The 54,960-nt window shown below is 52.8% G+C and carries 56 protein-coding genes, 5 tRNA genes, 4 pseudogenes and 1 riboswitch (2 of these 66 running past the window's edge); of the genes and pseudogenes, 23 read left to right on the forward strand and 42 right to left on the reverse strand.

Annotation, left to right across the window (positions count from 1 at the left end; translation table 11 throughout):
- Positions 1-202, reverse strand: partial view of a DUF808 domain-containing protein gene (locus ACLJRS_RS06080; RefSeq protein WP_410957770.1) — the 5' portion only. 716 nt of this gene lie to the left of the window's left edge; only the first 202 of its 918 coding nucleotides appear in the window; it begins with the start codon at positions 200-202; its stop codon lies off the left edge, out of view.
- A 169-nt stretch (positions 203-371) separates the two neighbouring features.
- Here ACLJRS_RS06080 and yedA point away from each other — a divergent pair, with 169 nt between their 5' ends.
- The gene (yedA, locus tag ACLJRS_RS06085; protein ID WP_001212259.1) at positions 372-1,292 is read left to right on the forward strand and encodes a drug/metabolite exporter YedA; all 921 of its coding nucleotides are present in this window, start codon (positions 372-374) and stop codon (positions 1,290-1,292) included.
- On the opposite strand, the gene ACLJRS_RS06090 is transcribed toward yedA, so the two are convergent.
- From ACLJRS_RS06090 to drpB, 4 genes are all read right to left on the reverse strand, one after another.
- Positions 1,281-1,751: a very short patch repair endonuclease gene (locus tag ACLJRS_RS06090; RefSeq protein ID WP_000785981.1), complete on the reverse strand. Its 471-nt coding sequence runs from the start codon at positions 1,749-1,751 to the stop codon at positions 1,281-1,283. The genes yedA and ACLJRS_RS06090 overlap by 12 nt on opposite strands.
- Positions 1,732-3,162, reverse strand: coding sequence for a DNA cytosine methyltransferase (locus ACLJRS_RS06095; protein ID WP_001157313.1), 1,431 nt, complete (start codon positions 3,160-3,162; stop codon positions 1,732-1,734). The genes ACLJRS_RS06090 and ACLJRS_RS06095 overlap by 20 nt, the downstream gene beginning before the upstream one ends.
- 73 nt (positions 3,163-3,235) lie before the next feature.
- On the reverse strand, positions 3,236-3,931 hold the full coding sequence (locus ACLJRS_RS06100; protein WP_000377036.1) for a phosphohydrolase: 696 nt from the start codon (positions 3,929-3,931) through the stop codon (positions 3,236-3,238).
- Positions 3,932-4,010: 79 nt separating this feature from the next.
- Positions 4,011-4,322 carry a cell division protein DrpB gene (drpB, locus tag ACLJRS_RS06105; protein WP_000107431.1) on the reverse strand — a complete coding sequence of 104 codons (312 nt, stop codon included), beginning with the start codon at positions 4,320-4,322 and terminating at the stop codon, positions 4,011-4,013.
- A gap of 649 nt (positions 4,323-4,971) precedes the next feature.
- Here drpB and ompS1 point away from each other — a divergent pair.
- A complete protein-coding gene (gene ompS1, locus ACLJRS_RS06110; RefSeq protein ID WP_001080660.1) occupies positions 4,972-6,168 on the forward strand; it encodes a porin OmpS1 in 1,197 nt (398 codons plus the stop codon).
- Positions 6,169-6,425: 257 nt separating this feature from the next.
- Here the strand turns inward: ompS1 and ACLJRS_RS06115 are convergent, their stop codons facing one another.
- From ACLJRS_RS06115 to ACLJRS_RS06135, 5 genes are all read right to left on the reverse strand, one after another.
- Positions 6,426-6,614, reverse strand: a complete 189-nt coding sequence (locus ACLJRS_RS06115) for a hypothetical protein (protein WP_024131109.1) — start codon at positions 6,612-6,614, stop codon at positions 6,426-6,428.
- A gap of 10 nt (positions 6,615-6,624) precedes the next feature.
- Entirely contained in the window at positions 6,625-6,837 is a 213-nt protein-coding gene (locus ACLJRS_RS06120; RefSeq protein WP_000208509.1) for a cold shock domain-containing protein, read from the reverse strand.
- A 454-nt stretch (positions 6,838-7,291) separates the two neighbouring features.
- Entirely contained in the window at positions 7,292-8,560 is a 1,269-nt protein-coding gene (locus tag ACLJRS_RS06125; protein ID WP_000457658.1) for a Y-family DNA polymerase, read from the reverse strand.
- A 2-nt stretch (positions 8,561-8,562) separates the two neighbouring features.
- Complete coding sequence (locus ACLJRS_RS06130) at positions 8,563-8,982, reverse strand: translesion error-prone DNA polymerase V autoproteolytic subunit (protein ID WP_000394197.1); 420 nt, start codon at positions 8,980-8,982, stop codon at positions 8,563-8,565.
- Between the two features lie 590 nt (positions 8,983-9,572).
- Positions 9,573-9,662 (reverse strand) — tRNA-Ser (locus ACLJRS_RS06135).
- 88 nt (positions 9,663-9,750) lie between these two features.
- Between ACLJRS_RS06135 and mtfA the strand changes: the two genes are divergently transcribed.
- The 9 genes and pseudogenes from mtfA to ACLJRS_RS06180 all read left to right on the forward strand — a co-directional run bounded on the left by mtfA (position 9,751) and on the right by ACLJRS_RS06180 (position 17,853).
- Positions 9,751-10,548, forward strand: a complete 798-nt coding sequence (gene mtfA / locus ACLJRS_RS06140; RefSeq protein ID WP_000598921.1) for a DgsA anti-repressor MtfA — start codon at positions 9,751-9,753, stop codon at positions 10,546-10,548.
- Between the two features lie 100 nt (positions 10,549-10,648).
- Positions 10,649-10,724, forward strand: a tRNA-Asn gene (locus tag ACLJRS_RS06145).
- 167 nt (positions 10,725-10,891) lie between these two features.
- Positions 10,892-11,197: pseudogene (locus ACLJRS_RS06150) on the forward strand (Arm DNA-binding domain-containing protein); the annotation flags it as partial.
- A gap of 420 nt (positions 11,198-11,617) precedes the next feature.
- Positions 11,618-11,693, forward strand: a tRNA-Asn gene (locus ACLJRS_RS06155).
- Positions 11,694-11,857: 164 nt separating this feature from the next.
- Entirely contained in the window at positions 11,858-12,382 is a 525-nt protein-coding gene (locus ACLJRS_RS06160; protein WP_001219019.1) for a peptidase, read from the forward strand.
- A 474-nt stretch (positions 12,383-12,856) separates the two neighbouring features.
- Positions 12,857-13,324, forward strand: a pseudogene (locus ACLJRS_RS06165) (phage integrase N-terminal domain-containing protein); the annotation flags it as partial.
- Between the two features lie 85 nt (positions 13,325-13,409).
- Positions 13,410-13,688: pseudogene (locus ACLJRS_RS06170) on the forward strand (transposase); the annotation flags it as partial.
- Between the two features lie 683 nt (positions 13,689-14,371).
- Entirely contained in the window at positions 14,372-16,066 is a 1,695-nt protein-coding gene (locus tag ACLJRS_RS06175) for an SEL1-like repeat protein (RefSeq protein WP_010989035.1), read from the forward strand.
- 56 nt (positions 16,067-16,122) lie between these two features.
- On the forward strand, positions 16,123-17,853 hold the full coding sequence (locus ACLJRS_RS06180; RefSeq protein ID WP_000669121.1) for a hypothetical protein: 1,731 nt from the start codon (positions 16,123-16,125) through the stop codon (positions 17,851-17,853).
- A gap of 57 nt (positions 17,854-17,910) precedes the next feature.
- Here ACLJRS_RS06180 and ACLJRS_RS06185 read toward each other — a convergent pair.
- Positions 17,911-18,015 (reverse strand): annotated as a pseudogene (locus ACLJRS_RS06185) (DUF520 family protein); the annotation flags it as partial.
- 47 nt (positions 18,016-18,062) lie between these two features.
- On the opposite strand from ACLJRS_RS06185, the gene ACLJRS_RS06190 reads away from it, so the two are divergent.
- A complete protein-coding gene (locus ACLJRS_RS06190) occupies positions 18,063-18,233 on the forward strand; it encodes a hypothetical protein (protein WP_000957537.1) in 171 nt (56 codons plus the stop codon).
- A gap of 520 nt (positions 18,234-18,753) precedes the next feature.
- On the opposite strand, the gene ACLJRS_RS06195 is transcribed toward ACLJRS_RS06190, so the two are convergent.
- The 3 genes from ACLJRS_RS06195 to ACLJRS_RS06205 form a co-directional block, all read right to left on the reverse strand.
- Positions 18,754-20,208: an AMP nucleosidase gene (locus ACLJRS_RS06195; protein WP_410957762.1), complete on the reverse strand. Its 1,455-nt coding sequence runs from the start codon at positions 20,206-20,208 to the stop codon at positions 18,754-18,756.
- Between the two features lie 654 nt (positions 20,209-20,862).
- A tRNA-Asn gene (locus ACLJRS_RS06200) sits at positions 20,863-20,938 on the reverse strand.
- Positions 20,939-21,078: 140 nt separating this feature from the next.
- Positions 21,079-22,536 (reverse strand): EmmdR/YeeO family multidrug/toxin efflux MATE transporter, encoded by a 1,458-nt coding sequence (locus tag ACLJRS_RS06205; protein WP_001670524.1) that lies wholly within the window; start codon positions 22,534-22,536, stop codon positions 21,079-21,081.
- Between the two features lie 159 nt (positions 22,537-22,695).
- Here ACLJRS_RS06205 and ACLJRS_RS06210 point away from each other — a divergent pair.
- Both ACLJRS_RS06210 and ACLJRS_RS06215 read left to right on the forward strand, forming a co-directional pair.
- A tRNA-Asn gene (locus ACLJRS_RS06210) sits at positions 22,696-22,771 on the forward strand.
- A gap of 164 nt (positions 22,772-22,935) precedes the next feature.
- Positions 22,936-23,238 (forward strand): Arm DNA-binding domain-containing protein, encoded by a 303-nt coding sequence (locus tag ACLJRS_RS06215; RefSeq protein WP_001219031.1) that lies wholly within the window; start codon positions 22,936-22,938, stop codon positions 23,236-23,238.
- A gap of 18 nt (positions 23,239-23,256) precedes the next feature.
- Here ACLJRS_RS06215 and arsB read toward each other — a convergent pair whose 3' ends face one another.
- From arsB to ACLJRS_RS06240, 5 genes are read right to left on the reverse strand one after another with little or no spacing between them, the layout of a single operon-like run.
- Positions 23,257-24,306: an ACR3 family arsenite efflux transporter gene (gene arsB / locus ACLJRS_RS06220; protein WP_001276040.1), complete on the reverse strand. Its 1,050-nt coding sequence runs from the start codon at positions 24,304-24,306 to the stop codon at positions 23,257-23,259.
- 17 nt (positions 24,307-24,323) lie between these two features.
- Positions 24,324-26,084, reverse strand: coding sequence for an arsenical pump-driving ATPase (arsA, locus tag ACLJRS_RS06225; protein ID WP_000928873.1), 1,761 nt, complete (start codon positions 26,082-26,084; stop codon positions 24,324-24,326).
- Between the two features lie 43 nt (positions 26,085-26,127).
- A complete protein-coding gene (arsD, locus tag ACLJRS_RS06230) occupies positions 26,128-26,490 on the reverse strand; it encodes an arsenite efflux transporter metallochaperone ArsD (RefSeq protein WP_000849417.1) in 363 nt (120 codons plus the stop codon).
- Positions 26,491-26,523: 33 nt separating this feature from the next.
- Positions 26,524-27,000 carry an arsenate reductase ArsC gene (locus ACLJRS_RS06235; protein WP_001101539.1) on the reverse strand — a complete coding sequence of 159 codons (477 nt, stop codon included), beginning with the start codon at positions 26,998-27,000 and terminating at the stop codon, positions 26,524-26,526.
- A complete protein-coding gene (locus tag ACLJRS_RS06240) occupies positions 26,997-27,371 on the reverse strand; it encodes an ArsR/SmtB family transcription factor (RefSeq protein WP_001041816.1) in 375 nt (124 codons plus the stop codon). The genes ACLJRS_RS06235 and ACLJRS_RS06240 overlap by 4 nt, the downstream gene beginning before the upstream one ends.
- 413 nt (positions 27,372-27,784) lie before the next feature.
- On the opposite strand from ACLJRS_RS06240, the gene ACLJRS_RS06245 reads away from it, so the two are divergent.
- Positions 27,785-27,970 (forward strand): Arm DNA-binding domain-containing protein, encoded by a 186-nt coding sequence (locus ACLJRS_RS06245; protein WP_410957763.1) that lies wholly within the window; start codon positions 27,785-27,787, stop codon positions 27,968-27,970.
- A 149-nt stretch (positions 27,971-28,119) separates the two neighbouring features.
- Here ACLJRS_RS06245 and ldtA read toward each other — a convergent pair whose 3' ends face one another.
- From ldtA to pduF, 23 genes are all read right to left on the reverse strand, one after another.
- Complete coding sequence (gene ldtA / locus ACLJRS_RS06250; RefSeq protein ID WP_001252817.1) at positions 28,120-29,049, reverse strand: L,D-transpeptidase; 930 nt, start codon at positions 29,047-29,049, stop codon at positions 28,120-28,122.
- Between the two features lie 77 nt (positions 29,050-29,126).
- Positions 29,127-30,197, reverse strand: coding sequence for a nicotinate-nucleotide--dimethylbenzimidazole phosphoribosyltransferase (cobT, locus tag ACLJRS_RS06255; RefSeq protein ID WP_001193983.1), 1,071 nt, complete (start codon positions 30,195-30,197; stop codon positions 29,127-29,129).
- 26 nt (positions 30,198-30,223) lie between these two features.
- Positions 30,224-30,967, reverse strand: coding sequence for an adenosylcobinamide-GDP ribazoletransferase (cobS, locus tag ACLJRS_RS06260; RefSeq protein ID WP_000039993.1), 744 nt, complete (start codon positions 30,965-30,967; stop codon positions 30,224-30,226).
- Positions 30,964-31,509 carry a bifunctional adenosylcobinamide kinase/adenosylcobinamide-phosphate guanylyltransferase gene (gene cobU, locus ACLJRS_RS06265; RefSeq protein WP_000973146.1) on the reverse strand — a complete coding sequence of 182 codons (546 nt, stop codon included), beginning with the start codon at positions 31,507-31,509 and terminating at the stop codon, positions 30,964-30,966. Before cobU ends, cobS begins: the two co-directional genes overlap by 4 nt.
- On the reverse strand, positions 31,506-33,026 hold the full coding sequence (locus tag ACLJRS_RS06270; RefSeq protein WP_000189651.1) for a cobyric acid synthase: 1,521 nt from the start codon (positions 33,024-33,026) through the stop codon (positions 31,506-31,508). The genes cobU and ACLJRS_RS06270 overlap by 4 nt, the downstream gene beginning before the upstream one ends.
- The gene (locus ACLJRS_RS06275) at positions 33,023-33,838 is read right to left on the reverse strand and encodes an energy-coupling factor ABC transporter ATP-binding protein (protein WP_000881543.1); all 816 of its coding nucleotides are present in this window, start codon (positions 33,836-33,838) and stop codon (positions 33,023-33,025) included. The genes ACLJRS_RS06270 and ACLJRS_RS06275 overlap by 4 nt, the downstream gene beginning before the upstream one ends.
- Positions 33,839-33,846: 8 nt before the next feature.
- Positions 33,847-34,524 (reverse strand): energy-coupling factor ABC transporter transmembrane protein, encoded by a 678-nt coding sequence (locus ACLJRS_RS06280; RefSeq protein WP_000147125.1) that lies wholly within the window; start codon positions 34,522-34,524, stop codon positions 33,847-33,849.
- Positions 34,511-34,792 carry an energy-coupling factor ABC transporter substrate-binding protein gene (locus ACLJRS_RS06285; protein ID WP_000753210.1) on the reverse strand — a complete coding sequence of 94 codons (282 nt, stop codon included), beginning with the start codon at positions 34,790-34,792 and terminating at the stop codon, positions 34,511-34,513. Before ACLJRS_RS06285 ends, ACLJRS_RS06280 begins: the two co-directional genes overlap by 14 nt.
- 1 nt (position 34,793) lies before the next feature.
- Positions 34,794-35,531, reverse strand: coding sequence for a cobalt ECF transporter S component CbiM (cbiM, locus tag ACLJRS_RS06290; RefSeq protein WP_000764336.1), 738 nt, complete (start codon positions 35,529-35,531; stop codon positions 34,794-34,796).
- Complete coding sequence (locus ACLJRS_RS06295) at positions 35,528-36,241, reverse strand: cobalt-factor II C(20)-methyltransferase (RefSeq protein ID WP_001013552.1); 714 nt, start codon at positions 36,239-36,241, stop codon at positions 35,528-35,530. The genes cbiM and ACLJRS_RS06295 overlap by 4 nt, the downstream gene beginning before the upstream one ends.
- Entirely contained in the window at positions 36,238-37,032 is a 795-nt protein-coding gene (gene cbiK / locus ACLJRS_RS06300) for a sirohydrochlorin cobaltochelatase (protein WP_000709784.1), read from the reverse strand. Before cbiK ends, ACLJRS_RS06295 begins: the two co-directional genes overlap by 4 nt.
- Before the next feature lie 2 nt (positions 37,033-37,034).
- The gene (locus ACLJRS_RS06305; RefSeq protein WP_001001981.1) at positions 37,035-37,826 is read right to left on the reverse strand and encodes a cobalt-precorrin-6A reductase; all 792 of its coding nucleotides are present in this window, start codon (positions 37,824-37,826) and stop codon (positions 37,035-37,037) included.
- Positions 37,823-38,548 carry a precorrin-3B C(17)-methyltransferase gene (locus ACLJRS_RS06310; protein ID WP_000953643.1) on the reverse strand — a complete coding sequence of 242 codons (726 nt, stop codon included), beginning with the start codon at positions 38,546-38,548 and terminating at the stop codon, positions 37,823-37,825. The genes ACLJRS_RS06305 and ACLJRS_RS06310 overlap by 4 nt, the downstream gene beginning before the upstream one ends.
- Complete coding sequence (gene cbiG, locus ACLJRS_RS06315) at positions 38,548-39,603, reverse strand: cobalt-precorrin 5A hydrolase (protein WP_001098927.1); 1,056 nt, start codon at positions 39,601-39,603, stop codon at positions 38,548-38,550. The genes ACLJRS_RS06310 and cbiG overlap by 1 nt, the downstream gene beginning before the upstream one ends.
- Positions 39,584-40,357 (reverse strand): cobalt-precorrin-4 methyltransferase, encoded by a 774-nt coding sequence (locus tag ACLJRS_RS06320; RefSeq protein ID WP_000004867.1) that lies wholly within the window; start codon positions 40,355-40,357, stop codon positions 39,584-39,586. Before ACLJRS_RS06320 ends, cbiG begins: the two co-directional genes overlap by 20 nt.
- Positions 40,341-40,919: a decarboxylating cobalt-precorrin-6B (C(15))-methyltransferase gene (locus ACLJRS_RS06325; protein WP_000650985.1), complete on the reverse strand. Its 579-nt coding sequence runs from the start codon at positions 40,917-40,919 to the stop codon at positions 40,341-40,343. The genes ACLJRS_RS06320 and ACLJRS_RS06325 overlap by 17 nt, the downstream gene beginning before the upstream one ends.
- On the reverse strand, positions 40,909-41,514 hold the full coding sequence (locus tag ACLJRS_RS06330; protein ID WP_000958839.1) for a cobalt-precorrin-7 (C(5))-methyltransferase: 606 nt from the start codon (positions 41,512-41,514) through the stop codon (positions 40,909-40,911). Before ACLJRS_RS06330 ends, ACLJRS_RS06325 begins: the two co-directional genes overlap by 11 nt.
- Positions 41,508-42,647 (reverse strand): cobalt-precorrin-5B (C(1))-methyltransferase CbiD, encoded by a 1,140-nt coding sequence (gene cbiD / locus ACLJRS_RS06335; protein WP_001292908.1) that lies wholly within the window; start codon positions 42,645-42,647, stop codon positions 41,508-41,510. Before cbiD ends, ACLJRS_RS06330 begins: the two co-directional genes overlap by 7 nt.
- A complete protein-coding gene (locus ACLJRS_RS06340) occupies positions 42,647-43,279 on the reverse strand; it encodes a cobalt-precorrin-8 methylmutase (RefSeq protein ID WP_000558988.1) in 633 nt (210 codons plus the stop codon). The genes cbiD and ACLJRS_RS06340 overlap by 1 nt, the downstream gene beginning before the upstream one ends.
- A 10-nt stretch (positions 43,280-43,289) precedes the next feature.
- Positions 43,290-44,249 (reverse strand): adenosylcobinamide-phosphate synthase CbiB, encoded by a 960-nt coding sequence (gene cbiB, locus ACLJRS_RS06345; RefSeq protein WP_000153654.1) that lies wholly within the window; start codon positions 44,247-44,249, stop codon positions 43,290-43,292.
- On the reverse strand, positions 44,246-45,625 hold the full coding sequence (locus tag ACLJRS_RS06350; RefSeq protein ID WP_000741243.1) for a cobyrinate a,c-diamide synthase: 1,380 nt from the start codon (positions 45,623-45,625) through the stop codon (positions 44,246-44,248). Before ACLJRS_RS06350 ends, cbiB begins: the two co-directional genes overlap by 4 nt.
- 96 nt (positions 45,626-45,721) lie before the next feature.
- Positions 45,722-45,897: riboswitch (cobalamin riboswitch) on the reverse strand.
- A gap of 325 nt (positions 45,898-46,222) precedes the next feature.
- Positions 46,223-47,134: a transcriptional regulator PocR gene (gene pocR, locus ACLJRS_RS06355; protein WP_000622326.1), complete on the reverse strand. Its 912-nt coding sequence runs from the start codon at positions 47,132-47,134 to the stop codon at positions 46,223-46,225.
- A gap of 216 nt (positions 47,135-47,350) precedes the next feature.
- The gene (pduF, locus tag ACLJRS_RS06360) at positions 47,351-48,145 is read right to left on the reverse strand and encodes a propanediol diffusion facilitator PduF (protein WP_001000023.1); all 795 of its coding nucleotides are present in this window, start codon (positions 48,143-48,145) and stop codon (positions 47,351-47,353) included.
- A 524-nt stretch (positions 48,146-48,669) separates the two neighbouring features.
- Between pduF and pduA the strand changes: the two genes are divergently transcribed.
- The 8 genes in view from pduA to pduJ are tightly spaced (at most 18 nt apart) and all read left to right on the forward strand, a layout consistent with a single transcriptional unit that may run on beyond the window.
- Positions 48,670-48,954, forward strand: a complete 285-nt coding sequence (pduA, locus tag ACLJRS_RS06365) for a propanediol utilization microcompartment protein PduA (RefSeq protein WP_001183618.1) — start codon at positions 48,670-48,672, stop codon at positions 48,952-48,954.
- Positions 48,951-49,763, forward strand: a complete 813-nt coding sequence (gene pduB / locus ACLJRS_RS06370; protein WP_000097497.1) for a propanediol utilization microcompartment protein PduB — start codon at positions 48,951-48,953, stop codon at positions 49,761-49,763. The genes pduA and pduB overlap by 4 nt, the downstream gene beginning before the upstream one ends.
- An 18-nt stretch (positions 49,764-49,781) precedes the next feature.
- On the forward strand, positions 49,782-51,446 hold the full coding sequence (gene pduC / locus ACLJRS_RS06375) for a propanediol dehydratase large subunit PduC (RefSeq protein WP_001256886.1): 1,665 nt from the start codon (positions 49,782-49,784) through the stop codon (positions 51,444-51,446).
- Between the two features lie 10 nt (positions 51,447-51,456).
- A complete protein-coding gene (pduD, locus tag ACLJRS_RS06380; protein ID WP_000405049.1) occupies positions 51,457-52,131 on the forward strand; it encodes a propanediol dehydratase medium subunit PduD in 675 nt (224 codons plus the stop codon).
- Between the two features lie 14 nt (positions 52,132-52,145).
- Positions 52,146-52,667 (forward strand): propanediol dehydratase small subunit PduE, encoded by a 522-nt coding sequence (gene pduE / locus ACLJRS_RS06385; protein WP_001090606.1) that lies wholly within the window; start codon positions 52,146-52,148, stop codon positions 52,665-52,667.
- 15 nt (positions 52,668-52,682) lie between these two features.
- Positions 52,683-54,515, forward strand: coding sequence for a propanediol dehydratase reactivase alpha subunit PduG (gene pduG / locus ACLJRS_RS06390; protein ID WP_001268891.1), 1,833 nt, complete (start codon positions 52,683-52,685; stop codon positions 54,513-54,515).
- Positions 54,505-54,855 (forward strand): propanediol dehydratase reactivase beta subunit PduH, encoded by a 351-nt coding sequence (gene pduH / locus ACLJRS_RS06395; protein WP_000377962.1) that lies wholly within the window; start codon positions 54,505-54,507, stop codon positions 54,853-54,855. Before pduG ends, pduH begins: the two co-directional genes overlap by 11 nt.
- An 18-nt stretch (positions 54,856-54,873) precedes the next feature.
- A protein-coding gene (pduJ, locus tag ACLJRS_RS06400) for a propanediol utilization microcompartment protein PduJ (protein ID WP_001057755.1) crosses the window boundary here: on the forward strand, positions 54,874-54,960 show its start. Its footprint extends 189 nt past the window's final position; only the first 87 of its 276 coding nucleotides appear in the window; the start codon lies at positions 54,874-54,876; the stop codon falls past the right edge of the window.

Raw genomic sequence — 54,960 nt, forward strand, 5'->3', positions numbered from 1 at the left:
ATGATCCTTTCGCCACGCTCCATACCACTGGTAGCTCGCGATTAGCGCGAACGCCGGTCACCTGCTGCGCATTGAGCGACAGGTCGTCCCCCAGTACGCCCGCGGTTTTTTTCGCGGCCAATTTGCCCATTACCGAAATATCGTCCAGCAGCGTGGCGATATCGTCGAGTAATGTCAGTAAGCTACTTCCTGCCAAAATGATTTCCTCGGTCTTTTCTTCTAAGACGTTAAGTATGTAGCAAAACGCGCAATGCCGAAACCGGCGGCGCGGGTCAACGCCTTTTTATTCCAAAAGGACAATTATAATGCTCGCCAGCATAATAATTTTGACGTTTACTATATTTACCCTTTTTATTTCACCGTGAGTGATTATGCGTTTCCGGCAGTTATTACCTCTTTTTGGCGCGCTTTTTGCCTTGTATATCATTTGGGGGTCTACCTATTTTGTTATCCGCATAGGCGTTGAAAGCTGGCCGCCGCTGATGATGGCAGGCGTACGTTTTCTCTCGGCGGGGATGTTGCTCATGGCGTTTTTGCTGCTGCGCGGCGAAAAACTTCCGCCGCTGCGCCAGACCATCAACGCCGCGCTGATTGGTCTACTGCTGCTGGCGGTGGGTAACGGTCTGGTGACGGTGGCGGAGCATCAAAACGTGCCATCGGGCATTGCTGCCGTCGTGGTCGCCACTGTCCCGCTATTTACGCTGTGCTTTAGCTACTTTTTTGGTATTAAAGCGCGCAAATTAGAATGGGTGGGGATTGCCATTGGACTTGCCGGGATTATTCTGCTGAACAGCGGCGGCAATTTAAGCGGCAATCCGTGGGGCGCGATTTTGATCCTGATAGGTTCGATGAGCTGGGCATTTGGTTCCGTTTACGGCTCGCGCATCGCCCTCCCTGTGGGCATGATGGCGGGTGCGATTGAAATGCTGGCGGCGGGCGTGGTATTGCTTTGCGCGGCGTTTCTTTCCGGCGAAAAGCTCGCCACGCTGCCTGGCTTATCGGGGTTTATGGCCGTCGGCTACCTGGCGTTGTTCGGTTCTATTATCGCCATTAATGCCTATATGTACCTGATTCGCAACGTCAGTCCGGCGCTGGCGACCAGCTACGCCTATGTGAATCCGGTTGTCGCCGTGTTGCTTGGCACTGGCCTGGGCGGCGAGAGGTTATCGCCCGTTGAATGGGCCGCGCTGGGTGTGATTGTGTTTGCCGTAGTGCTGGTGACTCTGGGTAAGTACCTGTTTCCCGCCAGGGCGGTGGTCACGCCGTGTAAAACGGAAGATTCACGCCAGTAGATGAATCCCCTGGGTGTCGATCTGCGCGCTGGCGCCGCCGCCGCAGATCCACTCTTCCAGGCGCTCCGCCAACGCCGCGTCGCTCAATTTCGCTCGCCCGCGCAAGGCGCACTCCCAGACGATCAGTACCCGCCAGCCAAGCGCCTGTAAACGCTGAATATCGCGCTCATCGCGCTCAACGTTCTTACCGATTTTTTCCAGCCAGAAAGCCGTTCGCGTGGCCGGTACTTTGAACAGATAACAGTGGTGATGATGCCAAAAGCAGCCGTGAGTAAAAATCACACAATCATAGTCATTCACCACAAAGTCCGGCTTGCCCGGTAATGTCGTGTCCTGAGTATGAAACGTAATCCCCTGCGCGCTTAACAGGCCAGCAAGACGTTTTTCAATCGCCGTATCGCGGGTCGCTATCGCGCGCATATTTTTACTGCGCGTGGCTTTATCGTGAACGTCCGCCATCTACCGTCTCTTTCTGACGCAGCGTCACCGCCTGGTGAATTTTGGGTTCCAGCAGCTTTGCTACCGCAGCAAATACCGGCACCACCACGGAGTTGCCAAACTGGCGATAGGCCTGCGTATCCGAGACAGGTATCCTGAACTGGTACGTTTGCGGCGCCTCAAATCCCATTAAACGCGCGCACTCTCTCGGCGTGAGTCGGCGGGGACGATGTTGTTGGTTGCCAGCATCGTCGAAATTCACTTCGCCTTTCGCCATATCCCAACCACGATCGATCAGAATTTCGGCGCCATCTTTGTAGTAGCGAGCAGATAACGTGCGCGCCACACTTTCCGGATTGTCAGGATAAACCATGCCATAGCCAAAACCGTTTCCCCGCGCCTGGTGCTTTTTCGCGTAGCGATATAAATATTTCCACAGCACCGGCGTCAGGATATATTTGGCTTCGACGACGGGCTCCAGCAGTTCTGCCAGCGTCGGACGGCGCGGTGGATAACAACGGGCGATATTGCGTAACGTAAAATCGGTTTTCAGGTTTAAATCGCGACGGAATCCCACCAACACAATACGTTCCCGATGCTGAGGAAGAAAGTGCTGCCCGTCGATAATTTTCGGATCGTCCGGGCCATTGTCAGCGGCATCCGCCACGTCATATCCCAGTTCATCGAGCGTTTGCATAATAATGCGGAAGGTGTTGCCCTGGTCGTGACTTTTAAGGTTTTTCACGTTTTCCAGCACAAACAGCGCGGGGCGGCGGGCGTCGATAATTCTTACGACATCAAAAAATAATGTCCCCTGAGTCTCGCAGGCAAAGCCGTGGGCGCGGCCCAGCGCATTTTTCTTGGAAACGCCCGCCAGAGAAAATGGCTGACAGGGAAAGCCCGCCAGCAGGACATCATGTTGCGGAATATGCTGGCGAATGTGTTCCGCCGCCTCATCATCGCTGACCCCTTCCCGGTGGCTCAACGTGATATCGCGGATATCTTCATTAAAGCGATGTTGCAGCGGATCGCAAAAATAGTTCGCTTTATATGTCCGTACCGCGTGCTTATTCCATTCGCTGGTAAACACGCACTGTCCGCCTATCGCTTCAAATCCGCGGCGAATGCCGCCGATGCCCGCGAAGAGATCGATAAAACGAAAGGCGTAATGTGGATGATGCGCTGGCGGCGTCGGCAACCCTGTTTTAAGACAGGTGAGTTCATTGTCGCTCAAACGATGCCATGCCGCGTTCATCATTACGCGCTTTAAGATGGCCGGGCTCCAGTGCTGTTCGCCCAGGCCGTTAAGGTGCGCCACCAGCGTTTTAACATCGTAGATTTCCAGCAATTGACTCAGCATCGCCTGGATCTCGCTTCCGGCGTCGTCGGCGATGAGGTTCCGGGCGTGTGTTACTGAAATATTTTCCTGCATACATTTAACCGGCCAAAAATAATTGCCGACAGACTAACATAAAATGACGCGGTTTACGTTTCAGCGGCAGGGGTTACTGATGCGTAGCAAACATCTGGATGACCGCCTCATCCCGTGTTTCATAGTCGCCTTTCAGCTCAGCGCTCAGTTTCGCCATGTACGACACCAGAAAATCCGCATTACGCTGCGCCAGGGACTTGCCCCGTTCGGTCTGCATCGTCAGCGGCAGTTTCAGCAGTTTGGTTTGAAAATGGTCGAGCGCGAATTGCTTATCGTTAAGAGGCCGTCTGTCGGCAAAGGGATCGTCGGCATCAAACAGCGCGACGCCCAGCGCGCCGGAAACCGCGAAGACCCGCGCCAGACCAATGGCGCCCAACGCCTCCAGCCTGTCTGCATCCTGCACGATTTTTGCCTCTGGCGTGGTAGGCGCAATTTTTGCGCTGAAGCTATGCGCTTCGATAGCATGACAAATGCCCGCCAGTTTTTCTGCCGGAAAGTCAGGAAAATCCCGCAGAAAAATACACCGGGTTTCTGCCGCCGCCAGAATGGAAGAACGATGCCGCTGCGGATGATTTTTCGCCAGGCTGACGATGTCATGGAAATAACATGCCGATAGCACCACCAGCCAGTCGACAGGACTGTTTTCCCCGAGCGTTTGCGCGGTTGCCCAAACACGACGAAAATGGAAGATGTCATGGGCGGCATCCTGTTCCTGGTGGTGGTGACGTAGCCAGTCTTCAAACTGCGATTGCCAGTATCCTGAGTCCATACGCCCTCTCTTTATAGCAGACCATTTTTATTACATGCCTGAGCACAGGGTTCGCTATCCTGACATATCCGCCACCACTTTACATCCTTGCGTGCTTGCGCGTTTCTGGCTTAGTGTCGGCGGGATAAGCCCTGTTTTTGCGAGGCCGGGTGTACCAGGCAATACTCCCCAGAATAAGCCAGACGACGCCCAGCGAAAGCGCGTTAAGCCATTTTTCCGTTGCGCTGCCAGGAGTGCTGATTGGGCCGAGAACCGGCTCGGTTTGTATGGCGGACATCAGCCACACGCAACGCGCCATCGCCCAGATGAAGTAGCCGCAAAAGGTATAAAAAACCCATAACGCTAATTTACCGCCCATGCTACGGGTGGCGTTGTCCTCCCTGGTACTCAAACTTTACTCCGCTTTTGTGATGTAAGTCATATGACATTAATTACATTATAATGTGATATTAGTCACATTTCGACCATGGAATACCTTATCCACCTGTTCTGACTATTCATTCCACAAATAGTTTATTCTCAGTTAATGTTGCGTCTGGCGCTGAACCTGCTGTTAAATAAGGGAATGGTGATTGAATCGCACTCTGATGCAGAATAACCCATAACCAGAACAACTTATTTTTACGCACCGCGATAGCGTTTTATTTTATTAGCATTAAGTGTCAGAATGATTCGGTTATTAGCCTTTTATCATTTATTTTATCATTACCCACATTACCGGCATTTATGCCGGTTTTTTTTATTCTTTTTCATAATCAAAGCATCAAATACATATAAAAAACAAATTATATTCACGCCAGAAGCCATCAAACCAAAACACATAACCCATTGATAAAAAATGATAATTATAGAATATATATTCTTAATTACTTATATACTCTGTATTATAAAAAACCAAACAGAAACAAATTGAAATATTTTAAATACCTTTGTTACATGTTATTTTTTAAATTCCATGAACTTCATAGAATAGTATCAATTTGTAGTTTTGTTGAAGTGGCTACATATTCATATAAATTATTATCATAAGGGAATACATAATGAACAGAAAAGTTCTGGCACTGCTTGTCCCGGCGTTATTAGTGGCAGGCGCAGCAAATGCGGCTGAAATTTATAATAAAAATGGCAACAAACTCGACCTGTACGGCAAAGTTGATGGTCTGCGTTACTTCTCTGACAATGCAGGCGACGATGGCGACCAGTCCTACGCCCGTATTGGCTTTAAAGGCGAAACGCAGATCAACGATATGCTGACCGGCTATGGTCAGTGGGAATACAACATTAAGGTGAACACCACCGAAGGCGAAGGTGCAAACTCCTGGACTCGTCTGGGCTTTGCCGGTCTGAAATTCGGCGAGTACGGCTCTTTCGATTATGGCCGTAACTATGGTGTTATCTACGACATTGAAGCCTGGACCGATGCGCTGCCGGAATTCGGCGGTGATACTTATACCCAGACCGATGTCTATATGCTGGGCAGAACCAACGGCGTTGCCACCTACCGTAATACCGACTTCTTCGGTCTGGTGGAAGGCCTGAACTTCGCGTTGCAGTACCAGGGTAATAACGAAGATCCTGGCGCAGGCGAAGGAACAGCCAACGGCAGCGATGCAAATAGTGGTTCTCGCAAACTGGCCCGTGAAAACGGCGACGGTTTCGGTATGTCTGCCTCCTACGACTTTGACTTCGGGTTAAGCCTGGGTGCGGCCTACTCTTCCTCTGACCGTACGGACAATCAGGTTGCTCGTGGGTATGGTGATGGCCATCATTACTATGCCAATAGCTATGCCGGCGGTGAAACTGCCGAAGCCTGGACCGTAGGTGCCAAATATGACGCCTACAATGTTTACCTGGCGGCCATGTACGCTGAAACCCGCAACATGACCTATTATGGCGGCGGCGATGGCGGTAATGGCGGTATCGCTAACAAAACCCAGAACTTTGAAGTGGTTGCGCAGTATCAGTTCGATTTCGGTCTGCGTCCGTCCATCGCCTACTTGCAGTCTAAGGGCAAAGATTTAGGCGGCCAGGATAAAGATAGCCGTGGTAACTATCGTTACACAGACAAAGATCTGGTTAAATATGTTGACGTTGGTATGACTTACTACTTCAACAAAAATATGTCCACCTACGTTGATTATAAAATCAACCTGCTGGACGAAGATGATGACTTCTACGCAAACAACGGTATTGCAACCGATGATATCGTAGGTGTTGGTCTGGTCTACCAGTTCTAAGACGCTTTATGTTAGTCAAGCCCGTGCTTAGCGCGGGCTTGTTATTATAGGGCAAGAATTAAATAACGGATAACGGCGCAAAGACAGGTGACCTGGCTTCATCGGATAGATGAAGACAACGTCGCTCTTTTCAGGCGCTGTCTGCAAGAGAAATAACACCTTTGGGGAAAGGTAAGCCACTATAGATGATGGATGTCAGCGTCTATAGATGATAATCATCCGGGCATAAAAAAGCTCCTGTACGGAGCTAATATGAATTATTTTCTAAAATCTGGCGGAACCTGTCCTGAGCGAATGTATAATCCAACATTATCAAAAGTGATCATGGTTGACTTACAAAAAATACATTTCGCGCCAAACGGGTTTTGCTCAGTAACATCGAATGTCGATGTTCTGTATTGTGAACCATGGCAACATGGACACCGGAAGTGAATTTTATTAGTAATATTAGTTGCCTTAAAGCGCCACAACGTTGACCGCTGATGGACCTTTTGGTCCCTGTTCTACTGAAAACTCCACTTCCTGATTTTCATTCAGAGTGCGGAATTCATTACTTTGAATGGCTGAAAAATGCACAAACACATCTTTGCTGCCATCTTTAGGCGTAATGAAACCAAAGCCCTTTTCAGGGTTAAACCATTTTACTAAACCAGTGATTTTCGTCGTCATAATATTGTTACCTTTTGAATGAGCCCTTGGGCGAAATGGCCTGAAGAAAATTATCAGAGAGAAAAAAACCTAAAGGAGATCTCAAGAGGAACAAATGATGAGAAATATTACAATCACTACTTCAGATAAGTTTGTATCAAACCGCACAACCATTAACGCATGGTTAACTGCACATAGCAAGCTTTACTTTTGTTAAAAAAATATTAATTGTTTTTTAGCATTATCACGCTGATTGCCATACTCTTTTTATCCATGCCCATCGCTACGGCTGAAACCTGGCGTAAATAAGTGACGTCTCACAACACCTACCTGGCAATAAATGCGCCACATTTCCTGATGTCGTAAACCAGGATACATGCGCCTCATCGTGAGAGGTTCCTGTGATCTTGTGTGACCAAAACCGGTTAGAGAACGGGGATGATTTGGCAACTATCTCAGGCATTGATCGCACAAGTTACTTAACACGCAGTAGATCAGAGTATCTTGTGGTGTACCGAGGCGAAAGCATTTCTCGCTTCATAGCCCACTGTTGCGACATCCCCTGCCCGGCGAAGTACAGCGTCCCCTTCCCGTCTTTTGCGTTAAGATGGTCCAGTACTTCCATCAACTTCGCACTACCGGCGCGCGGCGCGTTATCGTCGAAAAGGTTGAGTTGCGCTACGCCCTGACTGAAGAAGTCACCCAGCATCACCCCCGCTTTCTGGTAGCGATGGCCGTCGCGCCAGATTTTATCCAGGCATTTCACAGCCGCATTGATAATGTCGCGTGAATCCTGCGTGGGGGTGAGAAGCGTCACTGCGGCGCTGTTACCGTAGTAGGGCTCGTTCAGGGCAAAGGGGGATGTTTTGACGAATGTTGAGATGAAACGGCAGTACTGGTGCTCGCCGCGGAGTTTTTCTGCCGCGCGCGCAGCGTAGCTGTAAACAGCCTGGCGCATTTCCTCATAGTCTGTGACCCGCTCGCCGAAAGAGCGGCTACAAACGATTTCCTGCTTTGCCGGCGCAAACTCTTCAAGCTCCAGACATGGCTCTCCGCGAAGCTCTCTCACGGTACGCTCCAGCACGACATTGAAGTGTTTCCTGATGATCCAGGTACTTTGTTCAGAGAGATCGAGAGCAGTCTTGATGCCCAGGGCATTTAGCTTCTTACTGATGCGCCTGCCGACACCCCAGACATCCTCTACGGGTATCAGGGCCAGCAGCCGACGCTGGCGATCGATGTTCGACAAGTCAACCACCCCGCCGGTCTGGTGCTGCCACTTTTTCGCAGCATGGTTAGCCAGCTTGGCAAGGGTTTTCGTCTGGGCAATGCCTACACCGACAGTCAGGTGCGTGCGCTTCAGGACCGTCGCTCTTATCTCGCGCCCGAAATCTGTCAGATCCCGGCAGTTTCGTACCCCCGTCAGATCACAAAAAGCCTCATCAATGCTGTAAATTTCTACCCGCGGCACCATCTCCTCGAGTGTGGTCATTACCCGGTTCGACATATCAGCGTAAAGCTCGTAATTACTGCTGAAGCAAACAACACCGGATCGCCGGAAGCGTTCTTTCTGTTTGAAGTATGGCTCACCTGGTGCGATACCGAGCTGCTTCGCCTCGGCGCTACACGCGATAACGCAGCCATCATTGTTTGATAACACCACCACCGGTCGGCCACATAAATCAGGACGAAAGACCGTTTCGCAGGAGGCGTAAAAGCTATTAACATCGCAGAGCGCGAACATAATCAACTGACCGCTTTAATGATAAAGGTCACCACCCCGAATATGTCGAGCGTGTCTTCACTGCCGACAGGTATGGGTCGATAGGCGCCGTTCATGGGGATTAACTGCACTGTCGGGCGCAACTGCAACCGTTTTACGGTGAACTCTCCTTCAATTGCCGCAATTACAATGTCACCGTGGTCTGCGTTCCGTGAGCTATCCACCACCAGCAGGTCGCCGTCGCTGATGCCTGCTTCAATCATTGAATCACCCGTGGCTTTGACAAAATATGTTGAGCTGGGATGAGAAACGAGCAACTCATTAAGATCGATACGCTGCTCAATGTAGTCCGCTGCGGGGCTGGGGAATCCACACGGCACTAAGTAACTGAAAAATGGGAGAGGAATAATTTCGCGCAACTCTGTAGGTCTGAAAAATTCCATAATCCATACCTCGAATACTGTTTTTATATACAGTAGTATTATTTAAACATGCGCGCAAGATACTGGAGTCGCTGCGGCTGTTGAAATCTTCGTCGCTTCGTTTGTAAGTTTCTCTCTCAGTTCAAATTATGGGTTTTGTAAATTTTCCGGTTGTATTGTCATGTGTGCATATTTAAGCCAGTCTGGAGGCCACATTTTCTGTACAGCGTCGACAGCCCCGCAGCGTAAGTTATCGCCACGCGCCAGCGCGTTTCCCTGACAGCAATTAATCTTTCGCCCTGCGCCCATGTCTACAGGGGAACATGTCGGGCAACAGGCCGGGGGCGACGATTACCGAGGACGACGGCGTTAAATCGCCGCTAGTGACATCAATATTAATCCAGATGGGGTACGGCGAAAGAGCGGGGCAGAAAACCAGGAGTTGACTTATGATCGAAAAGTAAAAATAACACTATCCCTGGCCCCCTCTTCTGGCAGAAAAAGCATAAGATGGCGATACGTTTTTCACGTAATATTCTAACAGAATATTCTAAGTATATTCTAAGTGTGAGACTGATCGCTGAAAGAAGATGAGCTAAGTGTTTGAATTGTGGCGGAGAGAGGGGGATTTGAACCCCCGGTAGAGTTGCCCCTACTCCGGTTTTCGAGACCGGTCCGTTCAGCCGCTCCGGCATCTCTCCGTATATTGCAATGATGCCAGGTAATTTGGCATTTTAACAGACCCTATTCGGGTAATTTTGTTCAAGTGACGAGTTTACGAGCAAAACGATGATTAAGTGGCCCTGGAAAGCACAAGAAATAACCCAGAACGAAGACTGGCCGTGGGATGATGCGCTGGCTATACCTCTTCTGGTAAACCTCACCGCGCAAGAACAGGCTCGGCTTATTGCGCTAGCCGAACGTTTTTTGCAGCAGAAAAGACTGGTAGCGCTACAGGGATTTGAGCTCGACTCGTTAAAAAGTGCACGTATTGCGTTAATTTTTTGCTTACCGATCCTGGAGCTCGGTATTGAGTGGCTTGATGGTTTTCATGAAGTGCTCATTTATCCCGCGCCCTTTGTGGTAGATGATGAATGGGAAGATGACATAGGTCTGGTGCACAGCCAGCGTGTCGTACAGTCGGGGCAAAGCTGGCAACAAGGGCCCATCATTCTGAACTGGCTGGATATCCAGGACTCGTTCGATGCTTCGGGTTTCAACCTCATTATTCATGAAGTCGCGCACAAACTGGATATGCGTAATGGCGATCGCGCCAGCGGCATCCCTTTCATCCCGTTGCGCGATGTGGCTGGCTGGGAACACGATCTCCACGCGGCAATGAATAATATTCAGGATGAAATCGATCTTGTTGGCGAAAGCGCTGCCAGTATAGATGCCTATGCCGCCACCGACCCTGCAGAATGTTTTGCCGTGTTGTCAGAGTATTTTTTCAGCGCGCCAGAACTGTTTGCTCCACGTTTCCCGGCGCTATGGCAGCGTTTTTGCCAGTTCTATCGCCAGGATCCTTCTCAGCGCTTACGGGTAAGCGCTGACGAAGGCGACTACGGCGAGGAATCCGAACATTAATTCCTCACTTTGTGGGTTAATTAACCAATTGAATTGGCGCGTTAATTTTACTGTTGACACGTTATAGCGGGCCCAGTATTATGCGCCTCGTTGAAACAATTCCTCTGTAGTTCAGTCGGTAGAACGGCGGACTGTTAATCCGTATGTCACTGGTTCGAGTCCAGTCAGAGGAGCCAAATTTAGGGAAGCAGACGTTCACTGACGTCTGCTTTCTGCATTTATATCAACTGATTAACCCCTTCTTCAGGTTCACTCTCGTTTACTAAAAACCACTCGAAGCTATACCCTTTTGCTGGTAAAGCTGGTTCGATTTGCGTTTTACCAGCACGCGGAGGGAACCGTCATGTCACTGACTGATACCAAAGTAAAAAATGCCAGACCATCGGAAAAGGCCGTCAAGCTCGCTGACGGGTTTAGCCTCTATCGATTCAAAATACTGGCAGTCAGGCTATCGCTTCAATGGCAAACAGAAGGTGTTTTCTATTGGGGTTTACCCTGCGGTTTCTCTTGCTGATGCCAGACAACGCCGTGACGAGGCCAAAAGGCTGCTGGATCAGGGGATTGACCCGAACGCAAAAAACAGGCTGATGAAAAAATCCTTCAGGAAAAGCGCGATAAAACCCGCTCGTTCCGTGTCGTCGCCAAAAGCTGATGCACCATAATTCTGCCTATGATATTGACGGAAATCTTTTCGCCTGCACCAGAAATTTATCTGCCATTTCCGCTACCGGCGTCAGACTGCCTGTATCAACCATTTTCACAAAATATTTCACGTCTAAAGTTCATTCTACTCCCTGCCCTTAATCTCTACGGCGTTATGTCTCAGAATTATTTGCCAAGTGCCTGCCAGTTTTTCACGTTTAATCAGACGCGGTACATAGCCATTGCGGTAAGGTCACAGCATTTGACTTGTGCAATTACAGACAAAGTTGCGCCATGCCGGAGCAAAGTAGGAATTAGATCAAAACTTCAACGCTTTGTTGTTTTTGTCAGCAAACAAACGCGCAACCTTATTTCCCCCTTTGACAAGCCGATCGCACATCGTTACTATGCGCCCCGTTCACACGATTCCTCTGTAGTTCAGTCGGTAGAACGGCGGACTGTTAATCCGTATGTCACTGGTTCGAGTCCAGTCAGAGGAGCCAGATTTTAGTTTCGGGACATCCTGGCGAGTCCGGAGACGTTTAAAAAACAAGAAATTATCTTTACCCGGTTGATCTGATAAGGTTTGCCGGTTTTTTTTGACATCCATAGTTTTTGGGGCTTAATCGGGGCCTCACGGTTCGTTAAGTAAATGGAGCCCCCTCCTATGGCATTAACCGATACCGCTGGCGGCACGCAGACCGATCCGGGTACAGGAAAACCGTCAGAAAATCCACCCGCCGCTCCACCGTCAGATGGTCCCGCTTCTGAAAAACCACACGACCCACCCGCCGATCCCAATAAGCCCACTCCACCGAAAGAAGAAACGCCGCCCGGCGCGCCGGAGAAATACGCGTTCACCGCCCCTGAAGGTCAGGAACTCGATACCAGCGCGCTGGCGCAGTTCGAACCAGTGGCGCGTGAACTGAACCTGACGCAAGAGCAGGCGCAGAAGCTGGTGGACGTCTATCCGAAAGTGCTGGCGGGAGTGCAACAACAGCAAGCGGAGTCATGGCAGAAGCAAACAGAAGACTGGGCTGCGGCAGTTAAAGCCGATAAAGACATTGGCGGTGACAAGCTGGCGTCTAATCTTGGCGCAGCTCAGCGGGCTATCGACACGTTCGGTACCAAAGAACTGAAAGAGTATCTCGATGGTACCTGCGCCAGATCTCTGGTCAATGCTGCACCGTGACGGAAGCGATTCCACCCGGCACCTGTTACCACATCAGCGCCTTTTACTTTACGGGCTGCGGCCTGCAAAGACGTCCGGCTTTGCTGCCGCGTGACCGTAAAACAACACCAGAGTCTGCGATCTTTCGCGTACTGCACTCGACCAGTGCGTCACTTTCGTCGCGCAAAGCGACAAAGTGACGCACAACCACTACACCGCGCCATGCCCCTGTTTTCGGGGTTCCGGCGTTCATTCCCGAATCTGACACGCCTTTTTGGGGCCGCTGTCAGCAAGAAAGAAGAGAAAAAGATCGATACCGAGGGGGGGCATGATGCCGCGGAGAATTCCTGCTCACGCAGGCAGCCTGTACCGCGTACAGTCTGAAACTCCCTATACCTCAACAAACTGCCACTCCGGCGTGAAGGTATCGTTCTGGCGCAGCCAAAGAGCATACGCCGGAGACTGTTTGTGTTCTCAAAATCACAGGAGAAGTGTATGGGCAAGTTAGGTGGTGAAATGAAGGCACTGGCAAAGCACTGTGGCGGTAGCCATAAAACGGTGAACGATTGCATTCATATCGTGCAGCGTTTCGATCACCACTTACGGGCTTTGAACGTCCATATCCAGCGGGTTGCGCAGATTAAGGTGCGCCACATTGAAAGCTATATTCATGAAAGGTTGGCGCAGGGGATCGGCAAACGCACGCTGCAAAATGAAATGGCCTCGCTGCGCGCTGTTCTGCAACAGGCCGGGCGTAAACAGGTGGCAGATCATGAGTGGCTGACTAATAAATCGCTGGGTCTGGCTGGTGCATCGCGCAGCGGGACGCGACAGGCGATCACGCCGGAACATTATCATCATGTGCTGGAGACGGCCCGCATGAAAGATCCGGGACTGGCGGCGGCGCTGGAACTGGCGAGGCTGATGGGCTTACGTTCACAGGAAGCGGTGCAGAGCGTGCAATGGATCTGGGGCATGGGGACGGGCGTGGGCGGTATGTGGCGCAGGTGTATGGGCAAATTTGACAGCTGGCTAAGAGCGAGCAGCGGATGGAGCAGGTTACCACCGTTCACAGTTAGTGAAAGACTGGGCGGAGGTGGTAAATATCAGGCTGCATTACCTTCCCCCTTACAGTCCAAACCTGAATCCGATAGAACGAATGTGGAAATTAATGAACGAACATGCCCGGAATAATCGCTACTTCAGCAGTACGCGAGAGTTCAGGGACGCAATATCTGTCTTTTTTAACCAGACGCTGCCGGATATAGCGGACTCACTGACATCCCGAATTAAAGATCACTTTCAGGTGCTCACTCCCGCATCTTGAGGTTTATTGGGTATATAATCGTTAATAATCATCAGCGCGTTATTATCAAATTAAAAACAACGCGCTCGTAATACTTAAATTATTCTTACTGGTAACTGAAGAAAACTCTCTCCTGCCAGAATATGCTCCTCGCATCCTTTACATTAACTCTTTGTTTCTATAGCATGAAATAAGTTTCAGGGAGTTATTATTCATACAAGGAGAACATCTTGAAGAAAATATTCATAACAATTATAGTTTCATTATATTGCGCGAATATATGTGCAAAACAATCCCCCAGTACAGAATCCAAACCCGTTAATTTCATCGCCCAAATTGAAAATATCGATTTTAATAAAACCGCCATTAGCAGTGACCTGAAACTTTTACTCGCCGACCGTTATTATTTTAAAGATAAAACACCCTGTAATACTAATACCCTTTCTGCGCGCGCAGAATCAATGGGACTGACGACAGAAGAATATATTAATAAAATACGCAGTTTAAGACCGGCTATTCTCGATGACCGTTATTTTTACCTGACGGTCGATCAGTGCGATGCTGGCGGCACGCCCATGCTGACTGGAATCGAGCTATGTACCGAAGCGCTGTGCGGTGCCGAATACATGAAAAGATCGTCTGACTTGTGGCTGGATGATGAACTGCAACCGACGGTTAAACGTCAGGCAACAACAGTAGTCCATATGCCCCTCCCCTATGACAAAGAGAAAAAATTATGGAAAGTCACCGGCTGGTATCTGGAATCCTCAGAAGAAACAGGGGAGGTGATGCAGAGTAAACAGATAGCCTTTGAAGGCTATACCAACGAAGAAAACTTCGCTAACCGACAACGTGTTTCTGTATTTAAATCTTTCTATGAAAGCGGCAATCTCAAAAGTATTTATCATTATAATGCGCAAAATAAGCGTGACGGAAAAGCTGAAACTTACTTTGATGAAAAAGACAAAATAGCGGAAACGCTGACGTTTAAAGATGGTCAACCCGAAGGGGAATACATCGTATACCATGAAAACGGAGCCGTTGAAAGTAAACGTTACTTTGCCCAAGGTAAAATTAAAGATGGCGAATGCCCACATTTTTATGATAACGGCGTTTTAAAACAAAAACACAGCTATTTAAATCAGAAACTGGAAGGCCCGGCATTTGAATATTTCCCTGATGGGAAAATAAAGGGGAAATATTCATACAGTAAAGGCACCATTGTCGGCACCAGTACGGAATATTATTCTACCGGTAAAATTCGTGGTGTTTACCACAGAAATAACCAAGGTGAAAACGACGGAACGTTCGAACAATACAGTGAAGAGGGCAAACTCCTTTCTAAAGCGACCTATAAAAATGGCAAACAGCTTTCTGCTCAGAGCTGGTATGAAAATGGGCATCCCAAAGAAGAATCCTCTTTTGATAGTGAAGGCCGTAAACATGGTGCGGTCAAAGAATGGTTCAGCAACGGAAAGCCTGCCTCATCCAAAATGTATAAACATGATGTGTTAGACGGGGATTTCGAAAAGTGGTACGAAAATGGTCACCGCGAATCAGTCTATCCCTATAAAAACGGTATGCTAAATGGGGACGCTAAGCACTGGAATGAACAGGGCAAACTCACCTATACCACCGAATATAAAGACGATAAAAAGCAGGGAGCCGATCGCCGCTGGAGCGAACGTACCGGTAAACTTGTTGAAGAGGTTATGTTTGCTAATGATGAAAGAAACGGCCTGAAAAGAGAGTTTAACGATCGTACGGGTAAGGTCTTAAGTGCGCTGCCCTATGTCGATGGCGACAAGGAAGGTACAGAAGAAGCCTATGATGAAGACGGCATAAAATACATCCGTTGTTACCACAACGATGAAGAGCTTTCAGAGCTATATGCGCCGACTGACGTCACCAATAAGGCAAAGCAGGGTGACAGCACTGCGCAATATCATTTAGGTAAGTATGAGTTTGAATGCACAAACTACGATGCGGCGATGAAATGGTTAACTCAGTCCGCAGAGCAAAATCATCCCGGCGCGCTTCTCTTTTTGGCCTATGCGTACAACGACGGTGATGGCGTAGCGCAAGACAGTAAAAAATATCTCTCCTATTTATTCAAAGCGGCAGAGCTTGGCGAAAGTGATGCGCAGTTAGAAGTGGGATATTTAAATCTTATCGGCGAAGGAATGCCGAAAAACCTGCCGGAAGCCTATAAGTGGATTAAAAAATCCGCTGACCAGGGAAATGCTCAGGCGCACTATAACCTTGGACTCATGTACAGGAATGGTGATGGCGTTGAGAAAGACCTCAACAAAGCCAAACTTCATCTTACAGCGGCGGTAAAAGGCGGCGTCAAACCTGCACTGGCAGCCTTAAAGGAATTAACGCCTCAAACTAAGTAAATATGACTTTGCTGTAAAGAGGCTATTCAAACGGAACTGAAAGGATACACGTTGCTATGAAATTTAAATTCGCCACATTACTCACAGCCGCCACGGTTTTTTACTCTTATCAGAGCGTTGCACAAAGTCAGCAATCGCCTGATGTCTGGTCAGTTGTCGAACAGAAACTGCAAAATGCCGTCCCTTTAAATGAAAACACCACTTTTAAATCGCAGGCAGCCTGGTTTGAATTACACAGGGAACTGTTTATGTACGGCCCGATGAGCCGTGCGGATGCATTACTGAAAAAGCTGGACACACAATCGAATGATGCGAAGTTTTCGCTAAACCATGAGGCCTCGTGGATCGCTGAAAATAATAGCCCGGATGCCGCGATGGTTTTCCTGTCCAAAATTGGTCTCGATAAACCGTCGAGCATTACCGCCTACGAGAGCTACGTTGATGGCTGGGTTAATCGCAAACAGCCTGAAAAAGCCTTAGCCCTTCTTAGCAAAAATGCCGACGCGAGGAATTTTTATTTAGCCACGGTTTTAAAATCCTGGCACTCAGATCCTGATAAAACCGCCGCTATTTATAATGAAAATTACGCTGATAAAATTGTTGTTCCTTATACTCAGCTAAAAATGCTGCTTATTATTGCGAAGCAGTACCATGCCAAGGGCGACACCGCAAAGGCGTTGGTTTACGCAGATAGCGCGCTGAAAATGTTTGATACGGCTATTGCTCAACAACCGAGTGCTGAAGCCTACCGTTATCAGGAGTATCTCGACCTGATGGAGATCTATTACGCCACGGGGAATAAAGAGAAGGCGATGGCGTTGTCTGCGAGATTGCGCAAAGCAACCGGCAATAAAGGAAGCTATTTCCAGTATTCATTACCGGGATTGCTCTCTTTTTATAAGAAAAACGAGCTGACACAGAATTATCAGGAGACGCTTTCAACCTATGTGACGCAGGTCGATAAAATATTCAATTTTGCCCCTTCGCCGCGCATTGAAATGGAGCTGATTGATTTATTAAGCAAGCTTGATGATGTTGCGCTGATGAATAAGCGTATCGATTTGCTGATGAGCGCGCCGGAATATACCTGCTACGACGACAGGTATTGCTACGAGTACAAAATCAAAGCGCTGAAGAATCTCTTTCAGCATAAGCAGAATGCTGTGGCGGAAAAGCATATCGCAACCCTCTCCGCCGAGGCGCAAACCCTGACGTTCGCCGAATGGGAAGATGCAACAAATGAAATGGGTGAAGTACTCAAAGAAATTGGTCATCCTGAGGCAGCGCAAAAATTAGCCGTCAGCGCCGAGGCGATTTACCTCAGCCAAGCAAAAGCCTGGCCTGATGAAGATATGTCGCGTTCCTTTCAAAGACTTGCAGAGCTTTACGGCTATGGCAACGACACGGTGAATGCCAAACGGGTGTTACACCAGCACGTTCCCTCTCTCGAAGAGGAGGCGATGATCGACCACTACATGAATGCAAAACAGTGGAGTCAGGCAAGGGAATTGATGATTAACGCAGATAGGGTCGATAATAAAAACCTGATGCTGTTACGCCAGATTTGTTCTGAAAACACGCCCGAGTGTCAGGAACATATTACCTTTACGCTGAAAAAATTAACCACGCAGGCGTCGATTACCCGCCAGGACGACACCGGTAATCAGCAGCTTTATCAGATTGGGAATATTTTTCACAGATTGGGTATCATACCGGGAGCGGAACAGCAGGCGCTGATTCAGGCGTTGTATAACAAGGCCGCAGAGCCTAAAAAAGCCACGCCTTAATCGATTTACCCGCCCGGCCACCTTTCTCACATGCGGGAAGGCGGCGGGCGGGAAAAATCAATCGCGGAAGTTTTTGAACTGGAACGGCTGGCCCAGATTGCCGCCGCGCATCAGCACCATCGCTGCCTGCAGATCGTCGCGGGATTTACCGGTCACACGCACTAACGTAAATTCGAATCCAAACCCACAGAGATTACCGCAAGATATTAATGTTGACCCAACACCGCCTGCCGGAAGACCCGCGCTGGAACGCCCTGCACGAGGAGTTCAGCTTTGACGACGACAACCTGCTGGGCATGAACATGCCGCCCGAAGGTGGCGAGCATCAGGCGAAAGTCAAAGGCGACCGCCTGCTGCTACAGGGCAGACCACCACTATGAGTACGACGAGTTCGGCAATCCCATCGCTGACCGCTGGGGCAAGGCGCAGTGCCGGGAGCACCGATTTGAATGGAACGGCGAGCACCGGCTGGTGCGCTTTACCGACGTGCGCCACTATGATGATGAAGTCTTTCCGCGCCACTCGTGGCGCTATGAGTTCGATAATGACGTGACCACCCTATATCCCTGTCCAACGCGAAAATCCTCAGTATCAAGCCTTCTGACACCCCTTTAAGCTGACCGCTTCTCACGGTCGGTATCTGCTTGTTAATCCGGGCTTGTGGGTCAGGCGCTCAAGGAGCGTGAAGTGCGACACAATGTTTTCGCCTTCTGGCGCGTTTCCTGGCGTAGACGCGGTTATCGGCGACAGGTCTTCGGCGATGGTGATGAAGCTCGCGGCACAATAAGGCCTTAGCGGGATGCAGAATCGCCTCCCGCTAAGGCTTCATTCAGCCACTTTTCATATCACATAAATACGCCTCCTCTGCTCCTGTCCAACAGCAGGCGACAGCTCATTTCGTTAGCGAAACGGCGGCTCATTAAACGTACGTAATTTACGTGAGTGCAAACGATCACCTTCTGCGCGTAGTAAATCAATAGCACGAATACCAATTTGCAAATGTTCTGAAATAGCCCCCTCATAAAACCGGTTTGCCTGCCCGGGCAGTTTAATTTCACCGTGTAAAGGTTTGTCAGAAACACAAAGCAGCGTGCCGTAAGGCACGCGGAAGCGATAGCCCTGGGCTGCAATCGTCGCGCTCTCCATATCAATCGCGACCGCGCGGCTAAGGTTGAATCGCAGCGCCGATGCGGAATAACGAAGCTCCCAGTTACGATCATCCGTGGTGACGACTGTTCCCGTGCGCAGTCGCTGTTTCACCTCTTCGCCGGGCATTCCGCTAACCGCTTTGGTAGCGTCGTACAGCGCACGCTGTACTTCCGCAATGCTTGGAATCGGAATATCAGGCGGCAGAACGGCATCCAGCACATGATCATCGCGTAAGTAGGCATGGGCCAGCACATAATCGCCAATCGCCTGACTTTCTCGTAACCCTCCACAGTGCCCAATCATAAGCCAGACGTCAGGCCGCAACACGGCCAAATGGTCGCAAATCGTTTTAGCATTTGAAGGGCCGACACCGATATTTACCAGCGTAATCCCCTGCCCATCTGCCGTTACCAGGTGCCAGGCGGGCATCTGATGTTTCTTCCAGGCCAGATCGGAAATAGCCTCTTCCGGCGCTTCCGTTTCTGCCGTGATCCAAATTCCACCGGCACAGGAAAACGCGATATAGGGACTGTCAGGATCAAGAATTTGGCTGCATCCCCAGCGCACAAACTCATCGACATAGCGGGTGTAGTTGGTAAACAAAACGAAGGGCTGAAAATGTTCAACCGGCGTACCGGTATAGTGCCGTAACCGGGCCAACGAGAAGTCAACACGACGCGCGTCGAAGTGCGATAGCGGATAGAATTCGCCGGGGTGGAACAGACCGTCTGCCGTCTCATCGCCAATCTGCGCCAGTTCTGTGGTAGGAAAATGGCGCGTTAGCCCGGCGCTCATAGAACGATCCAGCGTCAGAGCCGAGCCATCGATCACATAAGGATACGGGATCTCATGGTGCGAAGCCTCTACCGCAATATGCGCGCCATAATCATGGTAAACGAGGTTAAGCTGTTCCAGAAGATAAGCGCGAAATAGCGCAGGCCGCGTAACGGTAGTGGTATAACAGCCGGGATGAGTAAAGCGTCCAAAAGCGCGTGTTTTAGGCGGGTTCGGTGTCGCGCCATCCCAGCTTACAGACAGCGAAGGATAAACAAACAGTCCGTTAAGCCTGGCGTGGGGATCGGGCAGCGTACCGTTATCAACATAGTCAGCGATGGCTTCACGGAGCGCGTTAACCGACTGCTCGTATAGCTCCTCCAGGCGATCCAGCGCCTGCTCGGGCGTTAGGTTTGTGCCTTTATTTTCCATATTATTCTCCTTAGCGTTCACAGGTGAGGCACGTCATTCGATAGTATGACAGCAAAGGAGGAAACTAAAGGGGTTAGCGTAAGGGCGGCGGCACAGGTAACCGCCAGATCACCTGCCACATCCGCCTCTTCGTCAGCGGCGGCGGTGAAAGCGTCGCTGAAGATTTCCCATTTTGGCGCGGTATCGGAGGAGGCATTAACGCCCATATGATTAAAATGGCATTCCCCAAGGCGGAGCCATCGGCAGCGATAATCGTCAGTTTACTATCAAAGACGCCGTTGGAAATTTCACTGGTTTTAATATTGGTTTTTTAAGCTAGCGTAAACAGGATCAAGATAATTATAAGTAAGGGGCTGTCAGGCACCATGTATCAGGCAGCAGTTTTCGCACTCCCTGCATGGTTTTAGGACGCTGGATGCAATCTGTTATTTTCTGATGCAGAAATTTTTATCGGTGGGTTTGAGCCTACGGATAGCAGTATCAGTGAGTGCCATCGTGAAAGGCTATTTGTTTAACGAACCTGGAGGCACTCGGACGCCAAAATAACAGATATCAAAAAACCCGGCAGGCCTTCGCAGACCAACCGGGTAAAGGTAAGTTCTTGTTTTTTTTTAAACGTCTCCGGACTCACCAGGATGTCCCGAAACTAAAATCTGGCTCCTCTGACTGGACTCGAACCAGTGACATACGGATTAACAGTCCGCCGTTCTACCGACTGAACTACAGAGGAATCGTGTGAACGGGGCGAATATTAACGAGGTGCCCCTGGCTTGTCAAAGCCTGTTTTCACAAAAAAAGTTCGTTTGCTGCTTTATTCCACACTTCGGTTAAAATTCACCGTTTCCTGATGATTTTCACAGCAAAAAGCGCTTACTCCCTCTTTACGCGCGGGTATCTCCACAGCCAGCGCCCGCTTACCAGACGCCAGTAAAACAGCGCGCCGCGCACGGCCCAGTCAAGAAACATCCCCAGCCAAACCCCTACAACCCCCATACCCAGCACAATACCAAGCGTATACCCTGCCACAACGCGACAGCCCCACATCCCCAGCATCGATACCCACATCGCAAATCGCACATCGCGCGCGCCTTTAAAACCCGACGGCAACACCCACGCGGCCGCCCAAATTGGCATAAAGACAGCATTAAGCCAGAGCAGAACTTTCACTACCTCTTTTACGTCCTGCTCCTGGGTATAAAATGAGGCAAACAGACCCGCGAACGGCGCTGTCCCCCAGGCGATTGCCGTAAGTACGATAGTCGACATCCAGAATACATGGCGCAATTGACGCTCTGCCTGACCAATTTGTCCGGTACCAAGACGCTTACCGGTGATAATAGTCGACGCCGAACCAAGGGCGTTACCCGGCAGGTTGATAAGCGCCGCCACGGAAAAGGCAATAAAGTTACCCGCAATAACGTTAGTGCCCATTCCGGCGACAAACATTTGCGTCAGTAGCTTGCCACCGTTGAACAGCACTGATTCAATGCTCGCCGGAATACCGATACCCATCACTTCCCAGATAATGCCGAAATTCAGCGGCTTCAGATAGCTTTTCAGCGGAATGCGCAGCGCCGGATTAAAACCAATCATCAGCACCCAAATAATCGCTACTGCGCCGATGTAGCGCGAAATGGTTAATCCCAGCCCCGCACCGGCAAAACCCAGCCCTTGCCAGGAGAAAGCCCCGTAAATCAGGATGCTGCTGATGATAATATTGAGAATGTTCATCCCGCCGTTAATCATCAACGGGATTTTCGTATTCCCTGCCCCACGCAGCGCGCCGCTACCGATTAGCGCAATTGCCGCAGCCGGATAACTCAGCACTGTCAGTTCAAGGTACGTTAACGCCAGCCCCTTTACTTCTGGCGTCGCCTCGCCTGCGACAATATTAATAATTTCACTGCCGAAATAATGAATGACCACTGCCAGCACAACGGCAAATAGCGTCATAATCACCAGCGACTGGCGCGCCGCCGCCCTTGCGCGTCGCCTGTCGCGCTTGCCGAGGCTAAAGGCGACCACCACCGTAGTACCAAGATCGATAGCCGCAAAAAAAGCCATAATTACCATATTAAAACTGTCGGCAAGCCCCACGCCCGCCATTGCTTCCTTGCCCAGCCAACTGACGAGAAAAGTACTGAGCACGCCCATTAGCAAAACACAGGTATTTTCCAGAAAAATAGGGATAGCAAGTGGGGTGATTTCACGCCAGAACAACACTTTGTAGCTCTTGCGTTTGGCATACCAGGGCGTACGGACGACAGCCTGGCGTAAGGCAGTGGAGACGTTCAAAATGGACCTTAAAGAAGAGAGTTGAAACCACATTTCAATAATGAGCGAGAAATCGTAAGGCTGCAAAGCTTTTTGCAGAAAAAATGTCTGCAAATGCAACAAAGTGATGAGATAACCCGCAATCGAATCTGTAAGAGGTTAAATGGGGTTTGACAAAAATTTTTCCGCCGCTAATATACGACCCCACACGATTCCTCTGTAGTTCAGTCGGTAGAACGGCGGACTGTTAATCCGTATGTCACTGGTTCGAGTCCAGTCAGAGGAGCCAGATTTTAGTTTCGGGACATCCTGGTGAGTCCGGAGACGTTTAAAAAACAAGAACTTATCTTTACCCGGTTAACCTGATAAGGTTTGCCGGTTTTTTTGACACCTATAGTTTTTGGGGACTTAATCGGGGGCCTCACGGTTCGTTGAGAAATGGAGCCCCCGCCGATGGCATTAACCGATACCGCTATCCGCAAGATCAAACCCACCGAGAAATCCTTCAAGATTACCGACAGTTCAGGACTCTACCTGCTGATCAAACCCAACGGCTCGAAACTCTGGTACATGAAGTACCGCATTGACGAGAAAGAGAAGAAGCTGGCTTTTGGCCCCTATGCGGTGAAAAAACAGTTAATCAGGTCGAACCCTGCGCAAAATCTGGATGGTGAGTTCACGCCGCCTGAAACACAGCATTACCCGGCCCTGCCCCTTGAGAAACTGTCTGAATGTTTGCCGCGAACGGATAATTAGAGAGGGATAATATCTCCGCTAAGCTCTCTCATACCACCCTTTCGAACGATTCACCACTCGCACAACCAGCAGCATCACCGGCACCTCAATGAGCACCCCAACCACGGTCGCCAGCGCCGCACCGGAATGAAAACCAAACAGGCTGATTGCCGCTGCGACAGCCAGTTCAAAGAAGTTCGATGCGCCGATCAGGCTGGATGGACAGGCAATATTGTGCTTTTCGCCCACCAGTCGATTCAACCCATAGGCCAGCGCCGAGTTAAACAGCACCTGAATCAGAATCGGCACCGCCAGCAGGGCAATGACCAGCGGCTGTTGCAGAATGGCTTCGCCCTGAAACGCAAACAGTAACACCAGCGTTGCCAGTAATGCCGCCATTGACCACGGGCCGATTTTCGTCAGCGCATTATCGAATGCCGCTTGCCCCTTGCGTAGCAGGGCCTTACGCCAGAGCTGGGCCAGAATAACCGGCACAACGATGTACAGTACCACGGAGGTTAACAGGGTGGCCCACGGCACGATGATTGAGGACAAGCCGAGTAGCAGCCCAACAATCGGCGCAAAGGCGAAAATCATGATGGCATCGTTCAGCGCCACCTGCGACAGCGTGAAATAAGGGTCGCCGTTGGTGAGTCGGCTCCAGACAAACACCATTGCCGTACAGGGCGCGGCGGCCAGCAGAATAAGCCCAGCGATGTAGCTGTCAAGCTGATCGGTTGGCAGCCACGGCGCGAATAAATAACGGATAAACAGCCAGCCGAGCAGCGCCATTGAGAATGGTTTAACCAGCCAGTTGATAAACAACGTTACGCCGATCCCGCGCCAGTGCGCTTTGACCTGACCCAGCGCTCCGAAATCAATGCGCAGCAGCATAGGAATAATCATTACCCAGATAAGTAAACCGACCGGCAAATTGACGCGGGCAATCTCCAGACCGCCGATAACGCGAAAGACGCCCGGCATTACCTGCCCGAGCAGAATACCGATGGCGATGCAGAGCGCAACCCAGACGCTCAGGTAACGTTCAAACAGGTTCATGGCCGGAGCGGCCTGGGTTTGTGCGGACATGTCAGGCTCCTTTGGGTTTATTTTCCCGTTGTGCTCAGTTGTAGTAAACGCTCAACGCCGACAGGCTCTTCCGCCTGTAGCGGCACCAGCGCACAGCGTCGGGCATGGTGGGTACAGACGGCATCAATCTGCGACCGTTCGCGTTCGGCCCGCTGGCGCAGCAGCGGCGATGTAGTCGGCGTATTGATCAGGCTGTTATTAATGACCCAGCCCCACGGTTCAATCCCCGCGCGACGCAGGTCGTCCTGCAAATGAGCGGCTTCCAGCACCGGCGTGGTTTCCGCCAGCGTGGCGATGAGAACTTTCGTCTGCTCGCTGTCCTGTAGGCGCATCATGGGCGTCAGTACGGGCTGACCGTGTTCCCCGGCCAGTCGGGCAATCTCACGGTGGTAAGCGCCAGTGGCGTCAAGCAGTAGCAATGTATGGCCGGTTGGCGCTGTATCCATAACGACAAACTGCTTACCCGCTTCCTGAATGATGCGTGAAAAAGCCTGAAACACGGCAATTTCTTCCGTACAGGGAGAACGCAGATCCTCTTCAAGAACGGCACGCCCCTGTTCGTCGAGGTTTTTACCCTGTTCAGCTATTACCTGCTGCCGGTAACGCTCGGTTTCGGCCTGCGGATCGATACGACTGACGGTCAGACCGTCGAATGAGCCGTCCAGCGTGTCGGTCAGGTGCGCCGCCGGATCGGATGTGGACAGGTGAACCGAATAACCGCGACGGGCCAGTTCAACGGCAATAGCCGCCGCCAGCGTGGTTTTCCCCACGCCGCCTTTGCCCATCAACATGATCAGGCCATGTCCCTGAGATGCGAACCCGTCGATTAGTGATGACAATGAAGGAAGATCTACGGGGGAGATATCTCCGACTTCCGCCGGGGAGCCAGTTGAACTGTCGTCCAACAGACCCCGTAATGCCGCCAGCCCTACCATATTGAACGGTTTTAACGGCAGGCGATCGCAGGGCAATGCGCGCAGGTTATCAGGTAAATGTTGCAGCGCCTGTTGTTCACGCTGATACAGTGCCTGCGCCAGCTTATCGCGTGCGGTTTCCTGCTCAGGCAACAGGCCGTTAATGACCAGATACTGCTGCGTCAGGCCGATGGCGGCTAGTTCGTCATAAGTGCGCGATACTTCCTTCAATGTTGCGGTTTGCGCTCTGGCGACCAGCACCATTCGCGTCAGTTCCGCATTCGCCAGTGCGTCTACGGCGGCACGATACTGGCTGCGCTGTTTTTCCAGCCCGGCCAGCGGTCCGAGACAGGACGCACCGTGCTGGCTGTTGTCGAGATAACCGCTCCACGCGCCGGGCAGTTGCAGCATTCGTAGCGTATGCCCGGTTGGCGCGGTGTCGAACACAATATGATCGTACTCATCGCGCAGTTGCTGATTAGTCAGCAGCGCGGTGAATTCGTCAAAGGCGGCTATTTCGGTGGTACAGGCACCGGAAAGCTGCTCCTCAATACCCGCTACGATGTCGTCCGGCAGAATTCCACGCACCGGTCCAACAATGCGCTCACGGTATGCCGCTGCGGCAGCGGACGGATCGACTTCCAGCGCAGCCAGTCCGTTGACCGCTGCAATCGGGGTTATCTGATGACCGATAGTCTGTTCAAATACCTGCGCCACATTGGAAGCCGGATCGGTGCTGACCAACAGTACACGTTTGCCAGAGGCGGTCAGATGAATCGCGGTAGCACAGGCCAGCGATGTTTTACCCACACCGCCTTTACCGGTAAAAAACAAAAAGGGGGGCACCTGCCGAAGCATCAGCATAAAAAAGACTCCTTTAAATTAAATAAAGCGGGAAATCAGTCCGTCAGCAGCACTTATCGCCGCCGCAACAGGAGGAAGCCGCTGGCGTAAAACTCGAATAGACGGTAAGCCCCATCCAACGCGCCAGTTCCTCTCTGCGAGGGTAGCGACCAGCCAGTGCGACTTCACCATCCACCAGAATCAGCGGTAGCGCCTCTTTGCCGGAACGGGCCAGAAAGCCTTTAACGATTTCGTTCTGTGCGAAGAGCAATGGTTGCTGCGCCAGATTGAAACGCTCAATATTGACGCCCTGCGTTCTGGCCCACTCAAAATCAGCGGCGAATGCGACCAGCGCCGGATCGGTTTCCGGGCCACAGACGCCGGAAGAACAGCATAATGCGGGATCGAAAATCTGAATCGTCTTCATTTGACTCTCCATCAATTATTGAAATACAGGTCGTTAAAAAATTTCGCCAATACGATCCAGTTCAACTTTCAGACGAGCGCGATCGTGCAGCAATTCATTCAGCGGCAGCGCCAGAAAAGCTTCAATACGCGCACGTAATGTCTGGTAAGCAGTGACAAAAGCCGCATCGATTTCGGCATCGCTACCGGTAGCACGAGCCGGATCGTCAACGCCCCAATGGGTACGCATCACGTTACCGAGCCAGGCTGGACAGGTTTCTCCGGCAGCGTTTGAACAGACTGTCACGACAATATCCGGCGTCTGCGGCAGGCCATCCCACAATTTGCTGAAATAGCCTTCTGTTGAAATGCCTTCCCGCGCCAACAACGCCAGTGCTCGGGGATGTACGTAACCCGCCGGGTGACTGCCTGCGCTCATGGCGCGCCATCCGGCAGGAGCCAGATGGTTAAACGTGGCTTCGGCCAGCACGGAACGGCAGGAGTTGCCGGTACAGAGAAAAAGTACGTTCATGATTTACTCTTTTTCGTGGTGTTGAGTGGTGGTAAAACGGCTTCTGAGCAGGAAGAAGCCGAACGAAAATCCGCGCATTGTTCCGGGTGGCCTGAGCAGCACTCCTCGGTCAGCCAGCCGATTAAATCCAGCATCAGTGGGATGTTGGCACGATAACGCTGGTAACGACCTTCCTGTTCTACCGTCAGCATCCCGGCTTGCGTCAGCGCCTTTAAATGAAACGATAAGTTAGTCGGCGGGATATCCAGCGTTGAAGCGATCTCCCCGGCAACCATGCCCTCGGTACCCATTTTTATCAGTAGGCGATATACGTCCAGACGTACACCGGAGGAGAGGGATTCAAAGATGGTTGTGGCAGTTTGTTTGTTCATAATGTGGGGCGGCCCTCTATGATTCAATATTTCAATCATTATTGAATAATCGCATTAATTCAAGTATCCGTTAATAATATCTAGTGGAAATGGCAAGATGGGGGGAAATAATCCCACTTTTAAAATGTGATAAAAATCACATTCTTAGTGCATCATTACGATCGGGGCTTTTATAAGGGCCTTATTTTGAATTTAGAAAATAAATATTTTATTATTCAATGAGATAAAAAACGCACCCAGTCAGAGGAGCCAAATTCCTGTTTTCAGGCATCTCAGCATGTCTCAATAGTATTTTGATTCAGAGAGTTAGCGTAGAAAACTGTCTCAGTGCATATTGATTTATCTCTCCGCATCGGGACAAATTGGTGGTCTGATTTGGGGTCATTTCAGTTAGATAAAGGAGTGATCACCACATGCCCCTTACTGACAGTAAAATCCGCGCTACTAAACCTTCACCAACTCCCTTTAAACTGACCGCTTCTCACGGTCTGTATCTGTTTGTCAGTCCGGGCGGTTCATGCCTCTGGTATCTCAAATATCATTTCGACCGAAAAGAATACTCGGCGCGGTGGATAAGAGAGCCTTGCAGACGCATATAAAAAACCTCCGGCGATGCCGGAGAAAAGATTTATGACTTTGAGCTTAATCGGAGGGCTAGCGGTTCGTTGAGAAAATGAAGCCCCTGCCATGACACTCACTACTAATACAGATACTCCAGCCCATGAAAACCAGCAATGTGGCAGGATATTTAAAGGCCAGACCTGCCTGCGCTAATGTTGACCGGCATTCCGGAACGGCGCTCCAGCACCTCATTAACCCGCGAAGTATCAACGTCATCCCCTTTGATAAACGTGCGCAGCACTGGCGTAACGGGCAATGGAACTTTTTTGTCTGACTCAAATTCAGCACGGTTACGAGAAAGCGGTTCGTGTACCTCCAGCCAACGACTGCCATCCGGCTCTACCGAAAATTTAACGGGCCTGTCGATAATCTGAACGCGGGTTCCTACAGGAACATGGTCGAATAAATATTTAATATCGTCATTGCGTAAACGGATACAGCCCTGACTGACGCGAAGGCCAATGCCAAAGTTAGCATTAGTGCCATGGATGGCATATAACCTGCCGATATATATTGCGTATAGCCCCATAGGGTTATCCGGCCCCGCAGGCACCATCGCGGGCAGCGTTTTTCCCTCTTTAGCATATTCCCGACGCGTATTAGCCGTTGGCACCCAAACCGGGCCATCTTGTTTGCGTTCAACCGCAGTTACCCAGTTGCGCGGCGTTTCACGGCCAGCCTGACCAATACCAATGGGTAGCACCTCAACCGTATTCGTGCCTGCGGGATAATAATAAAGGCGCATCTCGGCGACGTTTACCACAATACCTTCACGAACGGTGTCAGGCAGAATCAACTGCTGCGGCACTACCAGTGTGGAACCAGACTGAGGTAAAAACACATCCACGCCGGGATTCGCTTCAAGCATATTACTCAGCCCCTGACCATAGCGGGCGGCAAATGACTCTAAGGGCTGAGTATTGTTCTGCGGTACGGCGATTGTGACAGGCTGTCCTACCAGACGACTGCCTTCGGGCGGCAACGGATAGCTTATAGCCAGCGAGAAATGGCTTACCAACAAGACGAAAAACGGAAAAAAAGGTGTGATACGACGCATTATATCCCTTCCTTTGTCGCGGCAGGTGTGCGTTAAGTATAGCTTTTTTCTCACATGGCTGGTGTTGTGCGCCCGGGTTATGTTGCGTTTGCGTTCCCCTCCGGCAGGACAATATTACTGGCCGCCAACTCCCCCATGTTGTGGAACATGGCGCACGCGGCTTCCACGATCGGCATCGCCAGCGCCGCGCCGCTTCCTTCACCTAACCGCATCGCCATATGCAAATAGGGTTCCATAGACAAATGCGCGAGCGCGATGCGGGCGCCCTTTTCCGCCGAAAAGTGCGACGGGATCAGATAAGGTCTCACCGCAGGCGCAATCTGACAGGCCGCCAGCGCTGCCGAGTAGGAAAGAAAGCCATCCAGCAATACGGGTAAGCCACACCTTGCCGCGCCAAGCATCACGCCGGTCATCCCGACCAGATCAAAACCACCCACCTTCGACAACACATCAATGCCGTCGCGCGGATTGGGCTGATTAATCGCAATCGCCCGCCGCACGACGTCCACTTTATTATCGATGCGGGAAGGCGGAAGATTCGCGCCAATCCCCACCACCTCTTTTGCATCACTTCCTGTAAAAACGCTGACCATCGCGGCGGCTGGCGTAGTGTTCGCCATTCCCAGCTCCCCTACGCCAAATAAGGTCACGCCGCGTTGCGCCAGGTCGCAGGTGTAGCGGGAAACCTCCAGCAAAAGCGCCTCAGCCTGCAAGCGACTCATCGCCGGGCCAACGGCAATATTTCCGCAGCCGCGCGCGACGCGCATATTAACTACGCCAGGAATAGGTTCGGCATCAATACCGACATCAATGACATGCACCTTCGCACCGGCCTGAGCGGCAAGCACGCATACGCCGGTTGTTCCCCGCGTCATATTCGCCGCCTGAATCGCCGTCACGATTTTGGGCGAAACCGCTACGCCTTCATCCCAGACGCCATGGTCGGCGCACATCACCAGCACCGCCTTTTCACCTACCTGCGGCGTACCGTTAAGACCCGGCATACCCGCGAGCTGAACGGCTAAGGTTTCCAGTCTGCCCAGGCTGCCCGGCGGTTTGAGCAGGCCGTCAATATGTTGCTGCGCACGCGCCATCGCCTCGGCGTCCGGCGCAGGAATGTCACGGAGTAAAGCGTGTAGTGTCTGCATAAGATGTCTCGTCCGTAATAATCGGCTCATAACAGAGCCAGCAGAAAGATCAATTCGCCAAGTTCGATCGCCGCGCCCAGCGTATCGCCGGTTTGACCGCCAAGCGTACGTTTAAGCAACTGGCCAAGGATGAAAATCGCCGCGCATGTGACCACCATTGCGGCCAGTCCTTGCATACCAGGCAGTAATACCGTGGCGATGATTATCGCCAATCCCAGAGTAATGCAGGTTTGCCGTCCGCTGACTTTACCGATAAATACATTGCCAAGCCCCTCTTCACGGGCGTAGCGATGACGGTACATCAATAAAACGGCGCTGCCGCGTCCGGCCGCACAGGCCGCCGCCAACGCCGCCAACATTGGCGTTCCACGTAACGCCAGTTCGCTGACCACCAGAATTTTTGCCAGTAGCACAAAAATAAGCGCCAGCCCGCCATGGGTTCCCAGACGACTATCACGCATAATCTCCAGCATTCGCTCACGGCGGCGCGCGGAAAAAATACCATCGCAGGTATCGGCCAACCCATCCAGGTGAAAACCACCGGTCAGCAACGCCAGCGCCAGAATACAGAACAACGCCGCTAGCGGAATACCGCACCAGGGTTGCAGGAGGATGAAAATCAGGCCGCTTACCCCTCCCAGAATCAACCCGATAAAGGGAAACATCACGATCCCACGCGAATACTGCTCGAAATCCAGTCCCTGCGACCAGCGTGACGGCACGGGCAAGCGGCTAATAAAAGCGAGCATGGCCCAAAACAGCTTACTCATTTAATTTTGACTCCAATACCTGAGACCACCAGCCAGACCTCATCCGCCGCTGCCGACAGTCGTTGGTTGACCCGACCGGCAATATCACGAAAATGGCGCGCCAGACGGTTTTCCGGGACGATCCCCATTCCCACCTCATTTGTCACCAGTACCACTTTCGCCGGGCAGCGCTGGCAGGCTGCAATTAAAATCTGAATTTCATCGTCAATGGCGCGCTCCATCGCCGCGTAATCCCACTGTTCGGGATCGTTTTCGCCTCCCAGCGCAAACAGCAGATTCGTCACCATGGTGGTAATACATTCCAGCAAAATCGCGTCGTCAGGGGCAAGATCCGCGGTAATCAACGTATCAAGATGCCGCCAGCATTCTGCGGTCCGCCAGTGTGCCGGCCTGCCATCTTTATGATGCTGAATTCTCGCCGCCATCTCGTCATCAAGAATCTGCGAGGTGGCGATATACAGTACCTGCGGCGCATCGCCAATTAAGGCTTCAGCATGACGGCTTTTACCACTACGCGCCCCGCCCGTCACCAGAATCATCATACCGGCTCCTGATGCTGTTGCATGATGGTATAAATTTTATCAATATCAATATGTTGCCGCATCGCTTCCGCCAGCAGATCAAATTGCCGCGCTTTATGCTCCGCATAACAAAAAGTCGTTTCCCACGGCGCAAGCCCTTTTCGTGCCCGTAACCCATTGACCACCGCACGGGTAAACGCATCGCTGTCAAACAGGCCGTGAAGGTAAGTGCCAAACGCCAGTCCGTCGGCGGTGACCGCGCCATCCGCCACAGAGCATCCATTTTTCTGTAACGTCATGGCCGTACAGCATCCTTCCTGCAGCACCGTTTCCCCCATGTGGATTTCATAACCGCGTACCGGTAGCCCCGCCGCGGCAGCCAGCCAGCTGGGCAGCTCGCCTGACATTGTCGCGTTAACCTGCGTCGTGATTTTATCCTGTGCAAAGCGAGTGATCGTATTAAGCAGCCCCAGGCCCGGCTGCGTACCCAGCCCCGACTCCACCTCATCCACAATGGTGTCGCCCAGCATCTGGTAGCCGCCGCAAATTCCCATCACCGGCACGCCCTGCCGATGTGTCTGCAATACCGCATCCGCCATCCCGCTTTCGCGCAGCCAGGCGAGGTCGCTCAGCGTATTCTTACTGCCCGGCAGGATCACCAGATCAGCGTCAGTCAACGCTTCCGGGCGGCGAATATAGCGTATGCGCACATCCGGCTGCGCCGCCAGAGCGTTAAAATCCGTAAAGTTAGAAATATGTGGCAGTTGCACAATGGCAATAGTGATATCACGGGGGGCGTTACCGCGATATTTATCGTTTTGCAGCGCGACGCCATCTTCATCTTCCAGATCCACATCCAGCCACGGCATCACTCCCAGGACCGGGACGCCAGTAAGCGATTCGATTTGTTCGATACCGGAATAGAGTAGCGCCACGTCGCCGCGGAATTTGTTGATAATGACGCCCTTTACTCTGTCACGCTCCTGTTTATGCAGCAGCGCCAGCGTGCCATAAATAGCGGCGAATACGCCGCCCCGGTCGATATCCGCCACCAGAATAACCGGACACTGGGCCATTTCTGCCATTCCCATATTGACGATATCGCGATCGCGCAGATTGATTTCCGCCGGGCTTCCGGCGCCTTCCAGCACAATAACGTCATATTCCTGCGCCAGGCTGTTATAGACCGCAAGGATTTGCTCACGCAAACGCGGTTTATAGTCATGGTAACTCACCGCATCCATATTGGTCGCCATTTTCCCCATCAGCACGACCTGCGCCTGGCGATCGCTGGTCGGTTTGAGCAGCACCGGGTTCATACGCACATCTGGCGTGATCCCCGCGGCTTCCGCCTGAAAAATCTGCGCCCGCCCCATCTCTTTACCATCCGGCGTAATACCAGAATTAAGCGCCATATTTTGCGATTTAAACGGCGCGGTACGCAGACCATCCTGATAAAAAATGCGGCATAAACCCGCCGCCAGCACACTTTTGCCGACGTCGGATGCCGTCCCCTGCAACATAACTGCCTGCGTCATGACGCCTCCCTGAATACGCACTTTTGCATTCGATGAAAAAACTCCGTTTCTGTTTTACACAGCGGCAGTCCCAGTTGAGTATGAAGTTTGACCAGCCAGGGCTGGGTTAGCCCCGCTTGTTCCATCGCTTCCGTACACGCGAAAACCTCGCCAGGCGCGCCATGCGTCAGGATCTGGCCCTGGCGTAACACGTATACGGCATCGCTAATTTCATAAATAAGATCGATATCATGGCTGGAGATAATGACATGATTGCCCTGCGCCACAATCCGCCTGATGATAGCAAGCATCTGAGTGCGCCCTGCGGGATCGAGACCAGCAGTGGGTTCATCCAGCAATAGATAGCGCGCCTGTAGCACCAGCGCTCCGGCGATAGCCACACGTTTTTTTTGCCCATGACTCAAACACTGAATGGGCTGATGGCGAAAATGTTGGGCGTCAACCAGCGTTAGCGCCTCGTCGACGCGGCGCGTGATTTCCGCCTCCGGCACCCCCAAATTACGTAAACTAAACGCAATGTCGCTATCGATATCAGTATAAAAAATCTGCTGTTCAGGGTCCTGAAAAACCGTCGCAACTTGCTGGCGCAGTGCCAGTAGTCCGCGCTTGCTGTAATCCAGCGGTTTTCCCTGCCACAACACGGCCCCTTTTTGCGGACGCAACAGGCCGCTCAGGTTCATAAAAAGCGTAGACTTCCCACAGCCGTTCGCGCCCACCAAACCGGTAACAGGCGAAAGCGAAAAATCCAGATTTAACCCTTTAAGTACCGGCTCATCCTGATAACGAAACCACAGGTCTGAAGTGGCAAGCATAATAGTCCTTACAGGTGAAAATCACCCTGATACAGTTTGATATCCAGCGTGGTAGTCATTTGCTGATAACGCATTAACACCCGCGTAAACAGGAGTCCAGTCAGCATTGCCAGAGATCGATAGCCGTTCGGCAGGCTGCAATAACCAAAACGCAGCGTTTGCGCGCGACGAATTGCCGCCGCCTCATCCAGAAGAATAAAGAGAAAGCGCCACGTTAACAGGATTTGCTCGGTAAGCAGGCGTGGAATATGCGCGCGCTTAAGCAAGCTAATTAACTGCGGAAACGGTAGGTTCATCACCAGCCACAACGTCGCGGACAGCGCCGTCAGGCTACGCCAGAACGTGTCATTCGCCGTAACCACGCCCGCACGGGTAATCCCGATCCAGTACGGCCCGACAGATATGCCAGCCAGCAGCATTTGCGGCTCGCGGCTGATGCTGAAGATAATCGTTATCACGCCGACCAACAAAAATCCAAAAGGTATCGCCATCCATCGACACCAGCGCCAGAGGGATATGCGCAATAGCCAACAGCTCAATCCGGCAATGATCAGCAGCTCAATGCCCTGCCCTACAGGCGGCAGAGCAAACGCCAGTATCATCATCGCCAGCCACAGCAAAAACTTGCGCTGCGGCGCAACGTGTGCCCAGCGGCTTTGATAGCTGAGTCGATCAAGCCCGGTCATCACGGCGTTGTTTACCTTTGCAATACCCCAGGATATAAAAAATCACCGCCGCGCCAAGAGAGCCCTGAAGGGTAAACAGCAGGCTTTCAATTTCACCGCTGGCAGGTTCATATAACGGCTGAAACCAGGGTTTATACTGCGGCGCAATAGCCTGAATCTGTCTTTCCGCTTCGCCGTCTGAACCGCCATATTCACCGCCATGGTTAATAAAAAACGGCAGAATCACCAGCGCCACCACCATCGCTAACAACATCAACGTTTTTTTCATTTTAATGTCCTTGTACGGTAATCACTTGCCGTTTGGTTAACTGGTCATAAATCATGACGGTTAATAAACCTTCGGCAATGGCGACAGGAATCTGTGTGAGGCAGAAAATCCCCATAAACTTCACAACAGACCCTGTCGCTCCGGCATGGGGATCGGGAAACGCAACGCCAAGCTGGACTGAAGTCACAAAATAGGTCGCCAAATCCGCCAGCATCGCGCACAGAAAAACGGCGACATCGCGGCGCAGTCCGGCACGGCAGGCCATTTTCCACACCAGATAACCGACAACCGGGCCAATCACTGCCATCGACATTCCGTTTGCGCCAAGCGTCGTCAGGCCGCCGTGCGCCAGCAATAGCGCCTGAAACAACAGCACAACCGCGCCGAGAATCGCCACCACCCCGGGCCCGAACAAGATAACCGCCAGACCAACGCCGGTCGGATGTGAACAACTCCCCGTTACCGACGGAATTTTGAGCGCGGACAGGACAAAAATAAACGCGCCGCACAGCGCCAGCAGTACCTTCTGATGATTATCCTCCTGCACAATACGCCGTAAGCGCACCAGTCCATACCACAAGCAGGGTAAAAACAGTAGCCACCAGGCCAGCGCCCACACTGGCGGTAAAAAGCCCTCCATGATATGCATCGCAAACGCCTGTTGCGGGACAACCATCAGCAATAGCGCTGCAGCCAGTCCACTGAAAGACAACTGTCGAAGCTGCTGTTCAAGTTTCATTCTGCATACTCCCACTGTTTATTGACCAGAATGGTCGAAAAATAGGGCAACGGTCGATCATCGTTGACCTCGTGGAGATGGCGCCAGCACTGCTCGCCGGGCAGTGTGGCCTCGGACATCATTAAGGCGCATTCCAGCAGGCCAGCCTGCGCCAGCAAAGCTTTAATACGGGCGAACCGGCCATACACTTTCATCAACACCAGGCTATCATGCTGTTGTAGCGCCTGGGCTATTTCCGCTTCCGGCGCGGTACAAGAAATAACCGCCAGCGATTGCCGTTCTATGGCGAGCGGCATTTTCGCGCGGGCGGCTATCGCGGCGAAGGACGTGACGCCGGGGACAATCTCCAGCCACTCCGGGCAGCCGATTCGCTGGAGTAAAAAAATCCAGGTACTGAATAGCATCGCATCGCCCAGGGTAATAAAACCGACCTGTTTACCTGCTTCCACCTCTGCGGTAAGCGCGGCGGCAACCTCGTTCCAGACCGCTTCTTTCTCGGCGCCGTCAGCGCTCATAGGGAAATGGCAACAACGTACTTCCGTCTGCTCACCGAGATAGTCGCGCACAATCGACAGCGCCAGACTATCGCCCCCCTTACGACCGGCGGGCGCATACAGAATGTCCAGCGAGCCAAGAATCCGCGCTGCGCGGACGGTTATCAGGTCGGGCGCGCCTGGCCCGGTACTTAATGCGTATAATTTACCGTTCATGCCGCCTCCTCTACCGCCATGTTCAGCGCCTGGTGCAAATGCGCGACAAACATCGCCCGGATAGCCGGGTTTTCTCCCAGCCCGCTCAGCCACGGCGTCGCCGGAATGCCCGCCGCGTTAAAGCGCATTTTCCATGAGTCGCCGTCGTCTGAAGCCATATCATTAATGGCGTGATCGCCCGCCACCAGCATTAATGGCATCAAATGTACGCCGGTGACGCCTTCGTCACGCAGGCTGTCGATCAGGATGTCGACCTCCGGGTAGCTTTCTACGGCGCCGACGCGCGCCGGGAAGCGCTGCGCGGTCATCATATGATCGAGACAGGCATAAGCTGCGAATGCGTGATGGCTGGCGCCGTGGCCCATAAAAACGACTTTCTCCGTTTGTCTGAGCGATGGCATCTGTTGTCGCAACGCCTGCATTAGCTGCACATAATCGTTATGGCTGCTCAGCAGCGGCACGCCCAGCGTCAGGCGAGTGAATAACGGACGCAAGAGTTGTACCTCACGGACAATTTTTTCATATTCGTCGCCGTTAATAATGTGCAACGACTGAATCGCCACGTCCTGATATCCCTGTGCGGCAAGCTTTTGCAAAGCCTGTAATGGCGTATCGATGTCGATACCGTCACGCTGGCGAAGCTTGCGAATGATCATTCCGGAAGTGAAGGCGCGAAACAGGTCGCGATCGGGACAGGACGCCGCCAGATCACGTTCGCACGCCACAATGTTTTTTTCACAGGTGTCGTGATAGCTGGTGCCAAAACTGACTACCAGAAGCGCTTTTTTCATTTTTACTCCTTAGCTGCGGCCAGCCAGCGCGATAAACGCTGCGCAAAGGCGGCCTGGCTTTCCAGTAACTCATCACCCGCCACAAGCGGCGTCGGGCGCGCAATAACGATGCAGGGAATGCCCGCATCCAGACAGGGCTGAACTTTTTCCTGATATCCCCCCTCCGCGCCGGACGCTTTGGTAATGACTACGTCGGCCCGGCACTGGTGGTAAAACGCGGCGTTAAAATCAGCGCTGAACGGCCCACACAGTGCGAAAATTTCTCCAACGCCGAACCCCAGTTCGCTGCAGCGTTGAATCACCTCCGCCACGGGCAGTACGCGCGCCAGCAACGTTTTTTCCGCCAGCCCGGCACGCCAGGCGGCCAGATCTTTACTGCCGGTCGTCAGTAACACGCGCGGACCAAAACGCCTCGCTATCTCGCAGGCATCGGCAATACTGCGCGCCGTATAGAGAAGCGGATGCGTCAGATTGCTAAGCTGCTCCGGACGCTGATAACGACTTAACAACACGCCCGCCGTTTCACAGGCGCGAAGGAGGTTATGGCTGACCATTTCTGCATAAGGATGCGACGCATCTATTACCCAGCGAGTACGGTTTTCTTTTAGCCAGGCGACCATCTGCCCGTACTCCAGACGACCACAGCGCACCTGTCCTTTAATGTCGCCAGCCAGCGCTTTTCCGGCTGGCGTCGCCACGGATAAGGTGTACGCGACGTTCGCCGCATCCAGTTGTCGGCATAACGCGCGCGCATCGCTGGTGCCGCCCACCACCAGCACTTCCCCCTCATTCACAGCGTGTAACCTCGCGGCGTTATCATCAGCCCATCCTGAACATAGGTCGTTTTATTACCAACGATGACCAGACTGGTCATATCTACCGGTTCAAAATCCATATCGCCGAGCGTAGTCAGCCATTTTTCCTCTTTCTTACGTCCGGCGGACTTCACCACGCCAACCGGCGTCTGCGCGCTTTTACTGGCGGCAAGCAGGTCAAACGCGCGCGCCAGATGCCCTTCGCGCCCGCGGCTGCGCGGGTTGTAAAAACAGATAACAAAGTCTGCCTCTCCGGCGGCAACGATGCGTTTTTCAATAACCGGCCACGGGGTCAGCAGGTCGCTGAGGCTGATATGGCAGAAGTCGTGCATCAGCGGCGCACCCAGCAGCGAGGCGGCTGCGATACTGGCGGTCATCCCCGGAATAAGGCGAACCTCTACATCCAGCTTCTGCTTGCTCACCAGCTCCAGCACCAGTCCCGCCATGCCGTAAATACCGGCGTCGCCGCTGCTAATCAGCGCCACGTTATGCCCGGCCTGCGCCAGCTCAATCGCCGCCTGGCAGCGTTCAATCTCTTTGCACATCCCGGTTTTGATCACCTGCTTATCGCCGGTAAAGGCTTTCACCAGGTGGGTGTAGGTTTTATAACCGACGACGATTTCCGCCGCCTGAAGCGCCTCAATCGCCTCCATCGTCATCATTGCCTGCGAACCGGGGCCAATACCAATTACGCTCAACATCAGTGTGCAACTCCTAAAGTAATAGTGACGCCCTGTTCTCGCAGGGTCTCGCCTAACAATTGTCCCTGGCTTAATAACCACGCTGCCGGGCCGGATACGCTGCCAACGCCCACCGTTTTTCTGACGAAGCCAGAACCGGGAAAATGGTGTTCGAATTCACGCAACGCTTCGGCGGTAAAGGTTTTAAAAGGCACGCGGCAGCAGGAGGCGAGCTGAATAAGCCCCGGCTCCCCTTTTTTGAGCGTGACGCTGCCAATCGCTTTTAACGCCAGCGGATCGAGTTTCTGCGCTTCAAGCTGACGCGCCAGTAATGTCGCTAACAGGGGAAATGGCGTATCGCGGCGACAGCCAATTCCCGCCACCACACGCTGGGGCACCAGTTTCCAGTGCAGTACGGGAAGCTCAGGGAGGTCATTACGCAAAGAGACGCAGATAAGCGCATCCAGTTCAGGCAATCGCTGCAAATCATCAACAGGGATAAAACCACGAATATCGCACTGGCCGATCTCTTCCGTTAGTTCGGCATCCCACCATAACCCCACCCGTTGATGACTGACCAACATCTGGTTAACGGTTTTTACCGCCGTGCGAAGATCGGACATGCGGGCGTTAAGCTGGAAAGCTAAGGTGTCCAACGCGGACATCTCATTGACATCCGTTGCCGTGGTAATCACCGGATCGGCGCCTAACATTCCTGCCAGGTAGCGCGTCAAGGCATTGGCCCCGCCCGCATGACCGGAAAGCAGGCTAATGACATGCTGACCACGTTCATCAATGACGACCACCGCCGGATCGCTGAACTTGTCGTTCACTAACGGCGCCAGGACACGAACGGCAATGCCGGTCGCGCCGATAAAAATAAGCGCGGTATAAGTGGTAAAAGCCTGCCGGGCGGTATTAGCGAATCCGCCATCGAAGGGAATAAATCCCTCTTCCCGCAGTTTTTCACTGGTAAAGCAGGTTAACGGCAGCATCGCGGAGAGTCTCTTTGCCAGCGCCACGCCGCCGGGCGTCAGGCAAAACAACGCAATGGATTCAGGCTTTACGGTATTCATGGCTAAAGTCCGCTGCATAAAGTCTTGAGTAGTGATACTCCTTACCCAGAAAATTCCCGACCAGAATCAGCGCCGTCTTACGGATGCCAGCATCACGTACTTTGTCGCTAATATCCGCTAACGTGCCGCGAACGGTCTGGCTTTCCGGCCAGGTAGCCTTATAGATGACCGCGACAGGCGTAGCTGCCGGATAACCGCCGGCAATGAGACGTTCCGCCACTCGGTGAATACGCTGAACGGAGAGATAAATCGCCATCGACGTCTGGTGACTGGCGAACGCCTCCAGTTGTTCGCGCGCCGGTACTGGCGTACGCCCTTCCAGACGGGTAATAATGAGACTCTGCGATACCTCCGGTACGGTATATTCCACACCCAGCTCCGCCGCAGCGCCGAGAAACGCGCTGACGCCAGGCACTACCTGCCAGTCGATACCACGGCGGGTTAACTCTTCGCCTTGCTCACGTACGGAGCCGTACAGCGAGACATCGCCCGTTTGCAAACGCACCACCGTTTTTCCCGCTTTCACGCCCGCCGCCATCAGCTCGATAATCTGCTCAAGATGCAGTTCGGCGCTGTCATAACGTTCTGCCTGCGCGGGGCAGTAATCCAGCAGTTCGGTATTGATCAGCGAACCGGCATAGATAACTACCTGCGCCTGTTGCAGCAGGCGGTAGCCTTTAAGCGTGATCAGCTCGCGATCACCCGGCCCGGCGCCGACGAACCATACACAGCGTGGATCAAATGTCTCTGACATGGTTTTCTTCCTTCTGACAGGCGATAACAAAAACAGGATTGTTCGGTTTGAAATAGTGTCCCGCCCCCAGCGGCGTTAACGATGAAAGCTGAAGCTGTACACAGTCCATTCGACATGCGCCGATGTGGGCAAGATGCGCCAGCGCGCTATGAAGGTTTTCCTGCAAGATAAAGGTCATCACCAGACGGCCACCGGGATGCAGATGACCCATCGCCCAGTCAATCAGCGCCGTCAGATGCCCGCCGCTGCCGCCCATAAACACCGCATCGGCTTTCCCGGTTATGGTCATTGGCGCTTCGCCGGGGAGAATATCGATATTGCCGCAGGCAAAGCGCTGACGATTCTCATCAAGCAGCCGTAGCGCGGCAGGATTACGCTCGATAGCCGTCACCTGCAACGAAGGAAATTGCAGCGCCGCTTCAATTGAGACGCTTCCCGTTCCCGCCCCGACGTCAATCAGGTGACTGGCGCGGTGGAGCTCAAGTTTCGACAGTGCCAGCGCCCGTACCGCCTCTTTGGTCATTGGCACGTTCTCGCCGCGCAGAAAAAGCTCATCTTTCATCCAGGATCACCACTGCATTCATTTCATAGTCGGCGTTGACCGCACTGACGGGTAGCCAGTGGATCCGCTCATTTTCCATCGCCAGATTTTCACCAATCACCATTAAGCGATGCCCTTTGCCCCGCGCGACCAGTTCCCGCGCGATTTCTCGCGGCCCGCAGCGGGCATCCGTGACCATCGCCACTTTGCGATGGCTCGCCAACTGATCGAAGCTGACGCAACGACCGTGGCTACTGGTCAACCACATGTCATTCATATCAATTCCAGCCTGTGCGCACAGATACTGTACGGCGCTGATGCCAGGGATAATGCGAACCTGTTCGATACCAAAATGCGCCACCAGGCGTGTACCGATGCCATAAAACAGCGGATCGCCGGAGGCCAGCACCACGATCCCTTTATCCCAGCGGGCGGCAATCCAGGACAACAACGCGCCAATATCCGCGCCCAGCGTAAATCGTTCGCCGCCAAACGCCGGAAACTGCGCCAAATGCCGTTTACCGCCTGCCAGCGCATCGGCGTGGTCTATCGCTTCCAGCGCCGCAGGCGTCATCAAATGCCGTCCAGCGGGCCCCATTCCCACGACCGTTAGCATTGCAGCTCCTTAGCAATCTCGTCGACGGGACGATTACTGCCGAGAATATGGTTATCAAAAGAAAACAGGATGGCGTCGCAGACAGGCGGCGTTTTGGTAAAACGCAGCATCTGCATGACTCGCAAACAAATACGCCTGGCAAGATGGTTATAGATATGCCCGAAGCCATATGCTTCAATGTGCTCCATTGCCGCTTCGGTGGTATCGCAATCGCTGACCAGGGTGAGTAACTCCAGCGGCGCGCCCAGTAAAGCTAAATGCGCGACCAGCGTTTCCATGCGCGCATCGGCAATATGGCTATGGGTATGAAAGATCCCGGCGGCGATTTTGATCAATTTTCCAGGATGACCCACCAGCACTATCTGGCAAAATCCCAGCCGTACCGCCTCTTCAATCATGTAGCCGACAAAATTGCTCATGGTGACGACTGCCTGTGTGTCGACGCCCATTTGTTCGCGAACAAACCGTTCGCCGTGGTTGCCCGGCACGAGTATCACCCGCGTTAATCCTGACGCCCGTTTGATCTCCAGTTCCAGCGATAGCGAGCGTTTCCAGCTTTCCTCCGACATCGGCGTCACAATGCCGGTAGTGCCAATAATGGAAATGCCGCCAAGAATGCCAAGCCGCGAGTTATACGTTTTTTGCGCCCGCGCTTCGCCTTCCGGGGCAAAAATCTCCACATCGGCCCCACGCGCCGGGCCTATCGCTTCGCGCACCGCTGACTCAATGGTATGGCGCGGCGTACGATTGATGGCGGCGCTCCCGAGCGGCAGTCCAATCCCTTTACGCGTTACCGTACCAATACCTTCGCCGCCAGTGAGCGTAATCTCACCGCTGTCGTTGAGCGTAACGCGGGCAAAAATCAGCATTCCGTGCGTGGCATCCACGTCATCGCCGCCATCTTTACGAATTGCGGCTATCGCCTGCTGGCCTTCAATGTGCGGCGACTCCACGTTCAGGCATAGCGTGACGCCCGACGGCGTGACGATGGAGACCTGATGAATCAGATGTTGACGTAATACCATCAGCGCGGCGACTTTTGCCGCCGCCGTCGCGCAGGAACCGGTGGTATATCCTTTACGTAACGCTTTACCGTGGTGCCAGACCGGCGCGTCAAAAGAAAGCTCGCTCATCAGGCCTCCCGGAGGTGATAGAGCAACGCATTGACGATAGCGGCAGCCACGTTACTGCCGCCTTTACGCCCTAACGCGGCAACCGCGGGGAAATGGCTATGGGTGAGTGCCTCTTTGGACTCCGCCGCGCCGACAAAGCCTACCGGTACGCCCACCACGCCGCTCACCGTCACGTTATGTTCAAGCAAACGGAACAGGGCCGTCGGCGCATTACCGAAAACAAAGAGCTTGTTTTTCTCCTCCTCGGCGATAGCGATATCGACGGCGGCCATTGAACGGGTAATCCCCTGCGTTTGTGCGGCGCGCACCACGCGCGGATCGCTGATATAACAGCGACACTCGCCGCCAAACGTCGCCAGTAATCTTTTATTAATGCCGGACAGCGCCATCGTGGTATCGGTATAAATAATGCACGGATGGCGTAACGCATCACAAAGCTGCTCCAGCGCATCGGCAGAGAACCACAAAATGTCCAGCCAGTCGAAATCGGCGGTGGTATGAATAACCCGCTTGATAATGGCCTCATGGAGCGGACTGGCGAAACGGTAATCAGGACGCGTTTCGCGAATAATGTCGCTAATAATGGTGAAACTGTTGGCCTCAATGGTTTGGGGCTGCTGGATATAATGCATACTGTCGTCCTCAGGCCACGCCAGATAACCCGCACCGCGCCGCAATAAACAGCGCCAGCGCCAGGGTTGAAGCGACCCACATCAATCGAATCGTTCGGGAAATATCGTCCACGGAAATATCGCGCTGCGCGTCGCCTATCCAGGGCTTGTCCACACGCTCGCCAAAGTAGTTATTTGGGCCGCCGAGCTGGATACCTAAGGCGCCGGCCACACACGCTTCCGACCAGGCGCAATTTGGGCTACTGTGGTTATAACGGTCACGCCAGCCAATACGCAGCGCACGCCAACCACTCAGGCGACACAGTCCTGCCGCAATGCCCAGCAACAGCCAGCTCAGTCGGGCAGGAAGATAGTTCGCTACGTCGTCCATACGGGCGCTGACCATACCAATCGCCCGGTATTTTTCATGTTTGTAGCCCACCATTGAATCCAGGGTATTGACGGCTTTGTAGGCCATCGCCAGCGGCGCGCCGCCGAGAAAGAGGAAAAAGAGCGGCGCGATAATGCCGTCAACGGTGTTTTCTGCAACCGTTTCCACCACGGCGCGATTGATCTGCGCTGGCTGAAGTTGCGACGTATCGCGCCCGACGATCCAGGAGAGTTTTATTCGGCTTTCCGCAAGGTCGTTCTCCCGCAACGGTCGTTCAACCTCCTGTGCGGCGCGGGCCAGAGAGCGTCCGGCCAGCGTGGTAAAGATCATCCAGACTTCGACGCTCCAGCCAAACCAGGGGTGAATCCGCTGCGCCAGCGCCAGTACGCCCCATGCCACGCCCCAGGTCGCCCCGACAACCACAACCCACATTACGCCGCCGCCAATCCGCAGCGCTTTATCGCCGGGACAATAGCGACGCACAATACGCTGCACAAACGTGATTAAACGGCCTATCCAGCGTACCGGATGGGGCCAGTGTTGAGGGTCGCCGATGATAAAATCCAGCACCCAGGCGATACACCAGGCAAGGATCGTCATAATACGCGCCTCGCCGCCGCCAGCCAGTGCTGCAACATTTCCAGACGCTGGGCGAAATGGACGTGCAGATAGCTGGCAAACGTGTTGCCTGTCTGCCAGCCGCCAGCCCATTCCTGTAACACGCGGCCATCGCGAACCTTACGACAGGCCATAACGGCGGGTGTTTCGGGGATAAAATCTGAGTAGTGAAATTCATGGCCGCGCACTATCTCGCCAGGCACCGCCAATAGCGTTGGCTGCATAGCCTGCGCCTCACAATAACCAAAGCGGGTAAGTCGCTTACCCATTTTGCTGTGACCGGGGATAATATTCGCCATCTGATGAATTTCCCCACCGCTATCCTCCAGAGTGCTCCCCAGATACATCAGACCGCCACACTCCGCGTAAATCGCCACGCCGCGCTGATGCGCCGCCCGCAAATGTTTTAACATCGCCGTATTTGCCGCCAGATCCGCGGCGTATAATTCAGGATATCCACCGCCCAGCCAGATCATCTGACAATCAGGCAATGCGCGGTCATGCAGTGGGCTAAAACGCACAATGTTAACGCCGGCACGCTCCAGCAAATCGATGTTATCGGGATAATAAAAGTTAAAGGCCTCATCATCCGCCAGAGCAAGCGTCAGCCCTGCCCCCGCTGTGTTATCGGGGCGCTCAGGCCACATTCCCGCCGGAAGCGCTGATAACACGCTCAGCGAGAGTAGCGCATCCACATCCACTGTTTGTTCCAGCGAGGCGGCAAAATCATGCCATGATTGCTGATTGACGAGGGATTCTCTGGCGGTAATCAACCCCAGGTGGCGTTCAGGTAATGCGACGCCGTCGCAAGGAGGGACATACCCCAGTACCGGCAGTGAGCAATAATGTTCAATGGCATTTTTGAGGAGCTGATAGTGGGCGTCGCTAGTGACGCGATTCACAATCACGCCCGCGAGGTTGAGGGTCAGGTCGAAGTGCTGAAATCCCATAACGGTAGCCGCAAGCGACGTTGAAACAGCCTTGCCGTCCACCAGTAGGATGACCGGGCAACCAAGCTGTTTGGCCATCGCGGCTGTGCTGCAGTAATTGGGGTCGACGCCATAGCCGTCATACAGCCCCATGACGCCTTCAATGACAGCGATATCCGCCTGCCGCATTTGTTCGCAAAATAAGGCGTTGAGAACAGGAGGAGGAAGAATGAAACTGTCAAGATTACGGGACGCCACGCCACAGATAGCGGTATGCCAGCCGGTATCAAGGTAATCTGGCCCAACTTTAAACGGCTGTACGCGCAGCGCGCGTTTTTGCAGCAGCCTCAACAAACCAAGCGTCACCGTGGTTTTGCCGCAACCGCTTCCTGTGCCTGCAAGAATAAATGCGTGATGCCTTGCCGCCATTACCCTGATCCTGTTCAGGGTGGTAGGGGTATACAGGTACGCGCATGTTCAGTCTTTCGACTGTACGCGTCTTCGCAACCCACTTCCCACCGAAGTTGTTGGTTATCACCGACAGGCAGGTCTTCTGGCTTAGCGTCCTCCTCGCCCGTCCTTCCCAATCTTGCGATCAGTGGTCTTTACGGGGTCGTCAGCATCACAGCAGCGGGGGCTGCGGGGGATTTTCACCCCCTTCCCTACCACAAATGTGGCAAACCTGTTGGTTTACGTTATGGCTGTACGGCACACCCATAACGACAATTAATAATGTGCTACGTTTTACATTTCTGTGAGCAATAGCCTGAGCGGTTGCTCGTCTGACGTTAATCTACTCATCCTTACCGGTATATTGACGATAAAACGTATCGACAAAGCGTAATAAAACTTATCTTTCCTGACACTGTACTTCATCACAAAAATAAAAACTGGTGCAGTTTATGCCCTAAATTTTATTATTTTGTTGCGCTATGACAATTTATTGTTACACCAGATAAATTTTCTTTCTGAAATGATTAAGATACAAAAGACTATCAAAAATCGGCAATAGCAAAATATTGCTATTCATAACGATGGAGGATGAGAATTCTCATTTATCTGCTGGCGATAAGCCTGCGGCGTAACCTGATAGGTCTGGCGGAAGACTTTGCAAAAATAGCTGGTTTGCGAAAAGCCTAAATTACGCGCAATACTGGCAATACTCCAGTCACTATGGCAAAGCAATTCTCTGGCGCTAACCATTCTCTGGCGGTTTACCCACGCATTAAATCCGATTCCCTGATATTTCTTGAATAGCTTACTGAAGTAATAGGGGCTGAGATAGACATGTGAGGCGACATCCTCAAGACGAAGATCGTCGGACAAATGCGCATCAATATAGCGAAGCGCTTTTTTCATTTTACTGTCATGCGGAGTGGGACCACGAGTGGTTTTATTTGCCTCCGATTGCTGCGGATTGTCTTTGATAACCACGAAATTGAGCTGTTTTTTCAGGCAATTCTCAACTATCAGTTTAAGAAGATCGGCGGAAGCGATAACGCGTGAATAGTCCATCTCTGGCACATTCCGAAATTCATTCAAGAGCTCAGGGTCAGCCTGCCAGCGATCGTCAACATTAAGAATGTTTACCAGCTCCACGTCATTACTTAAACGAACCTGCCCGCATAAAACAAAGCCAACTAAATGCCCTGCGATTACCAGCGGAATAGAAAAATCCGTTAGACCGGCATGACAACGATAAATACAGGGTTGATCGGACTTCGATGCCTCCAGTCCCCCGCAGCGATCGCTCATACGACAACGTGTACTATGCTGGGGATGCTGCCGCATCAACTGACAAAACGGCGTGAAATTGAATAGCTCAGATATTTCATCACCATGAATATTGACAACCACAACCGCCAGACCGGTGGCTTGTGCAAAATCCTGTGCGATTTTATTAATGAGTTCTGAGTTCAGAGCGCTCGCAGAAATCATGATAAAACCCCTCAGTTAATTTATTGTTATAAACAAAACACATTATTTACATTCACTTTTTATTAGCATTATCCTGGCCCTGATAAAAAGTACAATGACAATATCAAAAGTCTCCCATTGCTGGGAGACGTTTTGATCAGTTCGTGAAAGCAGATCACGAAATTATCTCACCTGTTTTTACGATACATCATTGCTGTGAATCTGGTTCGCATTTCCTTACAGTTCACAGCGGTTACAAGGTAAATTCTTACCAATAAAATAGCGATATATGGCTGCTCCGGCACAGGCGCCGATAACAGGCGCGACAATCGGCACGATAAAATAAGGGATCTCTCGCCCACCGCTCATCGCCATGTTCCCCCACCCCGCTAACCATGTGAACAGTTTGGGACCGAAATCACGCGCCGGGTTCATTGCAAAACCGGTAAGGGGTCCAGTAGACGCGCCGATAACGGCAACCAGTATCCCAATAAGCAAAGGCGCAAGCGGCCCTTTAGGAATGCCATTGCCATCATCCGTCAATGCCATGATCATGCCCATCAGAATCGACGTAATGACCACTTCCACCAACGCAGCCTGCCATACATTTAGCGCTGCGGCCGGATAGGTACTGAAAATGCTGGCTAATTGCAAACTTTCGACGCTACCGCGCACCATATGATGCGCAGTCTCAAATTCAGTAAAAAGGCTACTATAAAGCACATACGCCAGCAGAGCGCCGCCAAAAGCGCCGGCAAACTGGGCAATAATATAAGGCAATACTTTCTGTTTGGGGAAGCAGGCAAACAGCCACAGCGCAATCGTCACCGCAGGGTTAAGATGTCCGCCGGAGATTCCGGCAGTAAGGTAAACGGCCAGTGAAATTCCAAGCCCCCAAATAATGCAAATCTCCCATAATCCGAGGCTGGCGCCTGCGACTTTGAGCGCGCTCAAACAACCGATACCAAAAAACAAAAAGAGTCCGGTGCCTAAAAATTCCGCACCACATTGCGCCTTTAGAGAATCATTCATGTGACACCTTCTGAGCAAAGTTCGTGTCCTGGCCAGCGCAAGTTTCGGCTGGCGGTAGAGTACAGCTAACCTCACTATAAAAAGTGCCGCCTGTAAATTGTTGGCAACCTGCGAACCTGTCTCCCGGAAAAATCGTGTTGCGATAGCAAAATTTTGCTTTTCCGATATTTTTAGCAGCCCATCATACGGGAGATTCGAGCTATAAAATACGCCTGTGAAAATAATAAAATATTGCACAAGCCAACTTATCAATTTCGAATAAGCATCACATTTTGCGTCTTTCGCCATATCAAATAAAAATACTCTCGTCACTAACAAAAATGTAAAAATGAAATAATAAAAACAAAATAATCATATAGACAATAATAAATTAAATGTAATTTATCAATAAGTTATAAAAGCAAAAGACAATTTAGTCATATTGCTTTCCCATTATTTTCTGATGCTCAACAGCAAGTCAGCCATTCTTTTTCCTCGCATCTTCTTATAGTCCCAACTATCGGAACACTCCATGCGAGGTCTTTATGCAACAAGAAGCACTAGGAATGGTAGAAACCAAAGGCTTAACCGCAGCCATAGAGGCCGCTGATGCAATGGTTAAGTCAGCCAATGTGATGTTAGTGGGCTATGAAAAGATTGGCTCCGGGCTGGTAACCGTCATCGTGCGCGGCGATGTTGGCGCGGTCAAAGCGGCCACCGATGCAGGTGCCGCAGCCGCACGCAACGTGGGTGAAGTGAAAGCCGTACACGTCATCCCACGCCCTCATACCGATGTAGAAAAAATCTTACCGAAGGGAATTAGCCAATGAGCAGCAATGAGCTGGTGGAACAGATCATGGCGCAGGTGATTGCCCGTGTGGCAACGCCGGAACAACAGGCCATCCCTGGTCAACCCCAACCTATACGAGAGACGGCTATGGCAGAAAAAAGCTGCAGTTTAACGGAATTTGTCGGGACCGCCATTGGCGATACCCTGGGCCTGGTTATCGCCAACGTCGATACCGCCCTGCTGGACGCGATGAAGCTTGAGAAGCGCTATCGTTCCATCGGCATTCTCGGCGCCCGCACCGGCGCAGGCCCGCACATTATGGCGGCGGACGAAGCGGTGAAAGCCACCAATACCGAAGTGGTCAGCATTGAGCTGCCGCGCGATACCAAAGGCGGAGCGGGCCACGGTTCGCTGATTATTTTAGGCGGTAACGACGTGTCCGACGTCAAGCGCGGTATCGAAGTCGCGCTGAAAGAGCTGGACCGCACCTTCGGTGATGTTTACGGCAACGAAGCCGGACATATCGAGCTGCAGTACACCGCTCGCGCCAGCTATGCGCTGGAAAAAGCGTTCGGCGCGCCGATTGGCCGCGCCTGCGGCATTATCGTCGGCGCTCCGGCTTCCGTCGGCGTACTGATGGCCGATACCGCGCTGAAGTCAGCCAACGTTGAAGTCGTGGCGTACAGCTCTCCGGCGCACGGCACCAGCTTTAGTAACGAAGCTATTCTGGTGATTTCCGGCGACTCCGGCGCGGTCCGTCAGGCGGTGACCTCCGCCCGCGAAATCGGCAAAACCGTCCTTGCGACCCTCGGTTCTGAACCGAAAAACGATCGCCCGTCCTACATCTGATACCCACGAGGCTGATTCATGAGATCGAAAAGATTTGAAGCACTGGCGAAACGCCCTGTGAATCAGGACGGCTTTGTTAAGGAGTGGATCGAAGAAGGCTTTATCGCGATGGAAAGCCCGAACGACCCAAAACCGTCGATAAAAATCGTTAACGGCGCGGTAACCGAGCTGGACGGAAAACCGGTTAGCGAATTCGACCTGATCGACCACTTTATCGCCCGCTACGGCATCAACCTGAACCGCGCCGAAGAAGTGATGGCGATGGATTCGATCAAGCTGGCTAACATGCTCTGCGATCCGAACGTCAAGCGCAGCGAAATCGTCCCGCTAACCACCGCGATGACCCCGGCGAAAATTGTTGAAGTGGTTTCGCATATGAACGTGGTTGAGATGATGATGGCGATGCAGAAAATGCGCGCCCGCCGCACGCCATCTCAGCAGGCGCACGTCACCAACGTTAAAGACAACCCGGTGCAAATTGCCGCCGACGCCGCCGAAGGCGCATGGCGCGGGTTTGACGAACAAGAAACCACGGTTGCGGTAGCACGCTACGCGCCGTTCAACGCCATCGCGCTGTTGGTCGGCTCTCAGGTTGGTCGTCCGGGCGTACTGACGCAGTGCTCACTGGAAGAAGCCACCGAGCTGAAGCTCGGCATGCTGGGCCACACCTGCTACGCCGAAACCATCTCCGTTTACGGCACCGAGCCGGTCTTCACCGACGGTGACGATACACCATGGTCGAAGGGCTTCTTAGCCTCTTCCTACGCCTCTCGCGGCCTGAAAATGCGCTTCACCTCCGGCTCCGGCTCCGAAGTGCAGATGGGCTACGCCGAAGGCAAATCCATGCTGTATCTGGAAGCGCGCTGCATCTATATCACCAAAGCCGCGGGCGTTCAGGGGCTGCAAAACGGCTCCGTAAGCTGTATCGGCGTACCGTCTGCCGTGCCGTCAGGTATTCGTGCCGTGCTGGCGGAAAACCTGATCTGCTCGTCACTGGATCTGGAATGCGCCTCCAGTAACGACCAGACCTTCACCCACTCCGATATGCGTCGTACCGCGCGCCTGCTGATGCAGTTCCTGCCGGGTACCGACTTTATCTCCTCCGGTTATTCCGCGGTGCCGAACTACGACAACATGTTCGCCGGTTCCAACGAAGATGCGGAAGACTTTGACGACTACAACGTTATCCAGCGTGACCTGAAAGTGGACGGCGGTCTGCGCCCGGTTCGTGAAGAGGACGTTATCGCCATCCGTAACAAAGCCGCCCGCGCGCTGCAGGCCGTGTTTGCCGGAATGGGACTACCGCCGATTACCGATGAAGAAGTTGAAGCCGCGACCTATGCCCACGGTTCGAAAGATATGCCGGAGCGTAACATCGTCGAAGACATCAAGTTCGCCCAGGAAATCATCAATAAAAACCGCAACGGTCTGGAAGTCGTTAAAGCGCTGGCGCAGGGCGGGTTTACCGACGTGGCCCAGGACATGCTCAACATCCAGAAAGCCAAGCTAACCGGCGACTATTTGCACACCTCCGCCATTATCGTCGGCGACGGACAAGTGCTCTCTGCGGTTAATGACGTCAATGACTATGCCGGTCCGGCAACAGGTTATCGCCTGCAGGGAGAACGCTGGGAAGAGATTAAAAACATCCCTGGCGCTCTTGATCCCAACGAGATTGATTAAGGGGTGAGAAATGGAAATTAATGAAAAATTGCTGCGCCAGATAATTGAAGACGTGCTCCGCGATATGAAGGGCAGCGATAAACCCGTCTCGTTTAATGCGCCTGCGGCATCCACAGCACCACAGACCGCTGCGCCTGCGGGCGACGGCTTTCTGACCGAAGTGGGCGAAGCGCGCCAGGGTACTCAGCAGGACGAAGTCATTATCGCCGTCGGCCCGGCATTTGGCCTGGCACAGACTGTTAATATCGTCGGCTTACCGCATAAGAGCATCCTGCGCGAAGTCATTGCCGGTATTGAAGAAGAAGGTATCAGGGCGCGCGTGATTCGTTGCTTTAAATCTTCCGACGTGGCGTTCGTCGCCGTTGAAGGTAACCGCCTGAGCGGCTCCGGCATTTCCATCGGCATCCAGTCGAAAGGCACTACGGTTATCCACCAGCAGGGACTACCGCCGCTCTCCAACCTGGAGCTGTTCCCGCAAGCACCGCTGCTGACGCTGGAAACCTACCGTCAGATTGGTAAAAACGCCGCCCGTTATGCGAAACGCGAATCACCGCAGCCGGTCCCTACGCTGAATGACCAGATGGCACGCCCGAAGTACCAGGCAAAGTCGGCCATTTTGCACATTAAAGAGACCAAGTACGTCGTGACGGGCAAAAACCCGCAGGAACTGCGCGTGGCGCTTTGATAAAGGATAACTCCATGAATACCGACGCAATTGAATCGATGGTTCGGGACGTATTGAGCCGCATGAACAGCCTGCAGGGCGATGCGCCAGCCGCGGCTTCGGCGGCAGGCGGCACGTCCCGCAGCGCAAAGGTCAGCGACTACCCGCTGGCGAACAAACACCCGGAATGGGTGAAAACCGCCACCAATAAAACGCTGGACGACTTTACGCTGGAAAACGTGCTGAGCAATAAAGTCACCGCTCAGGATATGCGTATTACCCCGGAAACCCTGCGCTTACAGGCGTCTATCGCCAAAGATGCGGGCCGCGACCGGCTGGCGATGAACTTTGAACGCGCCGCCGAACTGACCGCGGTACCGGACGATCGCATTCTTGAAATCTACAACGCCCTTCGCCCCTATCGCTCGACGAAAGAAGAGCTGATGGCTATCGCCGACGATCTCGAAAACCGCTATCAGGCGAAGATCTGCGCAGCTTTCGTTCGCGAAGCGGCAACGCTGTATGTCGAGCGTAAAAAACTCAAAGGCGACGATTAACTTTAGGGGTAGACAATGCGATATATAGCTGGCATTGACATCGGTAACTCATCAACGGAAGTCGCACTGGCGCGGCAAGATGAGACTGGCACACTGACGATTACGCACAGCGCGCTGGCGGAAACCACCGGGATCAAAGGCACGTTGCGTAACGTGTTCGGCATTCAGGAAGCGCTCGCCCTCGTCGCAAAGCGCGCGGGGATCAATGTCAGCGATATTTCGCTCATCCGCATTAACGAAGCCACGCCGGTGATTGGCGATGTGGCGATGGAAACCATTACCGAAACCATCATCACCGAATCGACAATGATCGGCCATAACCCAAAAACACCGGGCGGAGTAGGCCTTGGTGTGGGTATCACGATTACGCCGGAGGAGCTGTTAACCCGCCCGGCGGACTCGTCCTATATTCTGGTGGTGTCATCGGCATTCGATTTTGCCGACATCGCCAATGTTATCAACGCCTCAATGCGTGCCGGATACCAGATTACCGGCGTCATTTTGCAGCGCGACGATGGCGTACTGGTCAGCAACCGGCTGGAAAAATCGCTGCCGATCGTTGACGAGGTTCTGTACATCGACCGCATTCCGCTGGGGATGCTGGCGGCGATTGAAGTCGCCGTGCCGGGGAAGGTTATCGAGACCCTCTCCAACCCTTACGGCATCGCCACCGTATTCAACCTCAACGCCGATGAGACGAAAAACATCGTCCCGATGGCGCGCGCGCTGATTGGCAACCGTTCCGCCGTGGTCGTTAAAACGCCATCCGGCGACGTCAAAGCGCGCGCAATACCCGCCGGTAACCTGGAGCTGCAGGCGCAGGGTCGTACCGTGCGCGTGGATGTTGCCGCCGGTGCCGAAGCTATCATGAAAGCGGTGGACGGCTGCGGCAAGCTCGACAACGTCACCGGCGAGGCCGGGACCAATATCGGCGGCATGCTGGAGCACGTACGCCAGACCATGGCCGAGCTAACCAATAAGCCCAGCAGCGAGATTTTCATTCAGGATCTTCTGGCCGTTGACACCTCGGTTCCGGTGAGCGTCACCGGCGGTCTGGCCGGGGAGTTCTCGCTGGAGCAGGCCGTCGGCATCGCCTCGATGGTGAAATCAGACCGTCTGCAAATGGCGATGATTGCCCGTGAAATTGAGCAGAAGCTTAATATCGACGTGCAGATCGGCGGCGCTGAGGCTGAAGCCGCCATTCTCGGCGCGCTGACCACGCCGGGTACCACCCGACCGCTGGCGATCCTCGACCTCGGCGCGGGCTCCACCGATGCCTCCATCATCAACCCTAAAGGCGAAATCATCGCCACCCATCTCGCCGGGGCAGGCGACATGGTCACGATGATTATTGCCCGCGAACTGGGGCTGGAAGACCGCTATCTGGCGGAAGAGATCAAAAAATACCCGCTGGCGAAGGTCGAAAGCCTGTTCCACTTACGCCACGAGGATGGCAGCGTCCAGTTCTTCCCGACGCCGCTGCCTCCTACGGTGTTCGCCCGCGTCTGCGTGGTGAAACCGGACGAACTGGTGCCGCTTCCCGGCGACTTAGCGCTGGAAAAAGTGCGTGCCATTCGCCGCAGCGCTAAAGAACGCGTCTTTGTCACCAACGCCCTGCGCGCGCTGCGCCAGGTCAGTCCAACCGGCAACATTCGCGATATTCCGTTCGTGGTGCTGGTCGGCGGCTCGTCGCTGGATTTCGAAGTTCCGCAGCTGGTCACCGATGCGCTGGCGCACTACCGCCTGGTCGCCGGGCGAGGAAATATTCGCGGCAGCGAAGGCCCAAGAAACGCGGTGGCCACCGGTCTGATTCTCTCCTGGCACAAGGAGTTTGCACATGGACAGTAATCACAGCGCCCCGGCCATCGTCATTACCGTTATCAACGACTGCGCCAGCCTCTGGCACGAAGTGCTGCTGGGTATCGAAGAGGAAGGTATCCCTTTCCTGCTTCAGCATCACCCGGCTGGAGATATCGTTGACAGCGCCTGGCAGGCGGCGCGCAGCTCGCCGCTGCTAGTCGGCATCGCCTGCGATCGACACTCGCTGGTCGTGCATTACAAGAATTTACCCGCATCGGCGCCGCTTTTTACGCTGATGCATCATCAGGACAGTCAGGCCCAACGCAACACCGGTAATAACGCGGCACGACTGGTCAAAGGGATCCCTTTTCGGGATCTCCATGTTTAATCACAGGAGAACGGCAGTATGAATAACGCACTGGGACTGGTTGAAACAAAAGGGTTAGTAGGCGCCATTGAAGCTGCCGACGCCATGGTGAAATCCGCCAACGTA

The organism is Salmonella sp. SAL00670, from assembly GCF_046552235.1.
Taxonomy (GTDB): Bacteria; Pseudomonadota; Gammaproteobacteria; order Enterobacterales; family Enterobacteriaceae; genus Salmonella; species Salmonella enterica.

What these genes read in the sequence shown, in the direction of transcription:
- pduF (WP_001000023.1), bottom strand. Translation starts at nt 48,145, where the DNA reads ATGAATGATTCTCTAAAGGCGCAATGTGGTGCGGAATTTTTAGGCACC.
- ACLJRS_RS06330 (WP_000958839.1), bottom strand. Translation starts at nt 41,514, where the DNA reads ATGCTAACGGTCGTGGGAATGGGGCCCGCTGGACGGCATTTGATGACG.
- arsA (WP_000928873.1), bottom strand. Translation starts at nt 26,084, where the DNA reads ATGCTGATGCTTCGGCAGGTGCCCCCCTTTTTGTTTTTTACCGGTAAA.
- ACLJRS_RS06195 (WP_410957762.1), bottom strand. Translation starts at nt 20,208, where the DNA reads ATGGAAAATAAAGGCACAAACCTAACGCCCGAGCAGGCGCTGGATCGC.
- yedA (WP_001212259.1), top strand. Translation starts at nt 372, where the DNA reads ATGCGTTTCCGGCAGTTATTACCTCTTTTTGGCGCGCTTTTTGCCTTG.
- ACLJRS_RS06350 (WP_000741243.1), bottom strand. Translation starts at nt 45,625, where the DNA reads ATGGCGGCAAGGCATCACGCATTTATTCTTGCAGGCACAGGAAGCGGT.
- cobS (WP_000039993.1), bottom strand. Translation starts at nt 30,967, where the DNA reads ATGAGTAAGCTGTTTTGGGCCATGCTCGCTTTTATTAGCCGCTTGCCC.
- ACLJRS_RS06280 (WP_000147125.1), bottom strand. Translation starts at nt 34,524, where the DNA reads ATGACCGGGCTTGATCGACTCAGCTATCAAAGCCGCTGGGCACACGTT.
- pduG (WP_001268891.1), top strand. Translation starts at nt 52,683, where the DNA reads ATGCGATATATAGCTGGCATTGACATCGGTAACTCATCAACGGAAGTC.
- ACLJRS_RS06310 (WP_000953643.1), bottom strand. Translation starts at nt 38,548, where the DNA reads ATGTTGAGCGTAATTGGTATTGGCCCCGGTTCGCAGGCAATGATGACG.
- cbiD (WP_001292908.1), bottom strand. Translation starts at nt 42,647, where the DNA reads ATGAGCGAGCTTTCTTTTGACGCGCCGGTCTGGCACCACGGTAAAGCG.
- ACLJRS_RS06130 (WP_000394197.1), bottom strand. Translation starts at nt 8,982, where the DNA reads ATGGAATTTTTCAGACCTACAGAGTTGCGCGAAATTATTCCTCTCCCA.
- ACLJRS_RS06100 (WP_000377036.1), bottom strand. Translation starts at nt 3,931, where the DNA reads ATGGACTCAGGATACTGGCAATCGCAGTTTGAAGACTGGCTACGTCAC.
- cbiG (WP_001098927.1), bottom strand. Translation starts at nt 39,603, where the DNA reads ATGAATACCGTAAAGCCTGAATCCATTGCGTTGTTTTGCCTGACGCCC.
- ACLJRS_RS06180 (WP_000669121.1), top strand. Translation starts at nt 16,123, where the DNA reads ATGAAATTTAAATTCGCCACATTACTCACAGCCGCCACGGTTTTTTAC.
- ACLJRS_RS06235 (WP_001101539.1), bottom strand. Translation starts at nt 27,000, where the DNA reads ATGAACGTACTTTTTCTCTGTACCGGCAACTCCTGCCGTTCCGTGCTG.
- ACLJRS_RS06090 (WP_000785981.1), bottom strand. Translation starts at nt 1,751, where the DNA reads ATGGCGGACGTTCACGATAAAGCCACGCGCAGTAAAAATATGCGCGCG.
- mtfA (WP_000598921.1), top strand. Translation starts at nt 9,751, where the DNA reads ATGATTAAGTGGCCCTGGAAAGCACAAGAAATAACCCAGAACGAAGAC.
- ACLJRS_RS06120 (WP_000208509.1), bottom strand. Translation starts at nt 6,837, where the DNA reads ATGACGACGAAAATCACTGGTTTAGTAAAATGGTTTAACCCTGAAAAG.
- ACLJRS_RS06190 (WP_000957537.1), top strand. Translation starts at nt 18,063, where the DNA reads ATGTTGACCCAACACCGCCTGCCGGAAGACCCGCGCTGGAACGCCCTG.
- pduH (WP_000377962.1), top strand. Translation starts at nt 54,505, where the DNA reads ATGGACAGTAATCACAGCGCCCCGGCCATCGTCATTACCGTTATCAAC.
- cbiB (WP_000153654.1), bottom strand. Translation starts at nt 44,249, where the DNA reads ATGACGATCCTTGCCTGGTGTATCGCCTGGGTGCTGGATTTTATCATC.
- ACLJRS_RS06325 (WP_000650985.1), bottom strand. Translation starts at nt 40,919, where the DNA reads ATGAAAGATGAGCTTTTTCTGCGCGGCGAGAACGTGCCAATGACCAAA.
- arsB (WP_001276040.1), bottom strand. Translation starts at nt 24,306, where the DNA reads ATGTCCGCACAAACCCAGGCCGCTCCGGCCATGAACCTGTTTGAACGT.
- cobU (WP_000973146.1), bottom strand. Translation starts at nt 31,509, where the DNA reads ATGATGATTCTGGTGACGGGCGGGGCGCGTAGTGGTAAAAGCCGTCAT.
- ACLJRS_RS06295 (WP_001013552.1), bottom strand. Translation starts at nt 36,241, where the DNA reads ATGAACGGTAAATTATACGCATTAAGTACCGGGCCAGGCGCGCCCGAC.
- ACLJRS_RS06275 (WP_000881543.1), bottom strand. Translation starts at nt 33,838, where the DNA reads ATGCTTGCCACTTCAGACCTGTGGTTTCGTTATCAGGATGAGCCGGTA.
- pduA (WP_001183618.1), top strand. Translation starts at nt 48,670, where the DNA reads ATGCAACAAGAAGCACTAGGAATGGTAGAAACCAAAGGCTTAACCGCA.
- cobT (WP_001193983.1), bottom strand. Translation starts at nt 30,197, where the DNA reads ATGCAGACACTACACGCTTTACTCCGTGACATTCCTGCGCCGGACGCC.
- arsD (WP_000849417.1), bottom strand. Translation starts at nt 26,490, where the DNA reads ATGAAGACGATTCAGATTTTCGATCCCGCATTATGCTGTTCTTCCGGC.
- ACLJRS_RS06160 (WP_001219019.1), top strand. Translation starts at nt 11,858, where the DNA reads ATGGCATTAACCGATACCGCTGGCGGCACGCAGACCGATCCGGGTACA.
- ACLJRS_RS06205 (WP_001670524.1), bottom strand. Translation starts at nt 22,536, where the DNA reads ATGTGGTTTCAACTCTCTTCTTTAAGGTCCATTTTGAACGTCTCCACT.
- ACLJRS_RS06175 (WP_010989035.1), top strand. Translation starts at nt 14,372, where the DNA reads ATGCCCCTCCCCTATGACAAAGAGAAAAAATTATGGAAAGTCACCGGC.
- ldtA (WP_001252817.1), bottom strand. Translation starts at nt 29,049, where the DNA reads ATGCGTCGTATCACACCTTTTTTTCCGTTTTTCGTCTTGTTGGTAAGC.
- ACLJRS_RS06215 (WP_001219031.1), top strand. Translation starts at nt 22,936, where the DNA reads ATGGCATTAACCGATACCGCTATCCGCAAGATCAAACCCACCGAGAAA.
- cbiM (WP_000764336.1), bottom strand. Translation starts at nt 35,531, where the DNA reads ATGAAACTTGAACAGCAGCTTCGACAGTTGTCTTTCAGTGGACTGGCT.
- ACLJRS_RS06285 (WP_000753210.1), bottom strand. Translation starts at nt 34,792, where the DNA reads ATGAAAAAAACGTTGATGTTGTTAGCGATGGTGGTGGCGCTGGTGATT.
- ACLJRS_RS06340 (WP_000558988.1), bottom strand. Translation starts at nt 43,279, where the DNA reads ATGCATTATATCCAGCAGCCCCAAACCATTGAGGCCAACAGTTTCACC.
- ACLJRS_RS06095 (WP_001157313.1), bottom strand. Translation starts at nt 3,162, where the DNA reads ATGCAGGAAAATATTTCAGTAACACACGCCCGGAACCTCATCGCCGAC.
- ompS1 (WP_001080660.1), top strand. Translation starts at nt 4,972, where the DNA reads ATGAACAGAAAAGTTCTGGCACTGCTTGTCCCGGCGTTATTAGTGGCA.
- ACLJRS_RS06270 (WP_000189651.1), bottom strand. Translation starts at nt 33,026, where the DNA reads ATGACGCAGGCAGTTATGTTGCAGGGGACGGCATCCGACGTCGGCAAA.
- cbiK (WP_000709784.1), bottom strand. Translation starts at nt 37,032, where the DNA reads ATGAAAAAAGCGCTTCTGGTAGTCAGTTTTGGCACCAGCTATCACGAC.
- pocR (WP_000622326.1), bottom strand. Translation starts at nt 47,134, where the DNA reads ATGATTTCTGCGAGCGCTCTGAACTCAGAACTCATTAATAAAATCGCA.
- pduD (WP_000405049.1), top strand. Translation starts at nt 51,457, where the DNA reads ATGGAAATTAATGAAAAATTGCTGCGCCAGATAATTGAAGACGTGCTC.
- pduE (WP_001090606.1), top strand. Translation starts at nt 52,146, where the DNA reads ATGAATACCGACGCAATTGAATCGATGGTTCGGGACGTATTGAGCCGC.
- pduC (WP_001256886.1), top strand. Translation starts at nt 49,782, where the DNA reads ATGAGATCGAAAAGATTTGAAGCACTGGCGAAACGCCCTGTGAATCAG.
- ACLJRS_RS06240 (WP_001041816.1), bottom strand. Translation starts at nt 27,371, where the DNA reads ATGAACAAACAAACTGCCACAACCATCTTTGAATCCCTCTCCTCCGGT.
- ACLJRS_RS06320 (WP_000004867.1), bottom strand. Translation starts at nt 40,357, where the DNA reads ATGTCAGAGACATTTGATCCACGCTGTGTATGGTTCGTCGGCGCCGGG.
- ACLJRS_RS06125 (WP_000457658.1), bottom strand. Translation starts at nt 8,560, where the DNA reads ATGTTCGCGCTCTGCGATGTTAATAGCTTTTACGCCTCCTGCGAAACG.
- pduB (WP_000097497.1), top strand. Translation starts at nt 48,951, where the DNA reads ATGAGCAGCAATGAGCTGGTGGAACAGATCATGGCGCAGGTGATTGCC.
- ACLJRS_RS06245 (WP_410957763.1), top strand. Translation starts at nt 27,785, where the DNA reads ATGCCCCTTACTGACAGTAAAATCCGCGCTACTAAACCTTCACCAACT.